This is a genomic window from Massilia sp. DD77 (genome assembly GCF_036961685.1).
Classification (GTDB): Bacteria; Pseudomonadota; Gammaproteobacteria; order Burkholderiales; family Burkholderiaceae_D; genus Telluria.
Map to the genome: position 1 here is coordinate 115344 of NZ_JBAMDH010000007.1, position 43950 is coordinate 159293.

The 43950-nt window shown below is 66.1% G+C and carries 39 protein-coding genes and 1 pseudogene (1 of these 40 cut by a window edge); 21 read left to right on the forward strand and 19 right to left on the reverse strand.

What is annotated here, in order from left to right; genetic code table 11:
• A protein-coding gene (locus tag V7778_RS05685; protein ID WP_335552644.1) for a TonB-dependent siderophore receptor crosses the window boundary here: on the forward strand, positions 1-2182 show its 3' portion. The gene continues 296 nt to the left of window position 1, outside the view; only the last 2182 of its 2478 coding nucleotides appear in the window; the start codon falls outside the window, past its left edge; the stop codon is at positions 2180-2182.
• A 94-nt stretch (positions 2183-2276) separates the two neighbouring features.
• Here V7778_RS05685 and V7778_RS05690 read toward each other — a convergent pair whose 3' ends face one another.
• Positions 2277-2933, reverse strand: a complete 657-nt coding sequence (locus tag V7778_RS05690) for a PEP-CTERM sorting domain-containing protein (RefSeq protein WP_335552646.1) — start codon at positions 2931-2933, stop codon at positions 2277-2279.
• 196 nt (positions 2934-3129) lie between these two features.
• On the opposite strand from V7778_RS05690, the gene V7778_RS05695 reads away from it, so the two are divergent.
• The gene (locus tag V7778_RS05695) at positions 3130-3615 is read left to right on the forward strand and encodes a hypothetical protein (RefSeq protein ID WP_335552648.1); all 486 of its coding nucleotides are present in this window, start codon (positions 3130-3132) and stop codon (positions 3613-3615) included.
• 12 nt (positions 3616-3627) lie between these two features.
• Here V7778_RS05695 and V7778_RS05700 read toward each other — a convergent pair whose 3' ends face one another.
• Positions 3628-4149, reverse strand: coding sequence for a GNAT family N-acetyltransferase (locus tag V7778_RS05700; RefSeq protein WP_335552650.1), 522 nt, complete (start codon positions 4147-4149; stop codon positions 3628-3630).
• Positions 4150-4411: 262 nt separating this feature from the next.
• Here V7778_RS05700 and purU point away from each other — a divergent pair, with 262 nt between their 5' ends.
• From purU to V7778_RS05720, 4 genes are all read left to right on the forward strand, one after another.
• On the forward strand, positions 4412-5299 hold the full coding sequence (gene purU / locus V7778_RS05705; RefSeq protein ID WP_335552651.1) for a formyltetrahydrofolate deformylase: 888 nt from the start codon (positions 4412-4414) through the stop codon (positions 5297-5299).
• A 139-nt stretch (positions 5300-5438) separates the two neighbouring features.
• Complete coding sequence (locus V7778_RS05710) at positions 5439-5837, forward strand: hypothetical protein (RefSeq protein WP_335552653.1); 399 nt, start codon at positions 5439-5441, stop codon at positions 5835-5837.
• Position 5838: 1 nt separating this feature from the next.
• Entirely contained in the window at positions 5839-6633 is a 795-nt protein-coding gene (locus V7778_RS05715) for a DUF2145 domain-containing protein (protein WP_335552655.1), read from the forward strand.
• 204 nt (positions 6634-6837) lie between these two features.
• A complete protein-coding gene (locus tag V7778_RS05720) occupies positions 6838-7698 on the forward strand; it encodes a PEP-CTERM sorting domain-containing protein (protein WP_335552657.1) in 861 nt (286 codons plus the stop codon).
• A 70-nt stretch (positions 7699-7768) separates the two neighbouring features.
• Here the strand turns inward: V7778_RS05720 and V7778_RS05725 are convergent, their stop codons facing one another.
• Positions 7769-8722, reverse strand: a complete 954-nt coding sequence (locus V7778_RS05725; RefSeq protein WP_335552659.1) for an IS1595 family transposase — start codon at positions 8720-8722, stop codon at positions 7769-7771.
• Positions 8723-8915: 193 nt separating this feature from the next.
• On the opposite strand from V7778_RS05725, the gene V7778_RS05730 reads away from it, so the two are divergent.
• The 6 genes from V7778_RS05730 (at position 8916) to V7778_RS05755 (ending at position 15945) form a co-directional block, all read left to right on the forward strand.
• Positions 8916-9404, forward strand: coding sequence for a (2Fe-2S)-binding protein (locus tag V7778_RS05730; RefSeq protein ID WP_335552661.1), 489 nt, complete (start codon positions 8916-8918; stop codon positions 9402-9404).
• Entirely contained in the window at positions 9401-10414 is a 1014-nt protein-coding gene (locus V7778_RS05735; RefSeq protein ID WP_335552663.1) for an FAD binding domain-containing protein, read from the forward strand. The genes V7778_RS05730 and V7778_RS05735 overlap by 4 nt, the downstream gene beginning before the upstream one ends.
• Positions 10411-12717: a xanthine dehydrogenase family protein molybdopterin-binding subunit gene (locus V7778_RS05740; RefSeq protein WP_335552665.1), complete on the forward strand. Its 2307-nt coding sequence runs from the start codon at positions 10411-10413 to the stop codon at positions 12715-12717. The genes V7778_RS05735 and V7778_RS05740 overlap by 4 nt, the downstream gene beginning before the upstream one ends.
• A 182-nt stretch (positions 12718-12899) precedes the next feature.
• On the forward strand, positions 12900-13874 hold the full coding sequence (locus V7778_RS05745; RefSeq protein WP_335552667.1) for a tripartite tricarboxylate transporter substrate binding protein BugD: 975 nt from the start codon (positions 12900-12902) through the stop codon (positions 13872-13874).
• A gap of 87 nt (positions 13875-13961) precedes the next feature.
• Positions 13962-14423 (forward strand): tripartite tricarboxylate transporter TctB family protein, encoded by a 462-nt coding sequence (locus V7778_RS05750; RefSeq protein ID WP_335552669.1) that lies wholly within the window; start codon positions 13962-13964, stop codon positions 14421-14423.
• 16 nt (positions 14424-14439) lie between these two features.
• Positions 14440-15945: a tripartite tricarboxylate transporter permease gene (locus tag V7778_RS05755; RefSeq protein ID WP_335552671.1), complete on the forward strand. Its 1506-nt coding sequence runs from the start codon at positions 14440-14442 to the stop codon at positions 15943-15945.
• Between the two features lie 81 nt (positions 15946-16026).
• On the opposite strand, the gene V7778_RS05760 is transcribed toward V7778_RS05755, so the two are convergent.
• Positions 16027-16986 carry a chemotaxis protein gene (locus V7778_RS05760; RefSeq protein WP_335552673.1) on the reverse strand — a complete coding sequence of 320 codons (960 nt, stop codon included), beginning with the start codon at positions 16984-16986 and terminating at the stop codon, positions 16027-16029.
• A 245-nt stretch (positions 16987-17231) separates the two neighbouring features.
• Between V7778_RS05760 and V7778_RS05765 the strand changes: the two genes are divergently transcribed.
• Positions 17232-17435, forward strand: a complete 204-nt coding sequence (locus tag V7778_RS05765) for a hypothetical protein (protein ID WP_335552675.1) — start codon at positions 17232-17234, stop codon at positions 17433-17435.
• A 100-nt stretch (positions 17436-17535) separates the two neighbouring features.
• On the opposite strand, the gene V7778_RS05770 is transcribed toward V7778_RS05765, so the two are convergent.
• Complete coding sequence (locus V7778_RS05770; protein WP_335552677.1) at positions 17536-19929, reverse strand: DNA polymerase II; 2394 nt, start codon at positions 19927-19929, stop codon at positions 17536-17538.
• A 16-nt stretch (positions 19930-19945) separates the two neighbouring features.
• Positions 19946-20746 carry a ferritin-like domain-containing protein gene (locus tag V7778_RS05775; RefSeq protein ID WP_335552679.1) on the reverse strand — a complete coding sequence of 267 codons (801 nt, stop codon included), beginning with the start codon at positions 20744-20746 and terminating at the stop codon, positions 19946-19948.
• Between the two features lie 251 nt (positions 20747-20997).
• On the opposite strand from V7778_RS05775, the gene V7778_RS05780 reads away from it, so the two are divergent.
• From V7778_RS05780 to V7778_RS05790, 3 genes are all read left to right on the forward strand, one after another.
• Positions 20998-21702, forward strand: coding sequence for a hypothetical protein (locus V7778_RS05780; protein WP_335552681.1), 705 nt, complete (start codon positions 20998-21000; stop codon positions 21700-21702).
• Between the two features lie 199 nt (positions 21703-21901).
• Complete coding sequence (locus V7778_RS05785; RefSeq protein ID WP_335552683.1) at positions 21902-22753, forward strand: flagellin N-terminal helical domain-containing protein; 852 nt, start codon at positions 21902-21904, stop codon at positions 22751-22753.
• A 151-nt stretch (positions 22754-22904) separates the two neighbouring features.
• Positions 22905-25034: an EAL domain-containing protein gene (locus tag V7778_RS05790; RefSeq protein WP_335552686.1), complete on the forward strand. Its 2130-nt coding sequence runs from the start codon at positions 22905-22907 to the stop codon at positions 25032-25034.
• A 3-nt stretch (positions 25035-25037) separates the two neighbouring features.
• On the opposite strand, the gene V7778_RS05795 is transcribed toward V7778_RS05790, so the two are convergent.
• A complete protein-coding gene (locus V7778_RS05795; RefSeq protein ID WP_335552688.1) occupies positions 25038-25841 on the reverse strand; it encodes a LytR/AlgR family response regulator transcription factor in 804 nt (267 codons plus the stop codon).
• A complete protein-coding gene (locus V7778_RS05800) occupies positions 25838-26935 on the reverse strand; it encodes a sensor histidine kinase (RefSeq protein WP_335552690.1) in 1098 nt (365 codons plus the stop codon). Before V7778_RS05800 ends, V7778_RS05795 begins: the two co-directional genes overlap by 4 nt.
• A 221-nt stretch (positions 26936-27156) precedes the next feature.
• On the opposite strand from V7778_RS05800, the gene V7778_RS05805 reads away from it, so the two are divergent.
• Positions 27157-28599 carry a M28 family metallopeptidase gene (locus tag V7778_RS05805; RefSeq protein ID WP_335552692.1) on the forward strand — a complete coding sequence of 481 codons (1443 nt, stop codon included), beginning with the start codon at positions 27157-27159 and terminating at the stop codon, positions 28597-28599.
• A gap of 3 nt (positions 28600-28602) precedes the next feature.
• On the opposite strand, the gene V7778_RS05810 is transcribed toward V7778_RS05805, so the two are convergent.
• On the reverse strand, positions 28603-29763 hold the full coding sequence (locus tag V7778_RS05810; RefSeq protein ID WP_335552694.1) for a Gfo/Idh/MocA family protein: 1161 nt from the start codon (positions 29761-29763) through the stop codon (positions 28603-28605).
• A gap of 27 nt (positions 29764-29790) precedes the next feature.
• Here V7778_RS05810 and V7778_RS05815 point away from each other — a divergent pair, with 27 nt between their 5' ends.
• Positions 29791-30498, forward strand: a complete 708-nt coding sequence (locus V7778_RS05815; protein ID WP_335552696.1) for an MOSC domain-containing protein — start codon at positions 29791-29793, stop codon at positions 30496-30498.
• Here the strand turns inward: V7778_RS05815 and V7778_RS05820 are convergent.
• From V7778_RS05820 to V7778_RS05865, 10 genes are all read right to left on the reverse strand, one after another.
• The gene (locus tag V7778_RS05820) at positions 30476-31822 is read right to left on the reverse strand and encodes a GDSL-type esterase/lipase family protein (RefSeq protein WP_335552698.1); all 1347 of its coding nucleotides are present in this window, start codon (positions 31820-31822) and stop codon (positions 30476-30478) included. The two genes, V7778_RS05815 and V7778_RS05820, sit on opposite strands and share 23 nt — an antisense overlap.
• 116 nt (positions 31823-31938) lie before the next feature.
• Positions 31939-32397 carry a nuclear transport factor 2 family protein gene (locus V7778_RS05825; protein WP_335552699.1) on the reverse strand — a complete coding sequence of 153 codons (459 nt, stop codon included), beginning with the start codon at positions 32395-32397 and terminating at the stop codon, positions 31939-31941.
• A gap of 154 nt (positions 32398-32551) precedes the next feature.
• Positions 32552-33331, reverse strand: a complete 780-nt coding sequence (locus V7778_RS05830) for a DUF3304 domain-containing protein (protein ID WP_335552701.1) — start codon at positions 33329-33331, stop codon at positions 32552-32554.
• A 123-nt stretch (positions 33332-33454) separates the two neighbouring features.
• Positions 33455-33925, reverse strand: a complete 471-nt coding sequence (locus V7778_RS05835) for a hypothetical protein (RefSeq protein ID WP_335552703.1) — start codon at positions 33923-33925, stop codon at positions 33455-33457.
• A gap of 157 nt (positions 33926-34082) precedes the next feature.
• Entirely contained in the window at positions 34083-34670 is a 588-nt protein-coding gene (locus V7778_RS05840) for a hypothetical protein (protein ID WP_335552705.1), read from the reverse strand.
• Between the two features lie 249 nt (positions 34671-34919).
• On the reverse strand, positions 34920-37031 hold the full coding sequence (locus tag V7778_RS05845) for a T6SS phospholipase effector Tle1-like catalytic domain-containing protein (protein WP_335552708.1): 2112 nt from the start codon (positions 37029-37031) through the stop codon (positions 34920-34922).
• Complete coding sequence (locus V7778_RS05850) at positions 37028-37717, reverse strand: DUF3304 domain-containing protein (RefSeq protein ID WP_335552710.1); 690 nt, start codon at positions 37715-37717, stop codon at positions 37028-37030. The genes V7778_RS05845 and V7778_RS05850 overlap by 4 nt, the downstream gene beginning before the upstream one ends.
• 68 nt (positions 37718-37785) lie before the next feature.
• Positions 37786-38607, reverse strand: a complete 822-nt coding sequence (locus tag V7778_RS05855; RefSeq protein WP_335552712.1) for a DUF4123 domain-containing protein — start codon at positions 38605-38607, stop codon at positions 37786-37788.
• Positions 38608-38610: 3 nt separating this feature from the next.
• Entirely contained in the window at positions 38611-41475 is a 2865-nt protein-coding gene (locus V7778_RS05860) for a type VI secretion system Vgr family protein (protein ID WP_335552714.1), read from the reverse strand.
• A 2-nt stretch (positions 41476-41477) separates the two neighbouring features.
• Positions 41478-42404, reverse strand: a complete 927-nt coding sequence (locus tag V7778_RS05865; protein WP_335552717.1) for a hypothetical protein — start codon at positions 42402-42404, stop codon at positions 41478-41480.
• Positions 42405-42797: 393 nt separating this feature from the next.
• Here V7778_RS05865 and V7778_RS05870 point away from each other — a divergent pair, with 393 nt between their 5' ends.
• From V7778_RS05870 to V7778_RS05880, 3 genes and pseudogenes are all read left to right on the forward strand, one after another.
• Complete coding sequence (locus V7778_RS05870; RefSeq protein WP_335552718.1) at positions 42798-43439, forward strand: M15 family metallopeptidase; 642 nt, start codon at positions 42798-42800, stop codon at positions 43437-43439.
• Between the two features lie 50 nt (positions 43440-43489).
• Positions 43490-43753 (forward strand): PAAR domain-containing protein, encoded by a 264-nt coding sequence (locus V7778_RS05875; RefSeq protein WP_335552720.1) that lies wholly within the window; start codon positions 43490-43492, stop codon positions 43751-43753.
• A gap of 1 nt (position 43754) precedes the next feature.
• Positions 43755-43950: pseudogene (locus V7778_RS05880) on the forward strand (hypothetical protein); the annotation flags it as partial.

Genomic DNA, 43950 nt, shown 5'->3' on the forward strand with positions numbered 1-43950 from the left:
ATCCACCGGCGGCCAGTCGGGCGCCAACATCCAGGTGCGCGGCTTCCCCTCGGGCAGCGATTCGCCCTTCGTCTCGGTGCAGATGAACGGCAACCCGATCTACCCGGTGCCGGTCCTGTCCTTCTTCGAGGGTTCGTCCTCGTTCCGCCTGGACGACACCATCGAGCGCGTCGAGGTCCTGCGCGGCGGCCCGAGCACCATCTACTCGGCCGGCCAGCCGGGCGCCACCATGAACTTCATCATGAAGAAAGGCACCGACACGCCGGAAGGCTCGATCCGCGTCACCGGCGGCACCGGCAACCTGCGCCGCGTCGACGGCGTCTACAGCGGCAAGATCGCCGAAGGCTGGTACGGCATGATCGGCGGCTTCTACCGCGTCACCGACGGCGTGCGCAAGTCGGGCTTCCCGGCCGACGACGGCGGCCAGCTGTCGGCAGCCCTGACCCGCAAGCTCGACCAGGGCGAGCTGAACCTGTACATGCGTTCGACCAACGACAAGAACGCCTTCTACACCGGCGTGCCGCTGATGTCGGCCAACGAAGGCCGCAGCATCAGCGAGTTCCCGGGCTTCGATCCGCTCACCGGCACCCTGATGAGCAACGAAATGCGCCTGTTCACCGTGGAAGCCGCCCCGGGGCGCACCCTGAACTACGACCTGGGCGACGGCCGCGGCCTGAAGTCGAACGTGTTCGGCGCCGAATTCCAGCAGAACCTGAATGGCTGGCAGGTGTCGAACAAGCTGAACTATTTCAACGCCGACCTGAACACCATCGCCATGTTCACCGGTAACAACCCGCTGCGCGCCGGCGACTACCTGACGGGCGCCATCGCTTCGGCCAACGGCAACGCCGCGGCCGTGGCCGCGGCCGGCCGCCTGGCCACCGGCGGCGCCATGACCTATGCCAGCGGCGGCGGCGCCGTGGATCCGAACCAGCAGGTGGTGCAGGCCGGCCTGTGGGCGGTCGAGAAGAAGCTGCGCTCCTTCACCGACGAATTCCGCGTCAGCCGCGACATCGGCGCCAACCACACCCTGACCGCCGGCGGCTATGTCGCCAACTACTCGTCGAAGGACACCTGGTTCCTGGGTAACAGTCACCTGATGACGGCCACCCCGAACGCCCGCCTGATCGACGTGCGCCTGGACAATGGCGCCGTGGTGTCGAACAAGGGCAAGGAAGGCAATATCTTCTACGCGCCGGTCGCGTCCTACGACGGCGACAACACCGCCTTCTTCATCGCCGACGAATGGCGCGTCACCGACAGCCTGAAGCTCGACGCCGGGATGCGCCGCGAAAAGCAGCGCCTGAACGCGACCATCTCGAATCTGACCTCGGTCGACCCGGACGGCAACCCGCTCACCCTGTACAACAACGGCACCTCGGCGCCTAGCGGCAGCTTCACCGGCCTCTCGCGCGACGACTCGGTGAACTCCTTCACCGTCGGCGGCCTGTACAAGCTGGGCAAGGACAGCAGCGTGTTCGTGCGCGCCAACCAGGGCCACACCTTCATCTACTTCGACGACATGCGCAACGCCGGCAGCCAGGCGGTGCTGGACGACCGCTCGCGCGTGCCGACCCCGAAGGTCAAGCAGGTGGAAGTGGGCTTCAAGACCGCGACCCCGCTGTACAGCGCCTACGTGAACGCCTTCTTCACCGACTTCACCGGCATTTCTTTCCAGCAGATCACCACCAGCGGCGTGCTGTACTCGGTGAGCGGTTCCAAGGGCAAGGGTGCGGAATTCGAACTGGCGGTGCGTCCGCTTGCCGGCCTGCAGCTCCAGCTGACCGGCAACTGGCAGGATTCCGAGTACCGCGACAACCCTTCGATCGAAGGCAACACGGTGCAGCGCCAGCCGAAGTTCCAGTTCCGCTTCTCGCCGAGCTACCGCATCCCGCTGGGCGACCAGGCGCTGCGCGTGTACGGCACCTTCTCGCGCGTCGGAAGCCGCTGGGCAGACCAGGCCAACACCCAGTTCCTGCCTTCGTATGAGACCGTGGACCTGGGCGTGCTGGCCGAACTGTCGGACAAGCTCGAGTTCCGCGTCAGCGCGACCAACCTCACCAATGAACTGGGCCTGACCGAAGGCAACTCGCGCCTGACCAGCGGCAACGCCAGCGGTCCGATCAACGCGCGTCCGCTGTTCGGCCGCGCCGTGGAAGCGTCGCTGACCTACCGCTTCTGACCCGAGCATCCCCGCGTCCGGTCTCGCGCCGGGCGCGCATGCAATCTCCACCCCTCTTTGGCGGAACCCCGGTTCCGCCTTTTTTATGGCGTCGTCAGCGCCCGGAACCCGCTCCGGCGCGCAGCCGGCGGCGCGCGAACCAGGCTCCGAGCATGCCGATCGCGCCGAGCGCCAGCAGGGGCGGCTCCGTCACCGGCGTCTCGATACGCGTGTCCAGCAGCAGGCCGCGCGAGCCGTGGCATTCAGGATAGACTTCGCCGCAACCGAAGTACTCGTCGCTGTGGGCCTCCAGCATCGTGAACACGCCGCCGCTGCTCTGTATCAGGAAATCCGAGTTGCTGTCGTTGGCGCGGATCGTCCCGTCCAGCCGCCCGTCCGGCCGGAACACGATGTCCATGAAAATGTAGTCGCTCCAGTAGCGCGGATAGCCGCGGTACTCGTAGTGGATCAGGTTCCATTGCGCCTGGCTGCCGTCCGGCCATATGCCGTCGTACCAGTAGCGCAGCGACAGCAGGCTGTCCTGGGGATCGAGGCAGGGATCCGTGCCCATGCACAGGTTCTCGAACTCCAGGTAGAGGCCGCCCTTGGCGACCGCGGCGTCGGAAAACACCAGTTCGACATTCAGTCCCGGGGGCATGCTTGGCGCGGCCTGCGCCTGGCGCCAGGTATAGATGACTTCCGCGCCGGCGGGCTGGGACAGCGCGGCGGCGACGAGTAAACAGGGCAACAAATACGACGAGATACGCAACATCAAATACTCCGACAAGATCTGGTAACGGGTGGAAGCAAGGAACGCGCCCCAACGGCGGACGGCGTGCATGTCACTGATTTAAAGCATGTCTTTACATCTTACGCTTGCGCTGCAACTGACCGGTGTAAAATTTTTCGACAGGAGCTACCCGAGCTTGCATTGCCTCTATAATTCCGGCAGCCACGCGGATGGCAGCATGTTCACCTACCTGGAAGCCCCGATGAAAGTCCTGTCCCTTGCCCTCTTGCTGTGCGCCTCCGGCGCCGCCTTTGCCGACCCTGCCGACGATGCGATCCTGAAGTGCCGCGCCCAGCCCGACACCGCGTCCCGCCTGGCCTGCTACGACGCGATCCAGGTCGGCGCCGCGCGCCCCGCCCAGTTGCCGGCGCCGGCTGCGCCGGTCCGCAGCGCGGAGCAGGACTTCGGCATCGAAGCGGTCAAGAAAAAGGCAGCGCAGCCGAATGCGATCGAGAGCAGCATCGCCGGCGAGTTCGACGGCTGGGGGCCGGGTTCGCAGATCCGCCTCGCCAACGGCCAGGTGTGGCGCATCACCGACGGCAGCGAGGCTGTCCTCCCGCGCATGCGCAACCCGAAGGTGCGGATCGAGCGCAACGTATTCGGTACCTTGTTCCTGAAAATCGAAGGCAGCAACAGTTCGGCCAAGGTGCGCCGCGTCCAGTAAGCCCGCGCTTCCCTAGGCGAGCGGACGCTGCATATAGAACGCGTCCGCCGGATAGGAAGCCAGTCCCCGCCCCGGCGCGCAGTCGGCAGGCGTGGCGGCCCGGTAGCCGAGTCCTTCCCAGAAGCGCGCGCTGTCCTGCACCGACACCAGCGCCGACCAGGCCAGGCCCTGGGCCCGTCCCAGCGCCAGGAGGTGGCCGGCCAGGGCGCGCGCCAGGCCTTGGCCCAGTGCCCGGGGCGCCACGGCAAGATCGTGCACGTAAAGGGTGTCGGGCCGCGGGGCCGGCGCGAAGGCCGCGCCCAGGTCGGTGACCGCGCCCAGCACCGACGGATAGGCGAACAGGTAAGCGCATGGTGCGCCGCCGGCTTCGCAGGCCACCACGCAGGTTGCCGGCGCGGCGCGCAGGCGCGCCAGCACGACGGCGCCCGGCTCCTGCATGGCCTCGGGATAGCATTCGGCCTGCACGCCCAGCACGGCTGCCAGGTCGGCCTCGCGCATTGGCCGGATGGTACAACGCATCGGTACGGAACTCATCAATCAAGATCCAGCGGGCGAAAAATCGCCGATGGTAGCATGCCGGCCGCCCCCGGCAGCCGCACGCTTGACGCCGCGGGGCTCATCGGCGATGCTGTCACTCTGACACCACGTCTTCCCGCGCCTACCCGCGCCGGCGGCAATCCCGCAGCGGCTGACCCATCCCGTCGAACCGCGTCACGGATGAACCCATTCGGGCCGCCCGCCTATCCGCCTGGCGGCGCCCAAGACTTTCTTCGTACGCCAACACAGGACACGCACCATGAACCAGGACCACGCCGCGCAAGCCCGCATCGAATACATACTGACCGCCAGCTGCACAGCCGGCACGGGCATCGTGGCCGCCGTGGCCAGCTTCCTTGCCGAACGCGACTGCTATATCTGCGCGCTCGAGCAGTTCGACGACGATTCGACCGAGCGCTTCTTCATGCGCCTGGTGTTCCGCCTGCAGCACGGCTCGCCACCGATCGAGACGATCCGCGAGGAGTTCGCCAGCGCCGTCGCGACCCGCCTGCAGATGCAATGGAAGATCCACGACCCGCGCGAACCGGTCAAGACCGTGATCCTGGTGTCGAAGTACGACCACTGCATCGACGACCTGCTCTACCGCCGCCGCAACGGCGAACTCAACATGTCGATCACCGCCGTGGTGTCCAACCACCTCGACCTGCGCCCGATGGTCGAGCGCGAAGGGATCCGCTACGTCTTCCTGCCGGTGAGCAAGGAGAACAAGGCCCAGCAGGAGGCGCGCCTGCTGGAGATCGTCGAGGAGACCGGGGCCGAGCTGGTGGTCCTGGCGCGCTACATGCAGATCCTGTCGGATGAACTGGCGCGCCGCCTGGCGGGCCGCTGCATCAACATCCACCACTCCTTCCTGCCCGGCTTCAAGGGCGCCAAGCCCTATCACCAGGCCTTCGACCGCGGCGTCAAGCTGATCGGCGCCACCGCCCACTACGCCACGCCGGACCTGGACGAAGGCCCGATCATCGAGCAGGTCCTGACCCGGGTCGACCACACCTTCACGCCCGCCCACCTGGCGCGGGTGGGCCGCGACAACGAATGCATGGCGCTGGCCGCCGCCGTCAAGTTCCACATCGAACGCCGCGTCTTCGTGGACGGGAACAAGACCGTGGTCTTCCGCGGCAACTAGAAGCTGGCAGCGCCTCCCCCGGTATCGCGGGCCGCTACCCGGCGTAGCGCGCCGCGCCACCGCCCCGCAAACGGCTTGCCGCCGGCACGGGCGGCGCCCATCATGCGTCGATCCTTGACCAGACCCATAGGGGGCACGCATGAAACACCTCGTCTTCACCACCCTGCTCGGCCTCGCCTGCGCCGCTGCCCAGGCCGCACCGGATTCCTCCCAGCCCTCGCGCGCCATCGGCGAAGTCTCCGCTTCGGTGGTCGGCGGTTCGGTCCGCCTGGTGGCGGCCGGGGGCAGCGTCGTGGTCGAGAGCGTGCGCGCGGCCGGCGACGGCGTCGACCTGGTGCTGCGCAACGCGGCCGATGCCAGCGTCGCCACGGTGCGCCTGTCTGGCAAGGCCGCCGGCGGCCTCTCGCTCGGCGCCGGCACCGTCATCGACGTCCTATCCTCATCGGCCGGCCAATTGCTGGTCCTGTCCGGCAAGGCGATCGCCTTTATTCCGAACGGGGCCGGCAAGGCACTGCTGCACCACGAACGGGCCTATTGACATGCGCCGCCGCCCATTGACGGCGTGGCTGCTGGCAGCCCTGCTCTTCCTGTCCGCTGGCGCCCGCGCCGGCCAGGGCTGCGAGGAGGCGCCCTTGTCCGCGCAGGAAGCCCTGCGCTCGATCGAGCTGGCGCAGCGCACGGTCGACGCGCTCGAACGCAGCGGCGCCAGCGTGGCGCTGGTCGCGCGCGCAGGCCAGGACTTGCGCAAGCATGGGCTGCGCTACTCCCACATGGGTATCGCGGTACGCGACCACCCGGCCGGACGCTGGACCGTGGTGCACGCCCTGAACCACTGCGGGTCGGACCGCTCCATGCTCTACAACGAAGGCATGGGAAACTTCTTCCTGACCGACCTGTTCCGCTTCGAGGGCCAGTTGCTGATACCGGGTCCGTCGGCCCAGGCCGGGCTGGCGCGCCTGTTCGCCCGGCAGCCCGCCTTGCCCCCGGCCCTACACGCGCCGCGTTATAACATGCTGTCCTACGCCTACTCGACCCGCTACCAGAACTCGAACCAGTGGGTGCTGGAGACCTGGGCCGCCGCGTCCGCGCCACAGCGGGTGGCCAGCCGCCCGCAGGCCCAGCAATGGCTACGCTCGGCCGGTTTTTCACCCATCACGGTCGAGATCCCGGCCGCCACCCGGCTGGGAGCGCGCCTGCTGCGCGCCAACGTCGCCTTCGACGACCATCCTTTCGAGCGCCGCATGGCCGGGCAGATCGACACGGTCACCGTCGAATCCATCGTTCGCTTCGTGCTGGCCGCCGACCCGGGCGCCCGGGTAACGGTGGTCGAGTAGCCGCCGTCCGACAATCCCATGTGCATAATTTCGTGTCGGAAATTTTTACAGTGGGTAAGATCAACACATTTGCAAAGTCGACATGTTTTCATTCTTTGAGGAAAAACATGATTCTGATCAATGCCTTAGCGCCACATCCCCAATCGCTGGCACGCTGCTTGCTTATACTCCGGCAACACAAACTTTTTTAACCCAGGAGTAAGCATGAAAAAGATTTTCGCTGCCGCAATCGGCGCAGCCCTGAGCTTCGGCGCATCGGCAGCACCAGCAACCTCCCTCCCACCGGGTCCGATCTACCTGAAGTTCTCGGGTCAGGAACAGATCGCCATCAATGGCGCCACGACCTACGCCGGCTCGAAAGAGATCAACTGGGGCGTGTTCATCATCTCGACCCTGGACATCGGCTCCGTGAACACCCCGCACGACCAGATCGACCCGACCGGTAACGAGTTCTTCTTCAACGGCCAGAAGCAAGGCGTCGGCGACAAGGGCGCGCAGATTACCGGCATGTTCTACGGCATCGAACAAGGCGGCGCCTCGGCAGCCAACCCGTTCCCGGCCACCAAGGGCTACATGGACCTGTACTGGCGTGACCTGAACAGCCTGAGCAAGACCTCCCTGGCGGGTTCGGCTGCCGGTATCCGTTGCGGCTGGGACTGCGCCAACGGCTACACCCAAGGCACCTTCCTGGGCCGTCTGTTCTTCGACACCGGCATGGACGTCGGCAATCCGAACAACACCATCGTCGGCAATTCGGTCCCGACCAGCAACGGCTTCTCGGGCCAGGCTGACTCCTACGCGTCGGTCGACATGACCAAGGAAGGCCTGTGGAGCGACCAGCTGAATTCGGACTACTTCCATAGCGGCCAGGGCGCACGCGACCTGCGCTTCAAGAACAGCTACAACTACAACCCGAACTGGAGCAACGGCGCCAACATCCTGGGCGCACGCGTCGACGATCCGGGCCAGGCATACGCACTGCCGGAACCGGGCGCACTGTCGCTGATGGGCCTGGCGATGGTCGGCATGGGCGTCACCCTGCGCCGCCGCCAGAAGCAGGCTTAATCGCCCGCACTGCGCGAACGCTGCAAGAAAAGGCCCTTCGGGGCCTTTTTTCATTTTGCCGCTGTGCCCGTTATGTGTTGAAGACGCCGAGCGCGCTGCGCAGAAGTCGCTCTGGCGTGGCGATGCGCGCCCCGTCGAGCGCCCATTGCCAGCCCAGGTAATTCGGCAGGTAGCGCGAAGCAACGCCATGAAAGCGCGCCAGCCACTGCCGGAAGCGCCGGTGGTAAGCATTCACGTTTTGGACGTGGACGGCTCCACGGACGCGCTCGCCGGCGCGCAGGTTGACGAACTCATGGGAAATGCCGGCTTCGCGCGCGAAGGAGCGGTACGCGGGATGCCCATCGGTGACCAGCAGGACATCGGGATCGAGCACGGGCAACAGGTGCCGGTGCAACTGATCCCTGGTGAGGGCGCCGCGTCCGGTGATGAAGTCGTGGGTGCCGCCGGTGCGGTCGCGCGCGACCAGGACGCACACGTGCTCGCGGGAGATGCCGCGGGTTGCAGCCACGCCGCCCCGGCGCCGCGCCGGCCGGTCGAGCTTGCGCGAGCCCTTCTGCGACTCCAACAGGAAGAGTTCGTCGGCTTCGGCAATGCCTGCCAGCCACTCCGGGCGGTCGTGTTTGACGAGCGCGAGAAAACGGTGGCGCCAGCTGAAGCTGGTGTTGCGGTGCACCTCGAGCGCCTTGGCGCTTGTCCGTACGCTTTTGGCGTCGAGCATGTTGCCGAGGTAGCCGAGCCACTTGGCGCGGTGGCGTAGCCGAGACAAGGGGGTGCCGCTCAGGGCCGTGAAGGTCCTGCCGCAAGCGCGGCAGCGGTAACGCTGCAGTCCCCGGCTGTAACCGTGCCGATAGGAACGCCGCGCCTGACATGAAGGACAGCAAGGATCCGGCGCCGCGCCCGCAATCGCCTCGCACACCTGGTCCAACCCGACCGCCGGCCGCAAGGCATCCATCAGTTGGAGACGCTGGCGCCTGGTCAGTAGGGAAAGCTGCCGCAGCCACCTGCCAAAGCGTTTCGTTTCCATCGCTGTTCCGCTGGTCCGTGAGATCGTGTTGGACTCCGACGAAGCTCGACAGTTCAATTTCCACACGCAGCGGTGACAGCGCTTTCATTTTTGCTGGCGGACGATGTGCTTGGCCGGGCATTCGGTGCGTGATTTAACCGAGCCGGCCAACCCGGCAGTGTAAGGTTGCCCTTCATTCAACGAGGGGATGACCATGGAACTTCACCAGCAGTACCCGGTCCGGCTGCGCATCAACGGCCAGGAACGCAGCTTCGACGTGCAGTCCTGGGTCAGCCTGCTCGACCTGCTGCGCGAACGGGCGGGACTCACCGGCACCAAGAAAGGCTGCGACCACGGCCAGTGTGGCGCCTGCACGGTGCTGGTCGGCGGCAAGCGCATCAACGCCTGCCTGACCCTGGCGGTCATGCACGATGGCCACGAGGTCACGACGGTCGAGGGCCTGGCCGACGGCGAGCGCCTGCATCCCCTGCAGCAGGCCTTCATCGACCACGACGCTTTCCAGTGCGGCTATTGCACCCCGGGGCAGCTGTGCTCGGCCGCCGGCCTGATCGCCGAAGGCCAGGCCGGCAGCCGCGACGAGGTGCGCGAACTCATGAGCGGCAACCTGTGCCGCTGCGGCGCCTATCCCCGGATCGCGGATGCGGTCTGCGAAGTGCTGGGCATCGGCGGAGCGGCGCCATGAACCCCTTCACGTTCACGCAGCCGCGCGACCTTGACGGCGCCCTGGCGGCCCTCGCGGCCGGCGCGCGCCCGGTCGCGGGCGGCACCAACCTGCTTGACCTGATGAAGGAAGGCGTGATGGCGCCGCCCGGGCTGGTCGACATCAACGGCCTCGGGCTGGACGCCATCGAGTCCTCGGCCGAGGGCGGCCTGCGCCTGGGTGCGCTGGCGCGCAATGCCGACACCGCCTACCATCCGCTGGTGCGCAGGCGCTATCCGCTGCTCAGCGCGGCGATCCTGGCCGGCGCCTCGCCCCAGCTGCGCAACATGGCCAGCGACGGCGGCAACCTGATGCAGCGCACCCGCTGCGTCTACTTCTACGACGTCGGCACGCCCTGCAACAAGCGCGAACCGGGCAGCGGCTGCCCGGCACGCGAGGGCCTGAACCGCCAGCACGCCATCCTGGGCGCCAGCGAACACTGCATCGCCACGCACCCCTCGGACATGTGCGTCGCCCTGCGCGCGCTCGACGCGACGGTGCACGTACGCTCCCAGCGCGGCACGCGCAGCATCGCCTTCGCCGACTTCCACCGTCTGCCGGGCGACCGCCCGGAGCTGGACAACACCCTCGGCCCGGGAGAGCTGATCACCCACCTGACCCTGCCCGACGCCGACCGCTTCGCCGACCATGCGGCCTACCTCAAGGTGCGCGACCGCCTGTCCTACGCCTTCGCGCTGGTGTCGGTGGCGGCCGCCCTCGACCTGGCGCCGGGCCGGCGCGTCCGCGCCGCCCGTATCGCTCTCGGCGGGGTCGCCCACAAGCCCTGGCGGGTGGAGGAAGCGGAAGCGGCGCTCGAAGGCAAGGAAGCCGGCGAGGACGCCTTCGGGGCGGCGGCCGACCTGATCCTGCGCGGCGCCCGCGGCCATGGCCAGAACGACTTCAAGATTCCGCTGGCACGCAGCGCCATCGTCCAGGCCCTGGCCCGCGCCGCGCGCGGCACGGCCCCTGAGCCCGAAGGAGAAGCGCAATGAGCGACCTGATTCCAGAACTGCGCACGCCGACCGCTCCCGCAGGCACCGGGCGGGTGCGCGCCGGCATGGCGGTCTCCCGCGTCGACGGGCGCGACAAGGTCACCGGCGCGGCGCGCTATGCCGCCGAACACGACGCCCCGGACCTGTGCTACGGCGTGGCCGTCAACAGCACCATCGCGCGCGGCCGCATCCTGCGCATCGACCTGGTCGACGCGCTGACGGCCCATGGCGTGATCGCCATCCTCACCCACGAGAACCGGCCGAAGATGCGCGGCACCGACCTGGCCTACAAGGACATGACGGCCCCCGGCGGCTCGCCCTTCCGCCCCCTGTACAGCGACCGCATCTTCTACAGCGGCCAGCCGGTGGCGCTGGTGGTGGCCAGCAGCTTCGAGGCGGCGCGCCATGCCGCGGCGCTGGTGCGCGTCACCTACCAGAACGAGGAGCACCAGACCGACCTGCTGGCCTCGCTCGGCCAGGCCTACGAACCGCGCCCGATGAAGGCCGGCTTCACGCCGCCGGGCGCCAAGGGCGATGCCGCCGCCGCCTTCGAGGCCGCGCCGGTGAAGGTCGATGCCGAGTACTACGCCGGCGTCGAGCACCACAACCCCATGGAAATGCATGCGTCGACCGTGGTGCGCGGCGAGGACGGCCACCTGACCATCTACGACAAGACCCAGAGCTCGCAGAACTGCCGCTGGTACGTCTCGCACGTGTTCGGCCTGTCGAAGAACAAGGTCACGGTGCGCAACCCCTATGTGGGCGGCGCCTTCGGTTCCGGACTGCGTCCCCAGTACCAGCTGCCGCTGGCCGTGATGGCGGCGCTCAAGCTCAAGCGCTCGGTGCGGGTGGTGCTGACCCGCCAGCAGATGTTCAGCTTCGGCCACCGTCCCGAAACCTGGCAGCGGGTGCGCCTGGCGGCGGACCGCGACGGGCGCCTGCAGGCCATCCTGCACGAGGCGATCCAGGAAACCTCGCGCCTGGAGGACTATGTCGAGGTGGTGGTCAACTGGTCGGGCCAGCTCTATGCCTGCGAGAACATCGAGCTCGGCTACAAGCTGGTTGCGCACGACCGCCACTCGCCGATCGACATGCGCGCCCCGGGTGCGGCCCACGGCGTGCACGCGCTCGAAGTGGCGATGGACGAACTGGCCTGGGCCCTGAAAATGGACCCGCTGGCGCTGCGTCTCAAGAACTACGCGGACGTGGCCCCGATCGAGGGCAAGCCCTTCTCGACCAAGGCGTTGCGCGAATGCTACCGCCTGGGCGCCGAACGCTTCGGCTGGGAGCAGCGCCCCCTGGCGCCGCGCAGCATGCGCGAAGGCGATGAACTGGTCGGCTGGGGCATGGCCACCGGCATCTGGGACTCGCTGGTCATGGTGGCGCGCGTCTCGGCCGAGCTGCGCGCCGACGGCCGCCTGGTGGTGTCGAGCGCAGCGTCGGACATCGGCACCGGCACCTATACCGTGATGGCCATGATCGCCGCCGAGGCCATGGGCCTGCCGCTCGAACGCGTCACCTTCCAGCTGGGCGACTCGACCCTGCCGCTGGCTCCGGTCGAGGGCGGCTCCTCGCACGTGACCACGGTCGGGGGCGGCGTCGTCGGCGCCTGCGACAAGCTCAAGCGTCGTCTGCTGCGCCTGGCCCAGTCCCTGCCCGAGTCGTCCTTCGCCAGGGCGCGCCTGCGCGACGTCGATTTCGACGGCGGCGCCATGGTGCTGCGCAAGGATCCGGCCCAGCGCCTGGACCTGGCCGGACTGCTGGCCGCCTCCCAGCTGGAGCGGGTCGAGGAAAAGTACCTGATGACGCCGCAAATGCTCAAGCAGCGCAAGTACACCCGCGCCGTGCATTCGGCGGTGTTCTGCGAGGTCAGGGTCAACGAAGCACTGGGCATGGTGCGGGTCACGCGCGTGGTGAGCGCGGTCGCGGCCGGGCGCATCATCAACGCCAAAACGGCGGCCAGCCAGGTCGTCGGCGGCGTGGTCTGGGGCATCAGCCAGGCCCTGCACGAGGAAACCCACACCGACCACCGCTTCGGCCGCTTCATGAACCACAACTACGCCGAGTACCACGTGGCCGTGAACGCCGACATCCACGACATCGAGGTGCTGTTCGCCGAGGAGGACGACCGGGTGGTCAGCAAGCAGCTGGGCGCCAAGGGCGTGGGCGAGATCGGCATCGTCGGGGTCGCGGCGGCGGTGTCGAACGCGGTCTTCCACGCCACCGGCAAGCGCCTGCGCAGCACGCCGCTCACGCCCGACAAGCTGCTGCTGGGCGAGCCCTTCCTGCCGGTGGCGCGCTGAAAGTAAGGGGCCGGCGCCGGCGGCGGAGCCCGTCCGCGCCGGCACTTGTCCATTTCCCTACATCCCGCGGGGCGCGCCATCCGTAGTTTCCCCTAGTTGCATAAGCATATACACTCTGGTACAACCGTCCTGCGTACCTACGCGCTGCCAAATCAACAATACCGAGATCAGAGGACGACACCATGAAATTCAAAACGATGTGCACCGTCGCGTGCATGGCGCTGTTCGGCGCCGGCCTGGCCCAGGCCCAAACCTACCCGACCAAGACCATCACCATGATCGTGCCGTTCGCGGCCGGCGGCCCGACCGACACGGTGGCGCGCCTGGTGGCGCAGTCGATGGGCAACACGCTCAAGCAGCAGATCATCATCGAGAACGTCGGCGGCGCCGGCGGCACCATCGGCGCCGCGCGCGCCGCCAAGGCCGCCCCGGACGGCTACACCCTGTTCCTGCACCACATCGGCCACTCCACCGCGCCGTCCCTGTACCGCAAGCTGAGCTACAACGCGATGACCGACTTCGAGCCGGTCGGCCTGGTCACCGACGTGCCCATGACCCTGGTGGCGCGCAAGGACTTCCCGGCCAAGGACTTCAAGGAACTGCTGGCCTATGTGAAGGCCAACAAGGACAAGGTCACCTATGCCCACGCCGGGCTGGGCGCGGCATCGCACCTGTGCGGCATGCTGCTCCAGACCGCCATCGGCGTCGACCTGACCACGGTCGCCTACAAGGGCACCGGCCCGGCCATGAACGACCTGCTGGGCGGCCAGGTGGACCTGATGTGCGACCAGACCACCAACACCACCAGCCAGATCAAGGGCGGCAAGATCAAGGCCTACGGCGTGACCACCAAGGCCCCGCTGGCGGCCCTGCCGGGCGTGCCGACGCTGTCCAGCGCCGGCCTGCCGAACTTCGAGGTCGCGGTCTGGCACGGCCTGTACGCGCCGAAGGGCACGCCGAAGGCCGTGGTCGACACCCTGTCGAACGCGCTGCGCGCCGCGCTCAAGGATCCGGTCGTCAAGCAGCGCTTCGCCGACCTGGGCACCGAGCCGGTGGCCGACGAGCGCGCCCGTCCGGACGCCCTGCGCAGCCACCTGAAGACCGAGATCGACCGCTGGAGCCCGATCATCAAGAAAGCCGGCGCCTACGCCGACTAAGACGCGCGACACATCCCGGGCCGGCCCGGCCCGGTCCGGGATGACCCGTTAGAATAGCAATTCGATAAGCATAAAAGGGGACCTCACGTGCCTGCCTTCATCCGCCATCCGAAGGACTTCTGGATCGGCATCATCTTTATTTTCTTCGGCCTGTGCGCCGTCGTCATCGGCCAGGATTACGGCATGGGCACCACCGGGCGCATGGGCCCGGCCTATTTCCCGGTCGTGCTCGGCGGCCTGCTGACCCTCATCGGCGCGATCGGCATCATCCGCTCCTTCATCCGCCAGGGCGAAGCCATCGGCCGCATCCACGTCAAGGAACTGGTGCTGATCCTGGCCGCCGTGCTGCTGTTCGGTTACCTGGTGCGCAACGCCGGCCTGGTGCCCGCTGCCATCGTCCTGATCATGGTCAGCGCCTTCGCCAGCCCGAAATTCCACCTCGGGAAAACGATCCTCCTGGCCGTCGGCATGGCGCTGTTCGCCGTGGTCCTGTTCGTGAAGCTCCTCGGCCTGCCGATGCCCATCTTCGGCCCGTGGTTCGGCGCTTAACCAAAAGAAGAACAACATGGAAATCCTCAGCAATCTCGGTCTGGGCCTGGAGACGGCCTTCACCCTCACCAACCTGATGTACTGCCTGATCGGCGTGTTCGTCGGCACCGCGGTCGGCGTGCTCCCCGGCCTGGGGCCGGTGGCGACCATCGCCATGCTGCTGCCGGCGACCTTCGGCCTGCCGCCGATCTCGGCCCTGATCATGCTGGCCGGCATTTATTACGGCGCCCAGTATGGCGGCTCGACCACGGCGATCCTGGTCAACCTGCCGGGCGAATCGTCCTCGGTGGTGACGGCGATCGACGGCCACCAGATGGCGCGCAACGGCAATGCCGGCAAGGCCCTGGCCACCGCCGCCCTCGCCTCCTTCTTCGCCGGCACCGTGGCCACGATCCTGCTGGCGCTGGCGGCGCCGCCGCTGGCCGACCTGGCGCTCAAGTTCGGCCCGGCCGAGTACTTCTCGCTGATGGCACTGGGCCTGGTGGCCTCGGTGGTGCTGGCCAGCGGCTCGCTGCTGAACGCGATCGGCATGGTGGTGCTCGGCCTGCTGCTGGGCATGGTCGGCACCGACGTCAACTCGGGCGCCGCGCGCTACACCTTCGACCTGCCGCAGCTGGCCGACGGCATCAACTTCGTGATCGTGGCAATGGGCATGTTCGGTATCGGCGAGATCGTCCGCAACCTCGAGCACGACGAATCGCGCAACCTGGTCATGAAGAAGGTCAAGGGCCTGATGCTCGACAAGGAGGACTTCAAGCGCATCATTGGGCCGGTCCTGCGCGGTACCGGCCTTGGCTCCCTGCTGGGCATCCTGCCGGGCGGCGGGGCCATGCTGGCCTCGTTCGCGTCCTACTCGATCGAGAAGAAGGTCTCCCCCAACAGCGCCAACTTCGGCAAAGGCGCGATCGAGGGCGTGGCCGCGCCGGAAGCCGCGAACAACGCCGGCGCCCAGACATCCTTCATTCCGATGCTGACCCTGGGCATCCCGTCGAACCCGGTGATGGCGCTGATGATCGGCGCGATGATCATCCAGGGCATCCAGCCGGGTCCGGCCGTGATGACCGAGCAGCCGGCCCTGTTCTGGGGCCTGATCGTCTCGATGTGGATCGGCAACCTGTTCCTGGTCGTGCTGAACCTGCCGATGATCGGCCTGTGGGTGCGCATGATCACGGTGCCTTACCACTTCCTGTATCCGGCCATCCTGATGTTCTGCGCGATCGGCGTGTTCAGCCTGAACAACAGCGAATTCGACGTCGGACTGATGGCGGTGTTCGGCCTGCTGGGCTACTTCTGCTCCAAGCTGGGGGCGGAGCCCGCGCCGATGCTGCTGGGCTTCATCATCGGCCCGATGATGGAAGAATACCTGCGCCGCGCCCTGCTGCTGTCGCGCGGCGACCCGATGGTGTTCGTGGAGCGTCCGATCAGCGCCACCATGCTGATCCTGGCCGTGATCGCGATGTCGGTGGTGCTGCTGCCCTCGCTGCGCAAGAAACGCGAGGAAGCCTTCCACGAGGAAGAATGAAGGCCGGGGCCCCGGTCCCGCCGCCAACAAAAAGCCCGCGCATCGCTGCGCGGGCTTTTTGCTTTTCAAGTACGGCGAAGCTTACTGGTTCAGGACCTTGCGCAGGGTGCGCGACAGGTCTTCGGCCGAGAACTTGGCCACGTAGGCGTCGGCGCGCACGTTCTTGACGTGCTCCTCGTTGGTGGTGCCCGACAGCGAGGAGTGGATCACCACCGGCATGTTGCCGAAGCGGTTGGTCGACTTGATGTTGCGGCACAAGGTGAAGCCGTCCATCTCCGGCATCTCGAGGTCGGTCAGCACCATGGCGACGCGGTCGTAGACCGAGCGTCCCTCGGCCTCGGCCACGTTGGCGATGACGTTGAGCTGGTCCCAGGCTTCCTTGCCGCTCTTGGTCATCACGAAAGGCAGGCCCATGGCGTCCAGGCCCTGCTCGATCAGGGCGCGCGCCACCACCGAGTCGTCCGCCACCAGGATCACGCTGCCCGGCTTGATCTGGATCTTGGCGCCGACCGCCTGCTGGATGTTCTCCGGTTCCTGCTCCGGATTCAGGTTGCGCAAGATGGTCTCGACATCGAGCACCTGGGCCAGGCGGCCCGGCTCGCCGCCGGCCGCGTCGAGGCGCGCGATGCTGGTGACCATGCCGCTGCCGGCGCTCTGCTCGGCCGACATCACCTGGCTCCAGTCCAGGCGCACGATCTCTTCGACGCTCTCCACCGCGAATGCCTGGGTGGTACGGGCGAACTCGGTCACCAGCATGATGTTCAGGCCGGTCTTCGGCTTGACCCCGGCGATGGCCGGCAGGTCGAGCACCTGGATGATCTGGCCGCGCAGGTTGACGACGCCCAGCACGTGCGGGGGCGAGCCCGCGACCGAGGTGATCGACGGCATGGCAACGATCTCGCGGATCTTGAACACGTTGATGCCGAACAGCTCGCTGTGATCGCCGTTGTCGTCGCCGCCGAGGCGGAACAGCAGCAGCTCGAACTTGTTGGTCCCCGTCAGATTACTGCGCTCGTCGACTTCTTGTTGAACCGATTTCATGAGTTTCCCGATTGTGAAATTGCGATGCCTTCGGGAAAGCATTCTAGACGGGTCGCGCGCGCTTGGGTCAATACGGGCGCAAATCCCGCACAAACTCGGGGCCGAGCGTTCCCAAAAAACCACGAAACATCACAAGGTCTTGTACAACAGGCAAAAGGCCACCGGCCATGAGGCAGGCATGATTATCAGAAGTTCCATACCCGGCCCCGGCCGCCCGACTTAATTCGAGGGCGCGGCTGTCGACTGTGCGCGCCTACCAGTCGCTCAGCAGTGCACTGACGCCCTGCTTCCAGGCCGGCGGCAAGGGCTTGTGGCGCGACCTCCTGTTCGCCGGTTCGCTCAAGCTTCCCGGCACGCGCTGGCTGATGCACCGCAGTATCGCCGCGCCGCGGCGCTGCGTGCGCGGCGCCTGGGAAGCCGGTCCGGCACGCCAAGGGCTGTCTGACTGAGTCTGCGCTCCAACCGGTTTACTCCCAGGGTGGACGGCAAAGCCGGCTGCGCGCCCCGGTCCACCCTAGGGATCACGCCAACAATCAAGCGGAACGACAGTCAGAACAGCGCGCCCTGGCGGCTGGTGAGGCGGTCGAAGCGCTCGCCCAGGAAAGGAAGGATCGCGTCCGCCACCGGTTCCAGCTGGCGGCTCAGGTAGTGCTCGTAGTCGACCGGCGAGTGCTGGGTTTCCAGCGGCTCGGGGCCCGCCGTGGTCATCACGTAGCGGATCCAGCCGCCCCTGCGGTAGATCGCCGGGCGGCCCTGGCGCAGGTGGTGTTCGTCGGCCATGCGCGCGGCGCGCACGTGGGGCGGCACGTTGCGCTGGTATTCCTCGAGCGGGCGGCGCAGGCGCTTGCGGTAGACCAGCAGCGCGTCGTGCTCGCCGCGCAGGGTCGCCGCCACGTAGTCGCGCACGTAGTCCTCGAAGGGCTGGCCCTTGAAGATGCGTTCGTAGAGCCCCTGCTGGAACTGCTGGGCCAGCGGGGTCCAGTCGGTGCGCACGGTTTCCAGGCCCCGGTAGACCATCTCGTCGCCGCCGTCGGCGCCGGTAGCCAGGCCGGCGTAGCGCTTCTTGCTGCCCTCGTCCGAGCCGCGCACGGTCGGCATCAGGAAGCGCCGGAAGTGCACGTCGTACTCGAGCTCCAGCGCGCTGTCCAGTCCCAGCTCCTCGCGCAAATGGCTGCGCCACCAGGTGTTGACATGGTCCACCAGGGAGCGGCCGATACGCTCTGCATCGGGGTCCGTGTGCGCGCGGCCCAGCCAGACGAAGGTGGAATCGGTATCGCCGTAGATCACCTGGTAGCCCTGCTCCTCGATCAGGGCGCGGGTACGGTGCATGATCTCGTGCCCGCGCATCGTGATGGACGAGGCCAGGCGCGGGTCGAAGAAGCGGCAGCCGGTAGTGCCCAGCACACCGTAGAAGGCGTTCATGATGATCTTCAGGGCCTGCGACAGCGGCGCGTTGCCTTCGCGCTTGGCCGCCTCGCGCCCGGCCCAGACCTGGGTCACGATGCCCGGCAGGCAGTGTTTGGTGCGCGAGAAGCGCCCGCCGCGAAAGCCCGGCACGGTCGCTTCCTCGGGTTCGCGCAAGCCCTCGACCAGGCCCACCGGGTCGATCAGGAAGGTGCGGATGATGGATGGATACAAGCTCTTGTAGTCCAGCACCAGCACCGAGTCGTACAGGCCGGAGCGCGAATCCATCACGAAGCCGCCCGGGCTGTCGGCGCCCGCCACGTCGCCGATGTTGGGCGCCACGTGGCCCTGGCGGTGCATGACCGGCATGTAGAGGTGCTCGAAGGCCGCCACCGAACCGCCGCTGCGGTCGGCCGCCAGCCCGGTCACGCTGGCGCGCTCCAGCAGGAAGTCCATGACCCCGGTCTTGGCGAAGATGCGGGTGACCAGCTCGCAGTCCTTCAGGTTGTAGCGCGCCAGCTTCGGCTTGTCCTCGGCGAACATGCGGTCGATCTCGGCCATCCGGTCGAAGGGATTGTCGATCGCCTTGCCCTCGCCCAACAGCGATTGCGACACGCTCTCCAGACTGAAGGAGGGAAAACTCCAGGTGGCCGAGCGCAGCGCCTCGATGCCGTCGATCACCAGGCGCCCGGCGATGCCGACGAAGTAGTGCTCCTGGCCCCCACGGTCCTCGCGCCACTCGAGCGCCCCGCCGTCGCGCCCCAGCTTGAGCGGCCGGTTGAAGCGGTCGGCGTGCTTCTGCAGCACGCGCAGGTCGAACTGGACCACATTCCAGCCGATCAGGGCGTCGGGGTCGTGGCGCGCGAACCAGGCTTCCAGGCGGTCGAGCAGCTCGGGGCGGTTGGCGCAATACGCGAGATCGAAGTCGACGCCCGACGCATCCCCGTTGGGAGGCCCCAGCATATAGACCTGGCGCTGGCCGCAGCCCTCCAGGGCGATCGAATACAGGTCGCCCTGGAAGGTGGTCTCGATGTCGAGCGAGACGGTACGCAGCTGCGGGCGGTAGCCGGGCGCGGGTTTGAGCTGGGCGTCCAGCACCAGGCACGGATTTTCCTCTTCCTGGCTGCCGTCCCGGCCCGCGAAGGCGACCGGCGCGGTGATGAAGCGTTCCATCAGGTAGCGCTCGGGCGGCCGGACGTCGGCTTCGTAGAGCGCGATGCCGTGCTCGCGCAGGCGCTTCTCCAGGCGCAGCAGCTGGCGGTAGTGGCGGCAATACAGGCCCAGCACGGGGCGGTGCTGGAAGTCGGTCAGGGCCAGCGGGCGCAGCGCCCAGCCCTTTTCCCTTGCCAGCAGCTGCTCCACCGTGCCACCCAGCTCGGCCGGCAGGAAGGCGACCGGGGTCTGGGCCGGCAGGCGCGCGCGGCATGGTCCCTCATCGGTCGCCAGCCAGAACTCGACCTCGCAGCCGGCATCGGTGTCGCGCCAATGACGGGTCAGCAGGAAGCCCCGGCGCAAGCCATGGCTGGATACGGCATCCATCAGCGGCGTGCTTCCATCAGATAAGACGCTGCAGTTCGGCCTCGCTGAAGCCGGCCCGGCGGCGCGCCTCGAGGTTGAATGGCCCCTTCAGCACCGGCGCCTTGTAGCGCACGGTCAGTTCGTCGTAGGTGGGCAGCGGATCCAGTCCGCGCTCGGCGCACAGGTGGAAGTACCAGCGGTTGCCGATCTCGACGTGCCCGACCTCGTCCGCCAGCAGGCGGTCGAGGATGGCTGCGGCGGCGGCGTCGCCGGCCTGGGCCAGCTTGGCGCGCAGCGGCGGGATCGCGTCCAGGCCGCGCGCCTCCATGGTGCGCGGCACCAGCGCCATGCGGGCCAGCACGTCGCCGCTGGTCTTGCCGACCATTTCCCACAAGCTGTCGTGGCCCGTGAAATCACCGTAGCGGTAGCCGAGCGTGGCCAGGTGGGCGTCCAGCATGAGGAAGTGCAGCGATTCCTCGTGGGCGACGCGCAGCCAGTCGGTGTAGTAGTCGTCCGGCATGCATGGGAAGCGCCACACGGCGTCCAGCGCCAGGTTGATGGCGTTGAACTCGATGTGGGCCAGTGCATGGACCAGCATGGCGCGTCCTTCGACCGTGACCATCGAGCGCCGGCCCACCAGCCGCGGCGGGACCAGTTCCGGACGCGCCGGGCGCCCGGGCACGGCGCCGGCGGGGCACAGGCTGGCCGTGCCGTCGATTCGCACGGCTCCCTGGGCTTGCGCCCGCGCCATGGCGGCCACGCCGTCGGCCTTGGCGGCGGGGTCGGTTTCAAGCAGACATTGCAGCGCGCAAGCGCGGAGCTCGATGGAGCGCTCCATGGGAAAACCTGGTCGGGAAAACCATGCAGTTTACCAAATTCGCGCCGGGTTCGAGCGCTGTCTTTTCGCCTTCGCGTATGCATGCCGCCGCTGAGGCGACCGGCCACAGTCCCCCAGCGGTGGGGGAAGAAATTCACAGCTGTCCTGACTAGACTACGTCCTGCCAGCCTGCCGCCGCCGCCGTCGATCCGATGGGCGGCGCCGGACAGGCCGCACCGGACACCCGTGCAACCTCATTAGCGGACACTCTCATGGATATTCTCGATTCCGTCATCGCAGCGCGCCAAGCGCAATTACGCAAGTCGGCGCTGTGCACCTATCTCGCCGACGCCTCCATCCCTCCCTACCAGCGCCTCTCCTTCGTACCCGCCATGATGTTCTTCACGATGGGCTTCAAGGACATGCTGGCGGCCCTGCGCGACGAGCGCGACGACTCGCCCCTCCAGCAAAGCGTGCACCAGCACTGCGACGAAGACGCCTTCCACTGGCAGTGGTACCTGGAAGACCTGGCCCGCATCGAGCACGGCCGCCGCCTGCTGGGCGTGCCGCCGGTCCAGGCCTTCACCGAAGTCTGGGCGCCGACCAACTACGCCACCCGCGAGGTGGTCTACCACGCCATCTTCCTGGCCAAGACCCACCGCACGCCGTTCCTGCGCATGGCCATCATCGAAGCGCTCGAAGCCACCTTCGCCTGCTTCAACGAACCGATGTACCGCCTGGTGGGCGAGCTCGGCCTGTATGAAGAGCTGCACTACTTCGGCAAGGTGCACGAGCATGCCGAAGCGAACCATGCCAAGGACCAGGACGGCGTGGAGGGGACGGGCTACCTGCTACGGGTCGGCGAGTTCGAGACGGCCGTCGGGCTGGTGAACGAATTGTTCGACGTGTTCGAGGGGATGTTCGACTGCTGGTACCGGGCCGGAACAGAGGAAGTGGCGCTGCCGCTGGCGGCTTGACAGGATTTCAAGATCCGAGGGCGGCTACGCCGCCAACCCCACGCCGATGTCAAACAATTACGTCGCACTTGTGTCACGAACAACAAAAAATTATTTTAAAAAATTTCTGCATGGCACTTAATGCCCGTGAGAAAGTGGTCGCCTTGTACTGGTGAGGGCGAGTGAACGCACTCACCAACCACTAGGAAAGAGCCTAATCATGCTGAGCCTGCACACCAATAACGCTGCCCTGTCGGCACAAAACTCGATCTCCCGCACCCAGAGCAACCTGTCGACCTCGATGACCCGCCTGTCGACCGGCTACCGCGTCAACTCGGCAATGGACGACGCCGCCGGCCTGCAGATCGCCAGCCGCCTGAAAGCCCAGACCTCGGGCATGACCGTGGCGATGCGCAACACCCAGAACTCGACCTCGATGCTGCAGACCGCCGAAGGCGCGCTGGACGAAGTCGGCAACATGCTGGTCCGTATGAAGGACCTGGCAACCCAGGCAGCCGACGCTTCGTCGACCGCCAGCGACAAGGGCGCGATGCAGTCGGAATACGACGCACTCGGCCTGGAACTGAAGAACATCCTGCAGAACACCACCTTCGCCGGCACCAAGCTGCTGGTCGGCGGTACCGTTGCTTCGTCGATGACCTTCCAGATCGGCGCCTCGTCGAGCGAAACCATGGCCGTCAACCTGAGCGCCGACATGGGCTCGATGGTGACCGACGTGACCGCCGCCACCGCGAACTACACCGCCGCCACTACCGGCACCGAACTGACCGCCTCGGCCAACGCCACCATCGGCACGCTGGAAACCGCGCTGAACTCGGTCAACAAGGTACGTTCGGGCCTGGGCGCCGCGGCCAACCGTCTCGAGCACGTGTACAACAACCTGTCGAACATCAGCACCAACAGCAAGGCCGCCACCGGCCTGATCATGGACGTCGACTTCGCGACCGAAAGCGCGAACATGACCTCCAGCCAGATGCTGCTGCAAGCCGGCACCGCAATGCTCAAGCAGTCGAACAGCATGTCCTCGATGGTCATGTCGCTCCTGCAATAATCGCAAGATCCTGCCGGGGATGCGCGTCCCCGTCTCGTCAAGGCCAGCCTTCGGGCTGGCCTTGTGTTTTTGGGGTGCGCAAGCCTGCGACGCCCTCCGCCAGTCGCTGCTAGCATGTCATGACGTGCGACCAGAAGACTGGCGGCTTGCCATGCTGTCCCGCTCTCCCTCCGACGTCCAGCAGCGCCTGGACGAGCTGCTCGAACATCTCCCTGCGGGCGTGGTCATCCACGGCAGGGATGGCCGTATCCTGTCCGCCAACCGCATGGCCTGCCGACTGCTCGACCGCAGCGAAGCCGTGCTGATCGGCACCGAGTCCGCCACCTCGGAATGGGAATTCGTGCGCGACGACGGTTCGCCGATGCCCGAGGGGGAGTATCCCGTCAATCTCATCCTCACGGATGGCAAGCCGCTGACCCACTACGTGGTCGGCATGCGCCGCGCAGGCCGCGCCCTTATCCGCTGGATGATCTGCAACGCTTATTCGGAACGCGATGCCAACGGACAAATCCAGCGCGTCGTGGTCTGCTTCAACGACTGCACCGCCCTCAAGCGCGCCCAGCGCAAGGCGCAGAAATCCGAAGAGCGCATGCAGCTGGTGCTGCGCGGCTCGACCGATGCTTCCTGGGACTGGGACTTGCGCACGGGCGAGGTCTACTATTCAGAGCGCTGGTGGGAAATGCTGGGCTATGAACCGGATTCGCTGCCGTCCACGACCGCGACGGCGATGGATCTGATCCATCCGGAGGACCTTGGACGCATGCACGCCTTCATCGCCCAGCTGCTGGGCGAACCACGCGAGCGCTACAGCATCGAGTTCCGGCTGCGCCACAAGGACGGCCATCACGTGCCCGTGCTGGCGCGCGGCTTCGTATCGCGCGACCCCGACGGCAAGCCGCTGCGCCTGTCCGGCACCAATACCGATCTCACCGAACGCAAGCAAGCCGAGCAGCGCATCTACGAGCTGGCCTACTTCGATCCCCTCACCGGCCTGTCCAACCGGCGCTACCTGATCGAGCAGCTCGGCACCAGCCTGGCGCGCGCGCGCCGGCTCGACGAATATGGCGCCCTGGTCCTCATCGACCTGGACAATTTCAAGCTGCTCAACGACACCCTGGGCCACGACGTGGGCGACCAGCTGCTCAAGCAGGTGGCGACCCGCCTGCGCGGCATCGTGCGCGCCAGCGACCATCTTTCGCGCCTGGGCGGCGACGAATTCGTGGTGGTGCTGGAAGATCTGGGGCCCTGCGCGGACGAGGCCGCCGCCGAGACGGAAAGCGTGGCCACCAAGATCCTGCACGCCTTGGAGCTGCCCTTCCATCTGGGCGCACACACGGCCTCGACCACGCCCAGCATCGGCATCACCATGTATGACGGCGAGCCGACCGCGATCGACACCCTGCTCAAGCAGGCCGACCTCGCCATGTACCGCGCCAAGGCCGAGGGCCGCAACACGGCGCGCTTCTTCGAGGCCAGCATGCAGTCGGCGGCCGACCGCCAGGCGGCGCTGGAAACCTGTCTGCGCGGCGGACTGGCGGAACAGGAGTTCGTGCTCTACTGCCAGCCGCAATTCGGGCGCGACGGTCTGCTCAACGGGGCCGAAGCACTGGTGCGCTGGGACCGGGGCGAACTCGGCATGGTGCCGCCGGGCGAATTCATCGGCCTGGCCGAAGCCACCGGCCTGATCGCGCCGCTCGGCCGCCACGTCCTCGAACAGGGCTGCCGCCTGCTGGCCCGCTGGCAGGCCGATCCGGCCCTGGAAGGCTTGAAGCTGGCCGTCAACGTCAGCGTGCACCAGATGCGCGACCCGGACTTTCCCGACACGGTGGCCGAGGTACTGGCGGCCACGGGCGCGCCGCCGGAGTGCCTGACCCTCGAGATCACCGAGAGCGTGTTCGCGGAAAACCTGCCCGAGCTGATCGACCGCATGCACCGGCTGCGCGCCCTGGGCGTGCGCTTCTCGCTCGACGATTTCGGCACAGGCTACTCCTCGCTCGCCTACCTGCGCCGCTTTCCGCTGGCGGCGCTCAAGATCGACCGCTCCTTCGTCCACGACGCCCATGCCGACCGCAGTGCGGCCGCCATCGTCGAGGCGATCGTCACCCTGGCGCGCAAGCTGGGGCTGGACATCGTCGCCGAGGGCGTGGAGCTGGACGCCCAGCGCCGCTTCCTGGACAGCTGCGGTTGCGACTCCCTCCAGGGCTACCTGCTCGGCTCGCCGATGCCGGTGGCCCAGTTCGAGCGCCGCTACGGCCAGGCCGTCGGCGCCGGCCACGCTTGAGGCCTACATCTGCCGGAACAGGTGGGCGAACACCGGGCTGACGCGCGGCTTTTCCGGCCGGTTGCGCAGGTTGAGCACCACCTTGCCCATGGTGTCGCGGCCGGCGCTGGCGACGCAGCGCATGTTGACCACGGTGCCGCGGTTGATCTGCTGGAATTCCTGCGGGTCGAGCTGGGGCAGCAAGTCCTTCAGCGGCAGGCGGATCAGGGCTTCGCTGTCGGCGGTGGCCACGTTGACGTACTTGTCGACCGCCTGGAACAGCACCACGTCGGAGACCGGGATCATGCGCACCACGCTGCCCACGGCGGCGCGGATCATGCTCAGGCGCTCGGCCTGGGCCGTCTGCGGTAGCATCGCCTGCAGCTGCCCCACCAGCTGGGCCAGGGCGGCGTCCTCGCTGCGTGCTTCGGGCTGGGTTTCGGGCTGCTTATCGAGCCTTTCGCGCAGGCGCTCCACCGTTCGGCCCAAGCGCTCTTCGCTCACGGGCTTGAGCACGTAGTCGGCGGCGGCGCGCTCGAAGGCCTGTACCGCGTACTCGTCGTAGGCGGTGACGAACACCACCTGCGGAAAGGGTTCCGGCCCTTCCCAGCGCTCGGCCAGCTCCTCGGCCGCCTCCAGGCCGCTCTGGCCCGGCATCTTGATGTCGAGGAAGAGCACCTCGGGCCGCAGTTCCATCGCCTGCTCGACGGCCGCCACGCCGTTCGGCGCCGTGGCCACGATCTCGAGCCCGGGCCAGAGCCGCTGCAGGGTCTTGGCCAGGATGGCGGCGAGGATCGGTTCGTCTTCGGCAATCAGTGCACGGGTCATGCTGTGGTCTCCAGTGGTAAGGTCAGTCGTACGATGGCGCCTTGCGGCTTGTTCGGCGCTAGCACGATGGCGGCGCCGTCGCCGTAGATCGCACGCAGGCGTTCGCGGGTGGTGGCCACGCCGACCCCGCCGCCGCGCGTCTCGGGTTTGTCCTTCAGGCCCAGGCCGGTGTCGCGCACCGTGATCTCGAGCAGGCCGTCGCGCGCCTCGGCGGCGATCGCGATCTCGCCGCCCTCGATCTTCGGCTCGAGGCCGTGGATGATGGCGTTCTCCACCAGCGGCTGAAGCAGCATCGGCGGCAGGCGCACGGCGCGCAGCGATTCCGGCAGCTGCAGGCGGCTGGCCAGGCGCTCGCCCATGCGCACGCCCATCAGCCCCAGGTAGGCTTCCATCGCCGCGAATTCCTGGGCCAGGGTGGTGCTTTCGCTGCGCGTGGCGCCGAGGGTGGCGCGCAGATACTGGATCAGCTGGTCGAGCATGCGGCTGGCGCGGTCCGGGTCGAGCGCGATCAGGCCCTGCAGGTTGGCCAGGGTATTGAACAGCATGTGGGGCTCGATCTGGGCCTGCAGCAGGCGCAGCTGGGCTTGCAAGGCCTGGCGTTCGATGACTTCGGTGCGCAGGCGGGCGTCGGCGTGTTCCTGGCGGATGCGGCGCAGGCGGTCGCGGTGGCGGATCAGGACCACCATCGCGGTGATGACGCCGAAGGTCAGCACGACCATGCTGATCCGGCCGGCCGATGGATAGTCGCGCAGGCTCGGCATGGTGTAGCCCATGATCGCGAAACCGATCCGCATGCCGGTATAGTGGGCCAGCGGCGCCGCCAGCAGCATCACGCCGATGAAGGGCAGCCACTGGCGTGCGGTCCATTCAGCACGGTCCCACCACAGCAGCCGCGCGCCGTCGACCACGGCGAAGGCCAGCACGCCGATGCAGACCGAGAAGACCAGCTGCTCGTACAGCAGCGCGGGCTTGCCGACCACGAGGGTGATGACAACGGCGACCAGGGCGCTGATGCCGAACGCCAGGCGCAGGTCTTCGAGCAGGCGCATCAGGCGCGGGCGTGGCGGCGGGGAGGTGGTGATCGCTTGGGACATAAGCTCTACTTTATCAGGTGGCAACTAGTGAGGCGATTGTGCCCAGCCGCCGAACCCCGGGCAAGGCGGGTGCGACGAATCACCCCGGCGACGGCGCCAATCGGCTCCCGCCGCCACCGAAACGGGTGTCGAAACATGCATACTGGACGGATTCACTGTGTTGACCGACAGAATGCTCCCATGCGATATTGCCATTCTTACTATTTGAAGAAAGCGACAGCATGCGCCATACCGCCCTCGCCTCCGTCCTCGGCCTCGCCCTGCTCTCCAATGCCGCCCTGGCCCAGGCGCCCCTGGACGCCGTATCGAGCCGCATCTCGCCGGACTCCCTGCGCGGCCACCTCTCGTATTTGTCGTCGGACCTGCTGGAAGGCCGCGGCACGCCCTCGCGCGGCCTGGACCTGGCGAGCGAGTACATCGCCGCCCAGTTCCGCCGCGCCGGCCTGGAACCGGCGGGCGACGACGGCTACTTCCAGACCGCGAACTGGCAGTACGCGCAGCGCAAGGACGCCGACTTCGCCTTCACCATCGCCGCCGGCGGAAGCTCGCTCAGCGTGCCGGCCGGCGGCGCCACCGCCGGCTTCCTCGATCCGTTGAGCCTGGCGGCGACCCCGGCCATCTTCATGGATTGGAAGGCGGCGCTGGCCGACCCCGGCGCGGCCAACGGCAAGGTGCTGGTGGTGCCGGCGGCCGCCGTGCCCGGCGCGGCCGGCATCCTGCAGCAGCAGCTGAAATCCAAGCCGGCGCTGGTGGTCATGATCGACAAGGAACGCCGCCACGGCGCGCCCGGCGGCTGGCTGATCGATCCGGAAAAACCGGCCTCCAAAGGGGCGCTGCCGGTGGTGGTGGTGCATGCTCCCGACGCCGCCGCGCTGCTGGAAAAAGGCGGCGCCACGGTCGCGGCCAAGGTCGGCGCGCCGGAAGTGCGCCCGGTTAAGCTGCGCAACGTGGTCGGCCTGCTGCGCGGCTCCGACCCGCAGCTCAAGCAGACCTACGTCCTGCTCTCGGCCCACTACGACCACGTGGGCATCCGCAACGGCGAGATCTACAACGGTGCCAACGACGACGGCAGCGGTACCGTGTCGGTGATCGAGATCGCCTCGGCGCTGGCGGCCCAGAAGGAACGTCCGAAGCGCAGCATCGTCTTCATTGCCCTGTTCGGCGAAGAACTCGGCATGCTCGGCTCGCGCTACTACGGCCGCCACCCGGTGTTCCCGGTGAAGGACACGGTCGCCAACATCAACCTGGAACAGCTCGGCCGCACCGACGACAGCGAAGGCCCGCAGGTGGCCTCCGCCACCCTCACCGGCTTCGACTACTCGACCGTGACCGAAGCGGTGCGCAAGGCCGGCGCACAGACCGGCATCCGCCTGTGGAAGCATCCGGTCAACAGCGACCGGTACTTCGCGCACAGCGACAACCAGTCGCTGGCCGACCTCGGCGTGCCGGCCCACACCCTGGCGGTGGCCTTCGGCTTCCCCGACTACCACGGCAAGGACGACACCTGGGACAAGATCGACTACGAGAACATGGCGCGCATCAACCGCATGGTCGCCCATGCGGTGCTGGGCATCGCCAACGATCCGGTGCGTCCCGCCTGGACCAATGTGCCGAACGCGACCAAGTACCTGGACGCCTCGCGCAAGCTCAATCTCGCCAGGTAAGCGTCATGTGGGGAGCTGGACCCAGCTTCCCCCTGCGCGCGCCGAGGCCTGCACGGCCTCGATGAACTCCACCGCGCGCAGGCCGTCTTCGATGGCCGGGAACTGGGCGTCGGCGGGCGCCGCCCGGCCTTCGCGCGCAGCCAGCAGGTGCTCCGCGATCTCGCTATACAGCGAGGCGAATCCCTCCAGGTAGCCCTCCGGGTGCCCGCCCGGGATGCGCGACAGGCGCGCCGCAGCCGCATTGGCCGCCGGCGTGCCGCGCTTCAGGATGCGGGTCGGCTCGCCCAGCGGGGTCCAGAGCAGCTCGTCCGGCTGCTCCTGGCGCCACTGGATGCTGCCGCGGCTGCCGTAGACGCCGATGCGCAGCTCGTTGGCATGCCCGGTCGCCACCTGGCTGGCCCACAGCATGCCGCGCGCGCCGTTCCGGTAGCGCAGCAGCACCTGCACGTCGTCGTCCACCGCCCGCCCCGGCACGAAGGAACTCAGCTCCGCCGCCAGTGATTCCACGGGCTGACCAACGATGGTGTCGGCCAGTTGCCAGGCGTGGGTGCCGATATCGCCGACCGCGCCGCCCCCCGACCTTGCCGGGTCGGTGCGCCATGCCGCCTGCTTCTGGCCTTCCTGCTCGATCGGTTCGGCCAGCCAGTCCTGGGCATACTGGACCTGCACCACCCTCACCTCGCCCAGTTCGCCCGCGCGCACCATCTGCTGCGCATGGCGCACCATCGCGTAGGCCGAGTAGTTGTGGGTGACGGCGAAGATCAATCCCCTCTCGCCGGCCAGCTGGTGCAGCATGCGCGCGTCGGCGCTGGTGGTTGTGACCGGCTTGTCGCAGATGACGTGGATCCCCGCTTCGAGGAAGGCGCGCGCCATCGGCGCATGCAGGTGGTTGGGCGTGACGATGCTGACTGCCTCGATGCCGTCCGGGCGCGCGGCTTCGGCCCGCGCCATTGCCGCGTAGTCGTCGTAGATGCGCTCCGGCGCCAGGCCGATGGCAAGCCCGGAACGGCGCGCCGCCTCCGGCGTGGACGACAGCGCGCCGGCGACCAGCTCGTAGCGGTCGTCGAGGCGGGCCGCGATGCGGTGCACGGCGCCGATGAAGGCGCCTTCGCCGCCGCCGACCATGCCGAGCCGGATGCGCGCTGGATGAATCGGATCGTTCATGGTGATTTCCTCTCGTTAGAATGGGGGATGGAGCAAGATCTTGGACAGCTACTCGACATCGCCGTGCGCCCCGCCGGCGCGGCGCCGCTGCGCATGCCGCAGGCGTTGGCGCTCGGCGGGCACGGGCTGGACGGCGACCGGCACGCCGACCCGGTGTCGCCGCGCCAGCTGCTGCTGGCCGGCGCCCCGGCCTATGCCGGCCTTGGCCTCCCTGCGCTGGCCCTGCGCGAAAACCTGCTGCTGGAGGCCGATACCGTGTCCTTCCGTTCCGGCGAGGTGCTGCGCATCGGCGCCACATTCACCCTGCGCCTGATGTTCCAGTGCGAAGCCTGCGGCGGCCTGGACCGGCACCAGCCCGGCCTGTCGCGCGCCATCGGCGGACGGCGCGGCATGCTGGCGCGCGTGCTGGCGGGCGGCCGCATCCAGCCAGGCGACCGCGTGGCCGGACTCGGCCCGCTGCTGCCGGCCTGGCCGGAAGACTGGCGCGAGCGGGTGCGCATCGTGCTCGACGCGCTGCCGCCCGGCCACGTGCTCGGATACCGCCAGCTGGCCCACCTGGCCGGCGTCGCCGCCAGCTATTGCCGTGCCTTTCCGCGCGCGATCGCCAGGCTCGGCCCGGACTACGCCGGCGGGGCGGTGCCGGCCTCGGCCCCGCCCCGCCTGCCGCGCTGGCCCGGCGACGGCCTGTTCGCGGACGAGCTACGCGCCGGTCTCAGGGACGCGGCAGGGCCATGAGCCGGTCCAGCTCCGGCTGCATCGCCTTGGCCCAGATCGCGTAGCCCTTCTCGTTCGGGTGCAGCAGGTCCGGCATCACGTCCTTCGGCAAGCGTCCGTCGGGTTGGAGGAAGGCCTGGTTGATGTCGAGGAAATGGACGTGGCGATTATCGGCGAGGGACGGCAGCAGGGCGTTGATCTGCCCGTTGATGCGGCGCAGCGCCCCATCCGGTGTTTCGTCGCGCGGGAAGATCGCCAGCAGCAGGATGCGGGTGTGCGGCAGGCGGCGCCGCAATTCCTCGATATTGCGCTGAATGCCTTGCACGGTGAGTGCCGGCATGTCCTGGCGGTGACCGGTGTTATTGGTGCCGAACATCAGCACCGCCACCTTGGGGTCGATGCCGTCCACTTCCCCATGCAGCAGGCGCCACAGCACGTTCTCGGTACGGTCGCCGCCGAAACCCAGCGCGATCGCGTCGTGCTGCTTGTAGTAGCGGTCCCAGACCGGTGCGCCCTCCTTTTCCCAGCCCTGGGTGATCGAATCGCCGATGAACACCAGCTGCGGGCTGCGTCCGGCGGCCTTCATCGCCTTGATGTCGTCCAGCTTCTTGAGGTGGCGCGGCGTCCACCACGAGATCGACCAGGATTCGTTCAGCTTGTCGGGGGTGACGGCCACGGTGCGGTAGTCAGGACAGGCGGTGTTCGGCGTGCCGCTGCGCTTGAGGGTAACGTTCGCGATGCTGACCTCGCCGCTGCCCGTGCCTTCGACCGTGAAGGGTCTGGCGACCGCGCTGAAGTCGTCGCCCTCGCGTGCGAAGCAGTGCAGGGCCAACTCCACATGCTGCCAGCCCTTGCCCTGGGCCGCACGGCCGGGCAGGACGTAAGGGACGTAGCGCTCGCACTCCGGACCGCAATACAGCTTGATGGCGATGCCGCCCTCGGAGAGGTCCGCCACGTTCAGATCGAAAGCCAGCGTGCCTTGGGAGAGGTAGGGCCGCAGATCGGCGGGCCCGCCCTGGATGCGCACGCCGCTCTTCCAGATGTTCTTCCAGCGCAGGGTCAGGGCGTCGTCCGCGGCCGCCTTGGGAGAGCGGGCGAGCGTGATGGCGGAATTGGGGAATTTTGGCTGCAGGGCGCTGTCGACGGTGACGGAAGCGCCGGTGAGCGGATGCTCCTGGTCCGGATCGATGGCGACCACCTGGTAGCCGCCGGAGACGCGCCCGTCGAACAGCGACACATGATCCGGGGTGGCGCCGCTCGGGGTGGTGCTGGCGCAGCCCGCCAGGGTGAAGGAAGCGGCAAACATGGCGGCCAGGCCTGGCATGCGGCGAACAGCAAACCTCATCGTGTCTCCTCATTCTTTGATGATGCGAAGGTTGATGATGCGCGATTGTTACCGCTATCGCAATGTGCCGTTTGGTAGGGAAACCGGCGCCTTGGGACGCCGTGGCCTGGCCTAGTTCAGCGCTGGGGCTGGATCTCAGTCACCTGGTGGAAGGTATTCTTCCAACCGTCCGGGCCCTTGACCCACACACGCACGTAACGGCCGCGGAAAGGCTTCGCGCCCTCGGGCGTCTGCATCGCCGAGCGGAAGACGCCGGTGACGGCGGCCGCGTCGCGGTCCAGGCGCTGGACGTCGGCGCTTTCGATGTCGTAGCGCTGGAAGCGCATGTCCTGGCGGTCCAGGCGCGTCAGCAAGTCCGCCTTGCTGCGCACCCGGCCGCGGCTGTCGACGTGCAGGTAGCTGCGGTCCATCAGCTTGCGCAGGGAGTCGACGTCGCCGGTGGAGATGGCTTCGGCGCGTTCGTGTTCGAGGGCGACCAGGGTGGTGCGCAGTGAGCCGTCGGTATTGGCGGCGCCTGCGGGGGCGCCCGTGAGACAGGTGGCGCACAGGGCCAGGGCTTTCGCTACTTTCAGCATCGTTCCTTCATCGATTGTGAAGCGGGCATACGGCACGGATCTTGACGACGTCGCGTTAGCCATCATTTTTGGCTATTGTACGCTGCACGCTCGCCGCATTACTAACCACCTGTTCCGTTGCGCTCGAGGCGAAGAATAGCGGGCTGGACCGCCGTTAAAAGGATGGGCCGCATCCCGGACGTTCTTTGAAGAGTTCTTGAAGGCGCGCTCGCGATCTTGCTAGCTGCGCCGAATAACGTCGTTCTAGGTATTCGGCGTAGGCCGGATCGTCCGGCCCGCTAAACTTTGTCATTTCTTCGCCAAAACGTCTCTTGTCGACGGGCCAGGCCTCTCGAGTCCGCGCCTCCTTCGAGGTACTTAGCTCTCGCAGTAGCTCCTGAAAAACCTCCACCTCATCCTCTATAAGCTTACGATGTAAGTTCCAGCGTTCTCGCCGATATTCAACGGACGGTACAGGCCAGCCCTTCACCTTCCCAGGCCACTGTGGATGATTGGGTTGCAGGTCGCTCGAAACCACCTCGACCTTCCCCTCAGCAGTACGCATCACCCACAATTCGCCGGCCTTCCCATCTGTGTATCGAGGCACCTCAACCGTAAAAATTTCTCTCACCTCAGGCAATTCACCATTCGACTGCTTCGGTAACCAGTGTGTCGAGCGGACCAGTATCTGAATCCCCGGCCGCCATTGCTTCGGCAAGGAGTAACAGCACATGATGCCGCCCGCGCCGAAAGGCTCAATGAATTCTCCGCCCCCGGAATTCTTTGGCTCCTTGGGATCGACCACAAAGTATCGAAATGCGTCTGCGCTATAGTTCACGCCGTGGATGCTGACGGAAACAAAGTCCTTCGGACGTGTAAGCACAGTATCCGGCGATGTCGAGCAGCCCACGAGTAGAAGCGGTAACGCGTAGAGGATTCCATTTCTTCCCTTCATATAACTGTTCGATCCTAAGTTGATCTCATTGCTAGGCGTCTGCCAAACACGGCACACCATTCCACTTCTGCTTGGTCATTTGGCACCGCTAAGCTTACGGCTCGCCATGAATGGAACATAGACTCACCGCTGCGCAGCGCTTGCCATAATCCTGCCCTTTTCGGTCGCACGCGGATAATGGCGGGAGGGGATCAGCTCGACCGTTTCGTCCGGATAGATGTGTATGGCCAGGAATTCAGCATCGGGCGCGACATTTGCCAGTACCGGCATGTTTCGCGCGACCACGGTCTCCCCGTTGCCGGGCGAACCCGCGGGACCGTCCAAGCGCCAGGTAACACGCTTAGGGCCAAGCGCCAGCCTGACGCCGCTGATAGTGCTGCCGCCGGTGGCTGGATAGGGATTGGAGCTATCGCCCGCCTTGTTGTCGATAAAAATCTCGAAGATGGGGCGCTCCAGGTAGTTGAAGCAGACGACATCCAGCGTCACTGTCTTTGGCGTTGTCTTGCATGCGGAGAGAATCGGAAAGGCTGCTGCTGTAACGAACAGCAGACGGCGGAGTTTGGATGAAAGCACGGAGAGCATCCTGTTCATCATGAGAAAAGAGGCGCGTAAGACGGTGCCATGGCGCCATGGTATCGACTCGGCCACGGGGCTTTTAGATGCACCCTATCGATATATGTGAGGTTCGTTTTTCTGGACAGATCGGTGGCCGCGCCGGGCATCTGGGAGAAAAGAATCGGTGATGGACCCATCAAGGTTTGGCGGCGCGCGCCATCGCCTCGCCCTTTTCCGTCATACGGGGATAATGATGGGTGGGGATCAGCTCGACTGTTTCGTCGGGGTAGATGTGCACGCCGAGGAAGACCGCGTCGCCAGGGACCTCAAGTAATGCTGGCTGGTTCCGGGCGGTGACCGTCTCGCCGAGTCGTGGCGAACCGGCTGGTCCATCCAGGCGCCAAGTGACCCGCTTGGGGCCGAGCGCCAGGCGGACCCCGGTGATCGTACTGCCTCCCGTCGCTGGATAGGCGCTGGCGCGGTCGCCCGCCTTGCCGTCCACGAAAGCGTCGAAGATCGGGCGGTTCAGGTAATTGAAGTAGACGACGTCCAGAGTCACGGTCATGGGATTGGCCTTGCAAGCGGAAATGGTGAGCAGCGCCACGCCGGCCATCACCATTCGGCGGCGCCAAGGGAAAGGAAGCATAGCTTTCATACGGATATTTTTTGTCAGATAAAAAGGCAGTGGCATGTTGGATCGCGGCACCGTTTCAATCACGGCGCTGAAACCGTTGCTCCGTTCCGAAAGCGCCCAAGCAGCGCGACGATTTCCGCGTTCATTCACACACTTCGCGACACGCGGCGCACGAACCGATATATGCATCCTCGCTCCGATCCGGCCCGATGGGTGGTGCTGGGTCAGGCCGATGTGATACGGCCGCTGGTTGGGCCTGCTCTCCTGCCAGGTCGCCGGTCTTGGATAGTTAGCACGTCGCGGTCACTCATATTCAAGGCTTCTCCTTCAAAAGCTCCCTGCCGTACCCTCCTTCCGTACTTCGCCAACTCGGCCCGCGCCAGATCTTTCTTGACGCACTCACACAGTTTCCGGTGAGGCCTGATCCGAGTTGGTGCTTCTGGTGTTAGCCGCTACTGCGCGTCCATTATGCCAACCAGCGGGTCGCCAGTTGGACAGCAAGACCGAGTCCGAGCCTCCATAGATCTTACGGAACCGGAAATATCCCGCCTCGGCAAACCGATATGGTTCGCGGCCCTCCGTGATATACCGAGGTATCGATTGTGTCTTGTCATAGTCTTCGGCTGCTATCCGCTGATTGGTACTCATGCCATAGTCCGGCGGTGCTTCGAGCTGGAAGTCAAAACCGTTTCTCATCGAGTCTTCGTGCCGCTTTTTGGCATATTTGAGCCACATTGACCATTTCTTGAGTGTTTTGATGGCTTCGGCTTCGCTGTCGTCGCCGCTCAGTTTGAATCCAGACCGTGAATCATGCACATACTCATCAAAAAAGCGTGTGACCGCTGGATCAGGCTCCGGCAACTTCCAATAGGTAGCGATTTCCTCCCATTCGAGCGACACTCGATTGTCGAAACCAGGAGCTTGCCTGCGTGGCTTTCGATCTGTGAATCCCTCTAACCATTCCTCGAAATCGGCGAGTTCCTTGTTGAATTCCTTGTTCGCCGACTCGAGATCGTTTTTGTCGAAATTCGTCGCCCTCACGAAGCTCGGTATTTTATGCAAAGGCTGCGGCCCCTGGTCTCTTCGATAGTAACGCCACGCCATTTGCAGCAGCGCCTGTTCCCTGATGATGTCGGTAAGCGATCCAGACGTTTTTGTGCATTTCGATAGATAATCATTGAAATCGCTGAGGGTCTGTGGCGCTAGAGCAAACCGTCGCTTGACAACGGAAGGGGCCAATTCCAGCTTGAGGGGGACGCCAGCCATTCGTGCCTCCCTATACATATATAGCAACGGCAGCCTCGACAGCATATCCGTCCCGTCCGGATCAGTTCCCTTGCCTTGCTGCGTTGGCCCATACCCTCCTCCGACGTCTGAGTGAACACCAGGGAATACGACTTCCTTCGCTCTCGCTGGAAGAACTGAGCCAACCGCGATCGAGTCAACCGGAAAGCTCCGGCGAAGCTCGTGCCCCGCGACCAAGTGAACACAGCTATTAACGCAGCCCGGAATTCGAAGACTGTCCTCAGCATCCGCCCAAGCACCATGCCCGTCGAATAAATGCAATATTGGAAAGTTGCCGTATGTGTTTCCCAAGCCTACCGACGCCACTGTATCGAACAGGCCCAGAAAGTCGAACACAACCGGGAAGCCGCCCAGGCTGCTTTGCCCCTCGCCCCGGATCATTGCATCTAGTCCGCAGAGTGATGCTAACCAGTTCGCAAATGCTCGTGCCTGCGTCGCCCCACGCGAAAAGCCGAACATCGAAATGTAGATTTTCTCGACAATCCCGGGATCGATTTTTGCTGGCGGCCGACCTTCTGTGGTCCAATGCTGAGACACGCTCGCGTGCAAGCGCCGCAATAGCTTTTCGAACTCGACTCGCGGTTTTTCGTCTAGATTGCTGGCTCTGTTGACCGGCGAAAAACTTGGATCTTCCATAACGCGACGCGCCGCACGGGACAATTGAATCTTGTTCGATAGCGAGGCAGCCTCTTCGGATGAGATAAGAGTTCGACCATGGAAATAGCGGTGTACGTTATTGATTGCCTGGATTAACCCCCAAACGATTCGATCGTTCCCTTTAGCCCCTGCAGCGCCGCCGAAGGTGGCGGCCATCCCTTCCCCACTGTCGTTTACTTCTTTGAATGAAGAAGCGACACCCGGAATGTAAACCCTGAAAAAATGAGAATATTTCTCCGTCTGGTGTCGCCACTCTGTAGAAGTTGGGAGGACACCCGGCACGCTCTGACCAGGGAAAATATCATAAAGACGGGCAACATTCGAATGTTCTTTGGTAGCTTCTGCTTTCTCATAGTTGTTCCGCGTTCCATCAAAGAAAAAGCCGAAGAATAGATTGGTCTTACATGATTCGTCGGGAATATTATTTTCGAATCTTTCCCGTTCCTCATGCATTCTAATCAAATCTAAATCATCTCCCTCGAAGAAGATTTTCTCTTCAGCGGCGCTTGAGTAACGGGTTGACAAAGAGGGGCAGAGAACAGTACTCAAGGTTTCCCTTTCATGAGCTCCTGAACGCGAGCTTCGGCTTTTGCAAGCATTCGCATATAACGGCGCTTCAAAAACTCGGCATAAGCAGGGTCGTTTGGCCCGCTAAACTTTTTCATCTCTTCTTGGTGGATTCTCAAGTCATTTGGCCACGCTTTTTGAGTACGCTCTTGCCTGGAAGCATTCAGCTCCCCAAGCAGCCCTTGATACAAAGCCACGTCGTTCTCCGCGATTTTTCGATACAGCTCCCAACGTTCTCGCCGGTATTCAATGGAGGGGACGGGCCAACCTTTTACCTTCCCCGGCCACTTTGGATGGTTAGGTTGCAGATCGCTTGAGACCACGTCGATCTTCCCCTCAGCAGTCCGGATCACCCAGAGCTCACCGGCCTTCCCGTCCGCGTATCGCGGCACGTCAACCGTAAAAACCTCTTTTACCTCAGGCAGTTCGCCGTTCGGTTTCTCCGGCAGCCAGTGTGTCGAACGGACTTGGATCTGAATCCCAGGCCTCCATTGTTTCGGCAAGGAATAACAACACATGATGCCTCCCGCGCCAAAAGGCTCAATGAATTCCCCGCCGCCAGAATTCTTTGGGTCTTTCGGATCGACTACAACGTATCGAAATGCGTCTGCGGTATAGTTCACGCCGTGGATGCTGACGGAAACACTGTCCTTCGAAGATGTCGTCATCGAATCCGCCCATGTCGAGCATCCCACTAGCAGAAAAGGTAGGGAGCATAGGAGTCCATTTATCCGCTTCATAACCGTTCCATCTCTCTGTGATTCCATTGTGCAAACATCTCCGGGAGCGCCTCATAATCACGTGTTTTATCGTCAGTCAAACAAACGGCGCACCACTCCATTTTCGAGTTATTGCTGAGTTGGCCCACGGCGGCCAGTTCCAGAGCTCGCGTCAGAATCGAGTGACGTTGCGATGGTGAGAGTGCCGAGACCACTCCCCGGCGCGTCAAGCGTACCCACATCTCATCCGGTTCGCTGTCTTCCACGAGCTGCCCGAACTGCTTCTGGTTCAGCTCCGCCCTTGTAGTAACAGGTACACAGGATGTGCAAATTTCCAGCGACAGTTCCTGCCACAAACCATCCCTGCCCATGTATCGCCAACCAAATGCACTCCCAACAAATTCGGCACGTTGCGCCGGCGTCAGCACTTTGAATATCCCGGGAAGACGCCGTGTATCAGGAAAGCGGAAATTGAAGCGCTGGCCGTCCACCGCCACGATGCACCAAGCCGCGAGCCGTTCTCCAAGTTCCACCAGGCTTTCAAAGGTGGCGATAGCGCTGACCATTGGATAGCCGTCGCAACGCTTCAGCACCTGTTCCAAACTCCGATTGTCCGGATCGAACTCCACGATAAAGGGCGACACATCCCTGGTCGCCTCGGAGCACCCGGGAAGCGCCTCGAACAAGAGGACTGCTGCACAACGGTCGTCCAGCTCCCTGAACATGCCGGGTACGAAAGCACCATCCACCAGCAAGACAAGACGCGCGCCCTGCGGCAGCGATCGATATTGCTCCGCCAGCGCGGACTGCCAACCAGGGTCGAATGGATCAATCAGCACGCCCTACTCCACGGACGTGAACGCAGGCGCCGCGTCCAGTGACTTCTTGAGGCAGGCGACGCAGATGGTGCGCGGCATTGCCGGTAACGAGTAGCTCAGGCTATCGGGAGAGAGATAGCTCTTCTTCCCTGCATGAACCGTGATCTTTCCTGGGCACTGCACAGTGATGTTGCCTCCTTCAATCGTGATATTCGCCCCATCGGCCGTCGACAAGCTGATGCGCTTCGCGGCCGCCCAGTCCACATGCGCGTTCGCGCTGACGACATGGACTTCATCGCGCGCCTGTGCTTTCAGCACGTCGGCCTGGGCCTGCACATCGACGGCATCCTGCGCGGCGATCAGCTGCAAGCCGACATCGCCCTCGCCCGCCTTCACCGCGCCGGCCAGCATGCCGATCGCCTGGCCGCCATGCACGCGCAGGCGCCCGCCTGTGACGAACTGCGTGTCGCCGCCGCTCATGAAGGCAGCTGTTTCCCCACTCGAGACCTGCACCGCCTGCGCGGCGGTGACGGCCAGCCCGGCCTTGGCCGAGATCGCGATCAGCGGGTCGCTCAGGTGCGGCAGCTTGTCCGCAGCAGGCGCGGTGTCCCTGGCCGCGGCATCCGCCCTCGCGGCGTCCGGTTCCTCGGCGCCCACCATGCCCGACACCGCCGTCAACATCGCCTGCAGGGGCGGCGCCTTGTCGTCGACCATGCTGGCGCCAGGCTTGGCGGCGCCCAGGTGAGCGGCGAAGCCGACCGTCTCGTGCGCCACGGCCGCGTCGCTCAGGCTCCGGCCCAGCACCACCGCCTGCTTCAGCAATGCGATCCCCGCGACGTTGTCGCCGGCAGGTTCGCGCGCCGCGGGACCATGCGCGATCCGGTAGCTGCTCACCAGCAGCCCGGCCTGCGCGCGCAGCGCGCCATAGGCGTCGGTGCGCAGTTCCGCGCCCAGGCCGCGCAGGCTGCCGCGGTAGTTATCGGCGCCATGGATCAGGTGCCCCAGATTGAGCTCGGTCGCCGCCAGCGTGGTGCGCAGCTGCACCCGTCCCTGGGCATCGGTGTCGTCGAACAGCAGCTGGTTGTAGCCGGCGCCGCCGAATTCCTTGCTGCGCAGGCCCCACAGCGCGGCGGCGTTGCGGTGGCCGGCGCTGTCGCTGGACGCGCCGTGCCACACGGGGCTGTTTCCGGCAGCGAGGTTGCCCTGGCCGGAGACGGCGTGATCGTGGGCGGACTCGAACACCGCGGCCGCGTCGCACTCACCCGGCTTGCCGCCCGGCGTGGGAATGACGCCGCCCTCGCCCTGTCCGTTGTACAGGGCGCCCACGATCAGCGGCCGGTCGATATCGTTCTCGATGAACTGGACGATCACTTCTTGCCCGATGCGCGGCAGGAACTGGCTGCCCAGGCCACCGCCCGCCAGGCGCTGCGCGACCCGCACCCAGCAAGTCGCGTTGCCGCTGTCCTGCCAGTGGAAGCGGATGCGCACCCGCCCCAGGCGGTCGCAGTGAATCTCGTCGGCGCCCACCGGGCTGTCGCTGCCGTCCGGGCCGACAACGATCGCGCTCTGGGCGCCGCCCGCGGTCGGGCGCGGGTGCGCGCGGCCATCGCTGCCGGCCAGCTGCGGGCGCCACGGCAGGTCCGCGGCCACGGCCTCGAAGCAGTTGGCGTAGCCGCTTTTGCGGGCCTGTGCGATGGCTAGGGGGAAGTCCGGCGGCGCATCCGGACGCGCCAGTTCTTCCAGCAGCTCGGGTATTGGGCCGAACAGCTCGGCCAGGGCGTCCTGGGCACGCGACGGCAGGTTGTTGATGCCGACACTGGTCACGCGCAGCACCGTATACGCGGCCGCTTCGCTCAGGCGCTGCAGCGGCGCGCCCGTGATGTTCAAGCGGGTGCCGGCGCGCAGCGTGCGCAAGGTCGAGCGGCCGCGCCAGAGCTGGGTGCGCGCCTCGCGCGCCTCCATCTGGATATCCGCATAGCGCTGCGCCAGCTGGCGATTGGCGAAGGCATATTGGCCGGGCGCGTCGTAGGACTCCAGCGGCGGCAGCCGGCTGGAGCCGGGCGTGCGCGCCGGCGCGCTGGCGGCCACGGCGCGTTTGGATTTGTAGTCGTAGCTGAGCACCGTGGTGGCGCTGGCCCCGACAGTGCGCTGCGCGGCCAGGGCTTGCACGGTGTCGCTCTGTTCGCGCGCATGGGCGCCGTGGAAGCGCACGCCGATCGCCGCGCTGCTCGGGTCATCGGGAATGGCGCTGCGCGCCACGGTGTCGGCGAACACGACCAGGGTGGGCCCGTCTTCGCCCTGCTCGAAGCGCCAGGCCAGGCCTTCCTCGCTCAGGAGACGCTCGACGAAGGCCAGGTCGGACTCGCGGTACTGGCAGCAGTAGCTGCGCGCCGGCACGGCGGCCATGAAGGACAGCGCGTCCTCGCTCCAGCGCCAGCGCGCGGCCGGCGCGTAGGCCGCGAACACATCGTCGACGATGTCCGGCACCGCCATATCCTGCCACACCCGGCTGCCGCGCACGTGCGCCAGGCGCCAGATCCAGTGCGAGATGCGCACCCGGTAGCGCGCCAGCCCGCCTGAGCTGCCAAGCATCGCGGCTTCGCTGATCTCGCCCGCGAACTGGGCGCGGCTGCCGTCGGCCAGGCTGACGGCGAGCGAGGCCGGCTCGCCCAGCAGGCTGGCCAGGTCGATCGCGGCGCTGGTGGACAATGCGATCACGTCGCGCATGCCCACACCCTGCACCATGTCGTCGGCGGCGAAGGCCTCGACCATCAGCCCGCTGGGGCCGAGTTCCAGGCTGCCGTCACCCACGCTCAAGGCGTACAGGCGCGTCGCGCTGCCGAATTCCGCCAACGCGGCCAATGCCTGGTCCAGCAATTCACGACGCATGTTCAGCTCGACGCTTTGGAAGTCCGGAAGGATTTGCACTCGGACGTGCCCTTGGCGCTGCCTTCGCACAGGCGCGCGCGGCAGCGCTCCGCCTCGGCTGCGCTGACGCCTGCTGCGCAGCGCTTGAACTGCGTGGCGCCTTTCCCGGCGTCGGCCGCCTTCGAGTGCGCCAGCAAGGCCGCAAGCAGCGCGACATCACTATCGACCGCCGGCTGGGCCTTCTTTGGCGCCGGCTTGGCGCGGGGTTTCGTGTGCGGCGAGGACTGCGGACGCGCCTTGCCTTCGCGCGCCAGCTTGCGCTCAGCGGCCTTCGCCTTTGCCGCCTCCTTGCGCGGCGCAGCGGTGCGCGCGACCGGCTCGGCCTTGGGCGGCGCATCCAGCAGGGCCGACAGCTCGTCCTTGCGCCCCGCGTCCAGTGCGGATCCCGGCGCCTTCGCCTGCTCGCGGCCGGACGGCGCATCGAGGGCCTGGGCCAGGCTGGCTGCCCCGGCGCCCGCGCCGGCAGCCGCGAGCGCGGTGCTTAGCTCGTCCTGGTTGCCTGGCACAGCCTCGTCGTGGATCGCGGCCGCGGAAGGCAATCCCGCACCCGCGGCAAGCGCGGTCGAGACGGCCGCCGCGCTCGCCGGCTGTGCATGTGCCGCCGGCTCAGAACGCGGTTGTGGGGCCGCCATCGCCAGTTCCGGCGCGGCGCCGGCCACCGCGTCGTCGTACACGGACCACAGGAGCATGGCCGCGCCCGCGCCGGCAAGCGCAAGGCCGCAGGCCAGCGCCGCGCCACGCCCCTTGCTGCGCCGCGGCGCCTGCCAGGACGGCGGTGCGTCGCCGTCGAGCTGGCTCAGGATGCCTTGGTCCGCGGGCGCCGCCGGCCGCTCCGGCGATAGAAGACTGGGACGGCCGGAACCCGGCCGACGGTCGTGACTGTCGAGCAAAACGCACTCCCTAGTTAAGCGAAATATAACTCTACGTTAATTGTAAAAACCGTGCCTAAAATAAAGTAACCAATTGTGCGAGTTTATGCATAACGGGAATTTTCAATCGTGCGGGCTCTTACCACAAAGTAAAGTTATACTCCGCGGCAACTGACTTTTTGTAACATTCTTGTCTAACTAGGAAGAGCACATTTGCTGTTTTTTGCTGTAGCGCTGTACTTCGCGCTCGCATGCCTGGTCAGCTGGATGGTGTTGTTCCCTTCGGGACGCGCCGCCCTGCTGCAGGCAATCGGGAGCGCTGGAGAGCGCATTCAACGGCACTGGCAATCAAGGTCGCAAGGGCGGGAATCCCGCCTGGCATCGATGGGCCGGTCTGGCCGCGCAAGCATCCGCGTGGCCCGCAGCTTCCTCACCCGGCACTATGTATTTTGCATAAGCTGTGCCCTCCTGGTCATCCTTCCGCCGCTGCTGGCCTTCCTGGGCGGCGCGCATACCCGCCTGAACGGGTTCGCGGCATCCACGCGCGAAGTCAACGGCCAGGTCGCGGCCCTGCTCGAGGGCGAACACCTGGCGCCCCCGCCGCCGCTGCCGCCGCTGGCCTTCGCCACCCCGGAAGTCAGGCTCGCCCGGCCGCTGATCGCCACCGCCAGCCGCGACTGGGCCATGCTCAACCCGGACTTTGAACAGCGCCTGCTGCTCGCCTTCCGCATCATGAAGGAGCGGCATGGCTACGAGATGACGCTCATCGAGGGTTACCGCAGCCCGCAGCGCCAGCAGCTGCTGGCCGGCATGGGGCCCACCGTCACCAATGCGTCCGCCTACCAGAGCTGGCACCAGTACGGCCTCGCCGCTGACTGCGCCTTCGTGCGCCAGGGCCGCATCGTCATCTCGGAAAAGGATCCATGGGCGATGCGCGGCTACCAGCTGTACGGCGAGGTGGCGGAATCGGTCGGGCTGACCTGGGGCGGGCGCTGGAAGATGCTGGACCTGGGACATACGGAACTGCGCCTCGCCGGCGCCAGGACAGCGAGATGAGTCCCGAACCGACTAACGAAACCGCAGCAAGCAAGATGGGAGAACACGACATGGCAGGACCCTTGATCAGGCTGGGCGACAAGACTTCGCACGGCGGCACCGTCATCGAGGCATCGAACGTTAGCGACAGCGGCGGCATCGGCATCGCCCGCATGGGGGACAAGGCCACATGCCCGGTACATGGCACGGGTGCAATCGTCAGCGGCGACATGAGCCTGATCATCGACGGCAAGCCGGCCGCCCGCCATGGCGACGTGACCGAATGCGGGGCTTCCCTGATCGCCGGCCAGCAAGCCACCATCGACCAGGTCTGACATGCGCGGCTGGCTCAAGTCCTCCTTCATTGCGCTGCTGGTCTTCGGCGTCAGCTGGGCCGGCGCGGTCGCCTACTGGCGCACGGCCAACCGCATGCCGTCGACGGCCGACCTGCTGGCCTACATGGTGGTGCTGCCCCTGTCGCTGCTGCTGGCAGCCTGGGTCGGCCGCCGGCTGGCCACGCTGCCCGCCGCCG

Coding starts and splice junctions, on each gene's coding strand:
- V7778_RS05690 (WP_335552646.1), bottom strand. CDS start 2,933: ATGTTGCGTATCTCGTCGTATTTGTTGCCCTGTTTACTCGTCGCCGCC.
- V7778_RS05695 (WP_335552648.1), top strand. CDS start 3,130: ATGTTCACCTACCTGGAAGCCCCGATGAAAGTCCTGTCCCTTGCCCTC.
- V7778_RS05700 (WP_335552650.1), bottom strand. CDS start 4,149: ATGAGTTCCGTACCGATGCGTTGTACCATCCGGCCAATGCGCGAGGCC.
- purU (WP_335552651.1), top strand. CDS start 4,412: ATGAACCAGGACCACGCCGCGCAAGCCCGCATCGAATACATACTGACC.
- V7778_RS05710 (WP_335552653.1), top strand. CDS start 5,439: ATGAAACACCTCGTCTTCACCACCCTGCTCGGCCTCGCCTGCGCCGCT.
- V7778_RS05715 (WP_335552655.1), top strand. CDS start 5,839: ATGCGCCGCCGCCCATTGACGGCGTGGCTGCTGGCAGCCCTGCTCTTC.
- V7778_RS05720 (WP_335552657.1), top strand. CDS start 6,838: ATGAAAAAGATTTTCGCTGCCGCAATCGGCGCAGCCCTGAGCTTCGGC.
- V7778_RS05725 (WP_335552659.1), bottom strand. CDS start 8,722: ATGGAAACGAAACGCTTTGGCAGGTGGCTGCGGCAGCTTTCCCTACTG.
- V7778_RS05730 (WP_335552661.1), top strand. CDS start 8,916: ATGGAACTTCACCAGCAGTACCCGGTCCGGCTGCGCATCAACGGCCAG.
- V7778_RS05735 (WP_335552663.1), top strand. CDS start 9,401: ATGAACCCCTTCACGTTCACGCAGCCGCGCGACCTTGACGGCGCCCTG.
- V7778_RS05740 (WP_335552665.1), top strand. CDS start 10,411: ATGAGCGACCTGATTCCAGAACTGCGCACGCCGACCGCTCCCGCAGGC.
- V7778_RS05745 (WP_335552667.1), top strand. CDS start 12,900: ATGAAATTCAAAACGATGTGCACCGTCGCGTGCATGGCGCTGTTCGGC.
- V7778_RS05755 (WP_335552671.1), top strand. CDS start 14,440: ATGGAAATCCTCAGCAATCTCGGTCTGGGCCTGGAGACGGCCTTCACC.
- V7778_RS05760 (WP_335552673.1), bottom strand. CDS start 16,986: ATGAAATCGGTTCAACAAGAAGTCGACGAGCGCAGTAATCTGACGGGG.
- V7778_RS05770 (WP_335552677.1), bottom strand. CDS start 19,929: ATGGATGCCGTATCCAGCCATGGCTTGCGCCGGGGCTTCCTGCTGACC.
- V7778_RS05775 (WP_335552679.1), bottom strand. CDS start 20,746: ATGGAGCGCTCCATCGAGCTCCGCGCTTGCGCGCTGCAATGTCTGCTT.
- V7778_RS05780 (WP_335552681.1), top strand. CDS start 20,998: ATGGATATTCTCGATTCCGTCATCGCAGCGCGCCAAGCGCAATTACGC.
- V7778_RS05785 (WP_335552683.1), top strand. CDS start 21,902: ATGCTGAGCCTGCACACCAATAACGCTGCCCTGTCGGCACAAAACTCG.
- V7778_RS05790 (WP_335552686.1), top strand. CDS start 22,905: ATGCTGTCCCGCTCTCCCTCCGACGTCCAGCAGCGCCTGGACGAGCTG.
- V7778_RS05795 (WP_335552688.1), bottom strand. CDS start 25,841: ATGACCCGTGCACTGATTGCCGAAGACGAACCGATCCTCGCCGCCATC.
- V7778_RS05800 (WP_335552690.1), bottom strand. CDS start 26,935: ATGTCCCAAGCGATCACCACCTCCCCGCCGCCACGCCCGCGCCTGATG.
- V7778_RS05805 (WP_335552692.1), top strand. CDS start 27,157: ATGCGCCATACCGCCCTCGCCTCCGTCCTCGGCCTCGCCCTGCTCTCC.
- V7778_RS05810 (WP_335552694.1), bottom strand. CDS start 29,763: ATGAACGATCCGATTCATCCAGCGCGCATCCGGCTCGGCATGGTCGGC.
- V7778_RS05815 (WP_335552696.1), top strand. CDS start 29,791: ATGGAGCAAGATCTTGGACAGCTACTCGACATCGCCGTGCGCCCCGCC.
- V7778_RS05820 (WP_335552698.1), bottom strand. CDS start 31,822: ATGAGGTTTGCTGTTCGCCGCATGCCAGGCCTGGCCGCCATGTTTGCC.
- V7778_RS05825 (WP_335552699.1), bottom strand. CDS start 32,397: ATGCTGAAAGTAGCGAAAGCCCTGGCCCTGTGCGCCACCTGTCTCACG.
- V7778_RS05830 (WP_335552701.1), bottom strand. CDS start 33,331: ATGAAGGGAAGAAATGGAATCCTCTACGCGTTACCGCTTCTACTCGTG.
- V7778_RS05835 (WP_335552703.1), bottom strand. CDS start 33,925: ATGATGAACAGGATGCTCTCCGTGCTTTCATCCAAACTCCGCCGTCTG.
- V7778_RS05850 (WP_335552710.1), bottom strand. CDS start 37,717: ATGACGACATCTTCGAAGGACAGTGTTTCCGTCAGCATCCACGGCGTG.
- V7778_RS05860 (WP_335552714.1), bottom strand. CDS start 41,475: ATGCGTCGTGAATTGCTGGACCAGGCATTGGCCGCGTTGGCGGAATTC.
- V7778_RS05875 (WP_335552720.1), top strand. CDS start 43,490: ATGGCAGGACCCTTGATCAGGCTGGGCGACAAGACTTCGCACGGCGGC.